This is a genomic window from Pseudomonas sp. NY8896 (assembly GCF_039634505.1).
This window is the reverse complement of sequence record NZ_CP132350.1, coordinates 518,296-574,535: the sequence shown is the minus strand read 5'-3', so window position 1 is coordinate 574,535 and position 56,240 is coordinate 518,296. Positions and strand designations below refer to the sequence as shown.

The following is a 56,240-nucleotide window of genomic DNA, read 5'->3' as shown; positions in this document are numbered from 1 at the left end:
ACAGGGACGGTTGCAAGGTTTTTGTCAGTATCCCTAAATCAAAAACTTATTCTTGCGTAAAAAATAATGATTATGCGGAAAGATTAGTCAGTGACCTAAGACAAAAGGGTTTTGATGGCGTATATCTTGAATCGTATGGAGCATGTCAGTAAACAAGAGAACTTGAAAGAATTAACAAATAAAAAGCCCTGATAGGGCTATTTTTTTAACTGTGGCTTTAAGTCAAACGTTACTGCTCTTTTGTTTGCCATATGTGCTTTAAATGCTTGTTCAAGCTGTTTTGCTGCTGCTGGGTCTCTTTCCTTAATTTCATCAAACACTTCATAAAAGTCCTGCCTCAAATCATATTGGCGTTTCACCTCGCCCTTTCTTTCATAGATTAGATTTTGTCTGTCCACGTATCTATGTCCGGCAATATCACTTTTGCTGGTTCCAGTGAAGAGTTTCTTATCAAGTTTTTTCTGTATGCCTTCAAACGCTTCAACAAGTTCATCATCAGAGTATGTTGAATAGTCGCCATCAATCTTGCGACTTTCAGGCTCTGCAAGCGGCTCTGGGGCAATCGGTGTGTAAAGGTCACTCGCAATAGGCTCATCTGGTTTAGGTGTCTCTATGACTTTCGTAGGAGCCTCTGCGACAGGTATAGGGTTGGATAGCTCAAACTCTTTCATCAAGTCATCAATCAAATCATCATTAGTAGGTGCAACCTGTTCTTGTTCAACCTGACTTGTTGGTTCTGTGGCCTTCTCTAGTGCGTTCTCAACGGGTGTAGGCACGACAGGCTCAACTGGTTTAGGTGGCTCTACGGCTTTCTTGGTCTTCCATTTTTGAGCTTGTAATTCATAGTCAGCTTTTCTTTGTTCAAGCTCTTTCAAGTCTTGTTGAGTGGGTTTATATCCTGACAATGTGAAACCTTTATCTTCAAGGTTCATCATCTTGAACTCCATCCACATTTTCTTTTTTGCGTATTCTGGGCCATTCACATAGAGCGGCCCCGGCTTCTTCATGTCAGTTGTTAGGCGTTGAAGTCCAGCTTTTATACTGTCTCTTGATAAGTCTTGAAATGTAACTTTTGAAGGGTCTTTGTGGTATTCAAAAGCCTTCTGGCTGGTAGAGTTTTTAAAGAAGTGCTCCACATTGTTGCCGGATTCTTGATGTGTAAATTTCTTTTCAAGGACGGTTTTGTATTTATTCTTTTTAAGAAAGTCAACATCTTCATTTGTAGAAAGGTTTAATTCATCATTGTATCTACGAGCTTTTTTTGAATAGTGCTCCATCAATTGACTGAATTGGTGCTGCTCTTGAAGCTTGTTTTTTAGTTTCGAGTGTTGAATACCTAACTCACTGGCCTTGAATGTTTGGCCTTCTTTTTCTAATGAATAGGAGTTCTGTCCATTCGGGATAATGTCAAACCCTTGCTTGTGAAGGTTAGCAAGGAAAGCCGTTGTTGTGGTTGCACCAATGAAAGCTTTTTCAATTTGAGACTTGAATTGTTTTTTATGTGATTTGATACCTCTTACTTCAAGAGCTTTTTCGTGGTTGCTCTCTGGTGGTTTTGTTTCTAAGTCAGGGTTTAAAGATTTCCTATTTTCGACTTTAAATAGATTGTGCTTATGTTCAAGCTCAGTCAATTTAGCTTCAATAATTCTGTAATCATCAACTTGATTATATATTTTATTGTTGAAGTCTCTGGGTGCCCATACAAAGTGGACATGGATTTGTTTAGTGTCTGTATGGACAGCAAAAGCGTGCTCACGGTTTAATCCGTGAGTATCTGAATAAAGTTCTTTTGCTATGGCAAGAGCTTGTTCGGGTGTGATTTTGTCGGATGGGTCAAAAGATACCATTTCGTGAAAACTGGTATTTTGCTGCTTGCCTTTGCAAGCCTTATCGAATTTCTTGGCTAGAAACTCTATAAATTCTTGCGTTGTTCCTGTTTGAAGTCTGTTGCTCTCTATAAGGGCTGATTTCTTCAAAGCATATCCAAGGGTGTTTTGTGTTTCTCCTTTTGACTTCTGCGTGCTCAATTTCTCTCTTATCATACTATCCTGCGGCTGTTTATTTTAAAGTGATTTTTTCTTCGTGCTCAACAAGCTTTGAATAAAGTTGGTCAAAGGTTTTTTTGGCATTATTGAACAACTCAATATTTTTCTCTACCAAATCCACTTTCCCCAAATTAATTGCCCTTGCCATTTGATTTAAATTATTTCCCATTTTATTCAAGTCAGCCTCTGCCTTCCCAACATACTCGATAAATCTTTCATTTCTTATCTCGATAACATTGCACCCATTAACTGCTAGATGTTCAATGTACTTCGCCTGACTAATGCCCAGCAAAGCTGCATTAGCAACAATTTTGTCTTTTGCTTCTTTTGAAACTCTGACATTAAATTGCTCACCATTTCTTTTTTTCTTACTCATAGTTGTCCTCGTAATATGTTTATTTTCTGGAATGTCCGAAGACATTTCAGCTACCTGCTTTTGATTTTATTTTCAAACGAAGTGCAGAAAATCGAGCAGGGAAGTAAGTGAAAAATGTCGAAGACTTTTGAACGGTAGGATAAAAACGAAGTTTTTTCCTATACATTCCCATTGCTCGCCTTCTTTTCTCTTGACTTCATATTATTATGCTAACTCAAGTTTAAAAGATTTCAATAGTGTATAGGAACAATAGTTATTGATGGCGTGTCTAGGAAGCTACCTAGGAGACTGCCTAGGACTGGTATAGGAAAGGTATAGGAATAAAAAAGCCACCTAAGAAGGTGGCCGTATTCTGGAAATAAAAGCAGATAGTAAATTAGTTCTTGTGATTCAAAATCTCGTTGATTTCATCATCACGTTGCTTGGTGTTTTCTGTCCTGAACACATTTTGAATAATGCCATTGTTAATGAATCGCTTGGCACCATTTTTGAACATCACACCATAATCATCAAGTTCAAAATCAATGACGATATGTTTGATTATCTCATGCAATATAAGATTGATTTTTGAACGTGCCTCATAGGTGCCATTAACTTTCAATTCATCAATTGCATTATCAATGTTTGAGTTGTAAACATTTAACTGTGAAATTTCAAGCTGAATAGACTTGATTTCAATATCAAGAGATTTAATGTCTATTTCTGCTTGTTTAGCTTGTGCAATCATAAACGAAGGTAAATCACCATCGTTCTCAATAAAGTTGCGTTCAAAGTTTTCAAGCAGTTTTTTCTTTTTCTCAATATCTGCTTGTAAGTTCCTTTGTTGCTTGATTAGGTTTTCAAGTGGATTATTTTCATGTAGAACATCTGCAAGATTGATTTCTTGGATAGCTTTAAGCATTACATTCTCAAAGTCTTCATAACGAAGTCTTTTTGTGATGCACTCTTTAGTGAACTTACCTTTTTTACAAATTAAGTAGTTTACTGGTTTTGGGTTTTTTGCACGTTTATCAATGCCGGGATTGAGCAAATGAATAGGACCATCACAATCGGCACACTTCAATAAACCTGTGAAAAGGTTTGTGAATAGTTTACCTCTGCGTCCTTTTCTGGTTGTGTTTGTAGCAGTGATTTGTTGGCACTGGTCAAATATTTCTTTGCTTATTACTGCTGGGAAATAGTTTTCAATTGGTTCGCCAATAGCTACCAAATCACGTTTTCCTGTATTTTGTTTCTTGGGCTGATACATTCCATATGTTGCTGGATTTCTAATTATTTTTGAGATTGTAGAAGGTTCCCAATACTCAATTCCTTTGAATGTTGGGATGTTCTGTTCATTGAGAATGTTTTTGATTTTCAGGGAACCATTGCCATTTTGGAATAGCTCAAAAATCAATCTTACGGTTTTGGCTTTGTCTTCATTCAAAACATATCGACGACGCTTTACTTGCTTGTTCTTTGTTTCGTCCATTATGTAATATGTTTCTGTATCAATCCAAGCTGGTGCTTGGGCTGTCATAGCAATTTTATGAGTAGCAGCAAGCTCACGTTTAAAAGCCCAATTCTGTAAACCTTTATCGGATTTGACCTGACTTTCTTTATTTGCACGGGATGCGTCAATCGACAATGTAATGATTGAGAAAACGTCAATTTCTTCAAGGATACGTTGTTCTTTATCACTGATAATCGCTAATTTCAAACCTTTTGAAATTATTTGATTAACCTTCATTAAAGCGTCAATTGGGCCACGCCGTGTTAAACGGTCAATGTTTTCTAAAGCAAAAACATCACCCGGTTGGAATTTGTCTTTTTCAAGGTCTTCAAAGAATTTTGTAAGTTCTTTTTGCTCTGTATCGTCCGAAAACGATGAACGTCCAATGTCTTCAAGAATATGACTATCTTCAAGCGATAGCCCATTTTTTCGGGCAAAATCTGCAATCAGGTTCCGCTGGCGTTCCAGCGAGAACCCCTTTAACTGCTCGCTTGTGGACATACGAACGTATGAGATTAGACGCGGCATTGCTTGATACCTGTGAGCCTTGGCGTTACAGGTATTATACGACAGACTTGATCAAGTCTGCCTATCCTTGGCAGGACGCCCTCTCGGGGCCCAACAGCCTGGCGCAGATGCAGCTGAACAACCCCGACGCCAGCGGCAAGCTGCGCCCGGATGAGCGCCTGTGCGCCGGCCAGACCCTGCTGTGCCGGGCCCTGGGCCTGAAAGTACCGCACTGGGACGCCCAGCGTTTCGACGCCGAACGCCTGTACGTCGAGGATTGTGGCAACGCCGTGCCCCGGGTGATCCAGGCCGCCCGCCTGGGCATCCCACACGGGCGCGACGAGCACCTCCCGTACCGCTTCGTCGACGCCGAGTACGCGCGTTTCTGCACGCGGAACCCGTTACGTCGCGGCCAAGTCGAAGGCCGTGACTTCTTCATTCTCGAACAAGGAAGCTGAACATGGGCCAATGGCTCGACAGCCTGACCGGCTGGCTAAGCGCCAACCCCCAGTGGCTTGGTCTGGCGATTTTCCTGATCGCCTGCATTGAATGCCTGGCCATCGCCGGCATCATCGTGCCAGGCACCGTGCTGCTGTTCGCCGTCGCAGTACTGGCCGGCAGCGGCGCATTCACCCTGGGCGAAACCTTGCTGCTGGGCTTTCTAGGTGGCCTGCTGGGCGACGCCTTGTCATACACGGTGGGCAAGTACTTCCACCAGAACATCCGCCGCCTGCCCCTGCTGCGTCACCACCCGGAATGGATCGGCAGCGCCGAAAGCTACTTCCAGCGCTACGGCATTGCCAGCCTGCTGGTAGGCCGCTTCATCGGTCCGCTGCGGCCCATGCTGCCCATGGTCGCCGGCATGTTCGACATGCCACTGCCGCGCTTCATCGCCGTCAGCCTGGTGGCGGGCGCCGGCTGGTCGGTCGCGTATTTACTGCCCGGCTGGGCCACCGGTGCTGCCATGCGCCTGCCTCTGCCAGAAGGCTTCTGGCTGGATGCCGGGATCATCGCCGGTACCCTGGCGGTGCTGATCGGCCTGAGCCTGAACAGTAGCCTGCGTGACCAGCGCCACGGTACTCGGCTGGTGGCCGCCCTCAGTTTCATCGCCCTGGCCGGCGTGTTCCTCGGCTGGCCCTACCTGCATGAGTTCGACCAAGGGGTGATGACACTGGTGCAGGAACATCGCAGCCAGGCCATCGATGGCATTGTGGTCCTGGTGACGCGGCTGGGCGACTTCCGCACCCAACTGTTCCTCGGCGGCCTGCTGACCGGCCTGCTGCTGCTTGCCCGTCAGTGGCGGCATGCGTTTTTCGCCGCCGGCGCACTGATGGGCACGGCGATCGCCAACGGCACCCTGAAATGGCTGTTTGCCCGGGCCCGGCCGGAAGTGTTGACCGACCCGCTGACCAGCTACAGCATGCCCAGCGGGCACAGTTCGGCGTCGTTCGCGTTCTTTCTGGTGATGGCAGTGCTGGCCGGGCGCGGACAGCCGCCACGGATGCGCCTGACCTGGGTGATGCTGGGTTGTATTCCGGCGCTGGCGATTGCCCTGTCACGGGTTTACCTGGGGGCGCACTGGCCGACCGACATCCTGGCTGGGGCCTTGCTGGCATGTTGCGTGTGCGCGCTTAGCCTGACCCTGGTACAGCGCCAGCAGACGCTACCGGCCCTGCCGCTGCGGGTGTGGTGGCTGGTGTTGCCGGCGTGCCTGGCCTTGCTGGCGTTCTTTGCCATGCATGCACTGCCACAGGCTTTGCTCAGGTACCAATATTGAGGTCGCCAGTGCCTGCCCCTTCGGGGAGTACCCGCGAAGGGGCAGGCACAAGCAAAACAGAACCATCAGGCGAATAGCTCACCCTGAATCCGCTCCAGCAGCTTTTGGATCTCCCCCAACCGTAGCTGCGGCGAATCGATTGCCAGCAGATCCAGCTTGTCCTCTTCCATGAACGGCAGCAGGTACGCCAGCTGATTGGCCAACGCCTGGCGCCCATCCACCGGGCGCGGCATGTCCAGCGCCTCGACCATGGGGTGCTCGCCCAACGCCACCAACAGCGCCATCAGGTCGTCATCGGCCTCGAGCAACGGGCTGTCCACTTGCTCCGGCAGCCATTGCACCTGCCCCACCAGCAACTGGTCCTTCTGCACTTCGGTGCTTCCCAGATTGAAGCGTCGCACGCCCTCGACACGGATACCCAGCAAGCCGTTGTCCTGCTGCACGAAGTCGCGAATGACGGCCTCGCAGCCGATCGAGGCCACCACTGGCGGAGCCTTGCCGACCTGCTCCCCTTCAAGGATGCACACCACACCAAAACCTTCGCCCTGCTTCATGCAGCGCCCGATCATGTCCAGGTAGCGCGCCTCGAAAATCTGCAAATCGAGAAAGCAGCCGGGAAACAACACGGTATTGAGCGGAAACAGCGGTAGCGTCATCACAACTCCTCAAGCCACCAGGCTGACTGCCAGCGGCAGGAACACCGCCGTGGCCACGCCCATCAGGCTCATCGCCAGCGCGGCAAAGGCGCCGCATTCGTCACTTTCCTGCAGGGCCACCGAAGTGCCCACCGCGTGTGCAGTCACCCCCAGCGACATGCCGCGCGCCTCGGGGCTGTGCACGCCAAAGCGGCTTAGCAGGGCCGGGCCGAAGATGGCCCCGATTACCCCGGTAATCAGCACGAACACCGCTGCCAGGGCCGCCACACCGCCAATTTGCTCGGCGACCAGCATGGCGATCGGCGAGGTGACCGACTTTGGCGCCATGGTCATCAGGATCATGTGCTCGGCACCGAACCACCAGCCCAGCACCAGGCAACAGAGCGTGGCGAACAGGCCTCCGACTACCAGCGTAGTAAATGTCGGCCAGAACAGCTGGCGGATACGCCGTAGGTTGAGATAGAGCGGTACAGCCAAGGCCACGGTGGCGGGCCCCAGCAGGATGTTCATGATTTCGGTGCTCTTGCGGTATTCCCTGTAATCGATGCCACACAACAGCAGCACACCGATCACCAGCAACATCGATACCAGTACAGGTTGCAGGAAGATCCAGCGGGTTTTCTCGTAGGCTGCCAGCACCACCTGGTAGGCCCCAAGGGTGATGCCGATGCCGAACAACGGGTGATGCACGACCGCATCGAGTGCACCTTGCCAGTCGAGCATCATGGCTGCTCCTCACGCTTGCCCTGGCGATGGATGAGCTTTTGCATCAGCACACCGACGAACACCAGGGTCATCAGACAAGAAATCAGCAAGGCCCCGGCAATCGCCCAGAAGTCGGCGGCAATGTCCTTGGCATACACCATCACCCCCACTGCCGGCGGCACCAGCAACAGCGGCAAGTAGCGCAACAGGCTACTGGCGGCCTCGTTCAGCGGCTTGCCCACCTCGCCGCGAGCCATGAGGAAGAACAGCAGCAACAAAAGGCCGATGATCGGCCCAGGCAAGAACGGCACAAACAGGTGATTGATCGCCGTCCCCAAAAGCTGGAACAGCACCAGCCAGGTCAAACCACGCAACAGCATAAGCATCTCCCTCGGGCATGGCCGCCATTATAAGCACGCGCGGCTATAGACCGATATTCGCCGAAAAGCAGGCAACTTGACTGAAACGGTTCGCCGTGCTGATCTTGCACTTTCGTACCAACTGACAACCCGGAGAGTCCGCGATGCCCTATGTACCGGTTACAGAGCTTTCGCAGTACGTTGGTAAGGAACTGGGCCGCTCTGCCTGGCTGAAGATCGACCAGCAGCGCATCAACCTGTTCGCCGAGGCGACTGGCGACTTCCAGTTCATCCATGTCGACCCTGAAAAAGCGGCGAAAACCCCGTTTGGCGGCACGATCGCCCACGGGTTCCTGACCTTGTCACTGATTCCCAAACTGATCGAGGACATCCTGGTCCTGCCACAAGGGCTGAAGATGGTGGTGAACTACGGGCTGGACAGCGTGCGCTTCATCCAGCCGGTCAAGGTAGACAGCCAGGTTCGGCTGAAGGTGGACCTGGCCGAGGTGGTGGAGAAGAAGCCGGGGCAGTGGCTGCTCAAGGCGATTGCCACGCTGGAGATCGACGGCGAAGAAAAGCCTGCTTATATAGCGGAGTCGCTCTCGCTCTGCTTCGTCTAGGCCGCACGGTACTTGTGGGGGCGGGCTCACCCGCGAAGCATCCGCTGCGTGGCATGGCACCGGCGTTGCCGGTGTTCGCGGCTAAAGCCGCTCCCACAGGGTGTGCGCCCGGCCTCCTCTACAAACCCTGCGCACTCGCGTAAACTGCCAGCCTTCGCGCAGCCAAGGGCTGCCCCTGTCGATTTACCAAAGGTGCCCGCCATGCCCTGGCTGCAAGTACGCCTGGCCATCAGCCCGGAACAAGCCGAAACCTACGAAGACGCCCTGCTTGAAGTAGGCGCCGTCTCGGTCACGTTCATGGATGCCGAAGATCAACCGATCTTCGAACCCGACCTCAACACCACACCGCTGTGGTCGCACACCCACCTGCTGGCCCTGTTCGAGGCCGATGCCGACCCAGAGCAGGTGTTCGCCCACCTGCGCTTGCTGACTGGCGCCGAGCTGCCCGAACACCAAGCCGAGGTGATCGAGGACCAGGACTGGGAACGCAGCTGGATGGACAACTTCCAGCCGATGCGCTTCGGCCGCCGTCTGTGGATCGTGCCTAGCTGGCACGAAGCCCCGGAAAAAGATGCCGTCAACCTGTTGCTCGACCCAGGCCTGGCCTTCGGTACCGGCACCCACCCCACCACGGCTCTGTGCCTGGAATGGCTCGACGGCCAGCAACTCGACGGCACCCAGGTGCTGGACTTTGGCTGCGGCTCGGGCATCCTCGCCATCGCCGCACTGCTGCTGGGCGCCCGTGAAGCGGTAGGCACCGACATCGACGTGCAGGCCATCGAGGCTTCGCGCGACAATGCCCAGCGCAACGGCGTTGCCGATGAGAAGCTGGCACTGTACCTGCCCGAGCACATGCCAGCGATGCAGGCCGACGTACTGGTCGCCAACATCCTCGCCGGCCCACTGGTGTCGCTGGCACCGCAGTTGTCCGGCCTGGTTCGCCCAGGTGGCCTGCTGGCGCTGTCGGGTATCCTTGCCGAGCAGGGCGAGGAAGTAGCCGCCGCCTACGCCGCCGACTTTGATCTGGACCCTATCGTCGTGCGCGACGGCTGGGTGCGCATCAGTGGTCGGCGCCGCTAAGCGGGCCTAGAATACTTTTCTGCACAGCTCCCGGATTGCCGCATGACCGACAGTTTCGTCACCCAGTGCCCGCATTGCCAGACCAGCTTTCGCGTCACCCACCACCAGCTGAGCGTGGCCCGTGGCGTGGTGCGCTGCGGTCACTGCCTGCAGGTGTTCAACGCCGCCAAGCAGTTGCTGGAGCAGAACCGTGCCGGTACCGCCAGCGCGGCCGCGGCTGCGGCACCTGCGCCGGCACCTGCCGCGCCTGCCGAGCCGCTGATCGAGCCTGCCAGTACCCCTGAGCCTGCCGTCGAAGTACGCAGCAGTACCCTTGACCAGGACTGGGCGCTTACCGCCCAGGCGCTGGACGAGCTTGACCTCGACAAGGAACTGGAACGCCTGGAGCGTCGCGGCCAAACCGCCCCGACACGCCCGGCCAGCCAGGATGACGGGCTGCAGGCACGGCGCGACGAACTGCACCTGGACGAGCACGCAGACGACCTGTTCGGCACGGCCACCGATGAGCCCTTCGAGCAGCAGCACCCGGCAGAGCCCGCCCCAGTATTGCTGCAGCCGGAACCCCTTGAGCTGGACCTGGGCCCTGCACCCGGCGAGCGCACCGAGCCGACCCTGGGCAGCAACCTTGACCTGGACATCGAAGACGAGCCGCCCGCGCACCGCGCGGCCGAAACCGATGAACAGCCCGCATTCGGCGAACCGCTGCGCGCCAGCGATGACGAAACCCCGGAAAGAGGCCTGAGTGCCCGTGACGATGAGCCGCTGGCGCTGCACCTGTCGGCGCGCGACGACGAACCCGTCGAGGTACTGCCCGGGGAGCGCCTGGAACCGGGCCTTACCGGCAAAGCCGAACGCCCCTCGCGCAAGGAGCCACTGGTCGACGTGGTCGACGATCCGCTGCAATTGGGCTGGGAAAAGCCCGCGCCTAACTGGGGCAAGCGCCTGCTGTGGGGTTTTCTGACCCTGCTGGCCGCCGGCCTGCTGGCGTTTCAGTACGTGTGGTTCCACTTCGACGAAATGGCCCGCCAGGACCAGTATCGGCCGATCTTCCAGCAAATCTGCCCGATGGTCGGCTGCCAGGTACCCACCCGCGTCGACATTGCCCGTATCAAGAGCAGCAACCTGGTGGTGCGTAGCCACCCGGACTTCAAGGGCGCATTGATCGTCGACGCGATCATCTACAACCGCGCACCCTTCGCCCAGCCGTTCCCGCTGCTGGAGCTGCGCTTCGCCGACCTCAATGGCCAGCTGATCGCCAGCCGTCGCTTCAAGCCCAGCGAGTACCTGTCCGGCGAACTGGCAGGGCGTGGCGAAATGCCCAGCCAGACGCCAATCCACATCGCCCTGGACATCCTCGACCCGGGGCCGAAGGCCGTGAATTACAGCCTGAGCTTCCGTTCGCCGGAATGAAGGGCCGGCTTGCCGGGGGCTGCAACGCAGTAACAAGCCCCCGCGCTTACCAAATGTCATAAGCCGACAACTGTTCAGATTTTATCCAAATCCATCTTTATCCGGTCACCGAGAGCGGGTATCATGCCAACCCTTTTTCGAACTCCAAGATTCGGCCCCACAACAGGGATCACCTATGTCGGCGGTACGCATCGGCCAATACACACTACGTAACAACCTGATCCTCGCGCCCATGGCCGGGGTCACGGACCAGCCTTTCCGTACACTTTGCCAGCGCCTGGGCGCCGGCATGGTGGTGTCGGAAATGGTCAGCAGCGACATGAGCCTGTGGAACAGCCGCAAGTCGAGCCTGCGCCGCATCCATGAAGGCGATCCCGAGCCACGCTCGGTGCAGATCGCCGGCGGTGATGCGCAGATGATGGCGGCGGCGGCGAAGGCCAACGTCGAAGCGGGTGCCCAGATCATCGATATCAACATGGGCTGCCCGGCAAAAAAAGTCTGCAACAAAGCTGCAGGCTCTGCTTTATTGAGAGATGAAGCCTTGGTCAGTGAGATCCTCCATGCCGTGGTCGGCGCTGTGGACGTTCCGGTGACCCTGAAGATCCGCACCGGCTGGGACCGGGCGAACAAGAACGGCCTGAACGTGGCGAAGATCGCTGAACAGGCCGGCATCCAGGCGCTGGCGGTGCATGGCCGCACACGCGCCGACCTGTACACCGGCGATGCCGAATACGACACCATCGCTGCCATCAAGCAGGCGGTGTCAATCCCGGTTTTTGCCAACGGCGATATCACTTCGCCAGAAAAGGCCCGAGCGGTGCTGGACGCCACCGGGGTCGATGGCCTGCTGATTGGCCGGGCTGCCCAGGGGCGGCCATGGATCTTTCGCGAGATCGAGCATTACCTGCGCACTGGCGAACATTTGCCAGCGCCGCAGCTGGACGAAGTGGAACGCATCCTGCTGGAGCACCTGGCCGCGCTGCATGCCTTCTATGGCGATGTGATGGGCGTTCGTATCGCCCGCAAGCACGTTGGCTGGTACCTGGCAACACGACCCGGCGGCAAGGAGTTTCGCTCCCGGTTCAACGCTTTGGAAGACACACAAGCGCAGTGCGCCAACGTTCGCGCGTTTTTCAGCGAACGTCGACAGAGCCTTGAGACAGAGGACGGACAAGGGGTGGCCGCATGACGATGATGACCGAGACATTTGTGAGTGGAACAACGCCCGTGAGCGACAACGCCAACCTGAAACAGCACCTCAACACGCCGAGCGAAGAGGGCCAGACCCTTCGCGACAGCGTCGAGAAGGCGCTGCACAACTACTTCGCCCACCTGGAAGGCGCGACCGTGACGGACGTGTACAACCTGGTGCTCTCCGAAGTCGAGGCGCCCCTGCTCGAAAGCGTGATGAACTACGTGAAGGGCAACCAGACCAAGGCCAGCGAGATGCTCGGGCTGAACCGAGGCACCCTGCGCAAGAAGCTCAAGCAGTACGACTTGTTGTAAGCCAGAATCCCATCCAGAAAAGGCGGCTCCCTGAACAGAGGCGCCTTTTTTGCTGACTCCACCGCGTTATTGGAACCCGAAATGACCGACCAGACTACCCGCCTGCCAGTCCGCCGCGCCCTGATCAGCGTCTCCGACAAGACCGGTATCCTCGAATTCGCCCGTGAGCTGCAGCAGCTCGGTGTCGAGATCCTGTCCACCGGCGGCACCTACAAGCTGCTCAAGGACAACGGCGTGAACGCGGTGGAAGTGGCCGACTACACCGGCTTCGCCGAAATGATGGATGGCCGGGTCAAGACCCTGCACCCGAAAATCCACGGCGGCATCCTCGGCCGTCGCGGTACCGACGACGCCATCATGAACGAGCACGGCATCAAGCCGATCGACCTGGTTGCGGTCAACCTGTACCCGTTCGAAGCCACCATTTCCAAGCCTGGCTGTGACCTGCCGACCGCCATCGAGAACATCGACATCGGCGGCCCGACCATGGTCCGCTCGGCAGCCAAGAACCACAAAGACGTCGCCATCGTGGTCAACGCCAGCGACTACGCCGGCATCGTCGAAGGCCTCAAGGTCGGCGGCCTGACCTACGCCCAGCGCTTCGACCTGATGCTCAAGGCGTTCGAACACACCGCCGCCTACGACGGCATGATCGCCAACTACATGGGCACCATCGACCAGGCCAAGGACACCCTCTCGACTGCCGATCGCAGCGAATTCCCGCGCACCTTCAACAGCCAGTTCGTCAAAGCCCAGGAAATGCGCTACGGCGAAAACCCGCACCAGAGCGCGGCGTTCTACGTCGAAGCCAAAAAAGGCGAAGCCAGCATTTCCACCGCCATCCAGCTGCAAGGCAAGGAACTGTCGTTCAACAACGTGGCCGACACCGACGCCGCGCTGGAGTGCGTGAAGAGCTTCGTCAAGCCAGCCTGTGTCATCGTCAAGCACGCCAACCCATGCGGCGTGGCCGTTGTGCCTGAAGAGGAAGGCGGCATCCGTAAGGCCTACGACCTGGCCTACGCCACCGACACCGAGTCGGCATTCGGCGGCATCATTGCCTTCAACCGCGAACTGGACGGCGAAACCGCCAAGGCCATCGTCGACCGTCAGTTCGTCGAAGTGATCATCGCCCCGAAAATTTCTCAGGCTGCCCGCGACGTGGTAGCGGCCAAGCAGAACGTACGCCTGCTGGAGTGCGGCGAGTGGCCAGCCGAGCGCGCTGCCGGCTGGGACTTCAAGCGCGTCAACGGTGGCCTGCTGGTGCAAAGCCGCGATATCGGCATGATCACTGCCGATGACCTGAAGATCGTCACCAAGCGTGCCCCGACCGAGCAAGAAATCCACGACCTGGTATTCGCCTGGAAAGTGGCCAAGTTCGTCAAGTCCAACGCCATCGTCTACGCCAAGCAGCGCCAGACCATCGGCGTCGGCGCTGGCCAGATGAGCCGCGTCAACTCCGCTCGCATCGCTGCAATCAAGGCCGAGCATGCTGGCCTGCAGGTGCAGGGCGCGGTCATGGCATCGGATGCGTTCTTCCCGTTCCGTGATGGCATCGACAATGCGGCTAAAGTGGGTATCAGCGCCGTGATCCAGCCAGGTGGCTCGATGCGTGATGCTGAAGTCATTGCCGCTGCCGACGAAGCCGGCATCGCCATGGTGTTCACCGGTATGCGCCACTTCCGCCACTAAATAGTTGTCGGGCCAATCCCGACCCTTGTGTCGCGATAGGGCCGCAGAGCGGCCCCAGCAAGTTCTGCTGCGAAGCTGAAACCCAGGGGCCGCTACGCGCCCCTTTCGCGACACAAGGCCGCTCCTACAGAAAGCGGGATCGGCGCCAAACAGAATTCGAGGTTTTGACATGAAAGTTTTGATCATCGGTAGCGGCGGCCGTGAGCACGCCCTGGCCTGGAAAGTCGCCCAGGACCCACGCGTCGAAAAAGTCTTTGTTGCCCCTGGCAACGCCGGCACCGCCATTGAAGCCAAGTGCGAGAACGTCGCCATCGACGTCTGCGCCCTGGAGCAACTGGCCGACTTCGCCGAGAAAAACGTCGACCTGACCATCGTCGGCCCGGAAGCGCCACTGGTCATCGGTGTGGTCGACCTGTTCCGCAGCCGTGGCCTGGACTGCTTCGGCCCAACCAAGGGCGCGGCCCAGCTGGAAGGTTCCAAGGCCTTTACCAAGGACTTCCTGGCGCGTCACAAGATCCCGACCGCCGACTACCAGAACTTCACCGAAATCGAACCGGCCCTGGCCTACCTGCAGGAAAAAGGCGCGCCGATCGTGATCAAGGCCGACGGCCTGGCCGCGGGCAAGGGCGTGATCGTCGCCATGACCCTGGACGAAGCCGAAGCCGCCGTGCGTGACATGCTGGCTGGCAACGCCTTCGGTGAAGCCGGTTCGCGTGTGGTGATCGAAGAGTTCCTCGACGGCGAGGAAGCCAGCTTCATCGTCATGGTCGACGGCCACAACGTGCTGCCCATGGCCACCAGCCAGGACCACAAGCGCGTCGGCGACCAGGACACCGGCCCGAACACCGGCGGCATGGGTGCCTACTCCCCTGCCCCGGTGGTTACTGCCGACGTGCACCAGCGCGTGATGGACCAGGTGATCTGGCCAACCGTGCGCGGCATGGCCGAGGAAGGCAACGTCTACACTGGCTTCCTCTATGCCGGCCTGATGATCGACAAAGCGGGCAACCCCAAGGTCATCGAGTTCAACTGCCGCTTCGGCGACCCAGAGACCCAGCCAGTCATGCTGCGCCTGGAGTCGAGTCTGGTGTTGTTGATCGAAGCTGCCTTCGCCAAAGCGCTGGACAAGGTCGAAGCACAGTGGGACCCGCGCCCGAGCCTGGGCGTGGTCCTGGCCGCTGGCGGTTACCCAGGTGACTATGCCAAGGGCGACGTGATCAACGGTCTGGACGCTGCCGCAAAGATCGAAGGCAAGGTGTTCCATGCTGGTACCGCGCTCAAGGATGGCCAGGTGACCACCAACGGTGGGCGCGTGCTGTGTGCCACCGCCATGGGCAGTACTGTCGCCGACGCGCAGCAGCAGGCTTATCGCCTGGCCAAGGAAGTCAGCTGGAACGGCAGTTTCTACCGTACCGACATCGGCTATCGGGCCATCGCCCGCGAGCGCGGTGAGCACCAGCAGTAAGAAACACCGGAATGCCGCAGCACTTTCAGGCTGTGGCATCCGGCTCGTCGACAGGGCCCGGCATGGGCCTTGCCTTCGACTTGGCGCGCCGCGCATAGTTAGTACCCGGCACATCGGCTAAGAAGGGATTTCGTAGTGCGTCGGCTTCGGATTGCCTCAGCTCTGATCGTCAGCTTGCTGACCCTGCTCTTCATGTTTCCGGCTGCGGCCGAACATGACGGAGGCTGGACCGTACTGCTTGACGAACAGGCCAACCTGCAACTGAGCGATGTGCGCTCCGAGCGCTACCGCAACCAGTTCAGCCCCCTGGTCCTCGCCGAGCTGGATGCTGCCCCAGCAGAACAGGCCCTGTGGCTGCACTATCGCCTGCAACCAGGCGACCAGGAACAACTGCTGCGGGTATTCGCCCCAGACCTGTCTGGCCTGGACCTCTACGCCCTGGAAGGCGACCAACTTCTGCGTCAGCTGCACCACGGGCGGCAGGCAGGCAATGCCAGCCCTACCCTGCGCGGCAGCGACCATGTACTGCCCCTGCCCAACAGCAAGCAGCCGCTGGACATCTACCTGCGCCTGGTTTCCGAGCACCAGCTGCGCCCGGCCATCAGCCTGGAGCCGGCGGCCGAGGCCGCGTCGGACCAACGCCAGCCGCTGCTGTTCGGCATGCTGTTCGGCGGCCTGGTGATGCTGATCATGCACAACCTGATCCGCTTCCTTTACAGCCGCTCCAGCACCACCCTGATCCTGGCGCTGTACCACGGCCTTATGCTGCTCAGCGGCCTGATCCTGCTGAACCTCAGCGGCCCCTGGTGGCATGTGTGGCACAGTGCACAAACGCCTGCTGCCTACCTGACGCTGGTCCTGGCTGGCCTGTCCGGGCTGTATTTCACCCAGCATTTCTTCTCGCCATGCAACTCGCCACGGCTTAACCGCTTGCTGCAGGGTGAAATGTTGATTGTCGGGGTCAGCGGCCTGGTGTTGCTGTTCGTCGATACGCTGCCCCTCAACCTGATGACCTACGCCCTGATGGCGCTGGGCAGTGTAAGCATGCTGCTGGTCAGCAGCTATCACTGGTACAAAGGCTATGCACCCGGTCGCCTGTTCAGCCTGGCCATGGTGGTGTTCAACCTCGGTGGCCTGGTGCTGCTGCCAGCCCTGCTGGGCCTGACCCGCACCTCGACGCCCTGGCTGTTGTGTATCCTGCTGGGCCTGACCGTGGTCAGCGGCCTGCTGCTCAACCTGGCCGTCAGTGAACGCCTGCGGCGCATGAGCGAGGAGCGTTTCAGCGCCAGCCGCGCGCTGGCCGCCAGCGACGCCGAAATCAATGCCAAGGCCGAGTTCCTGGCTAAGATCAGCCACGAAATCCGCACCCCCATGAACGGTGTGCTGGGCATGACCGAGCTGTTGCTGGGCACACCGCTGTCGGTCAAGCAGCGCGACTACGTGCAGACCATCCACAGCGCCGGCAACGAGTTGCTCACGCTGATCAACGAAATTCTCGATATTTCCAAACTGGAATCCCGGCAGATCGAGCTGGATGACGTGCAGTTCGATCTCAACGCGCTGATCGAGGATTGCCTGAACATCTTCCGCGCCAAGGCCGAGCAACAAAACATCGAACTGATCAGCTTCACCCAGCCGCAAGTACCACGGGTCATCAGCGGTGACCCGACGCGGCTGCGCCAGGCCTTGTCGAGCCTGCTGGAAAACGCCCTGAAAAACACCGACCAGGGTGAAATTCTGCTGGTGGTGGCACTGGATCAACGCGGCGAGCTGCCACGCCTGCGCATTGCCGTGCAGGACAGCGGCGAGCCGCTGCCCGCCGCCGACCGCGACGCTTTGCTGCAAGCCGAACTGCACAGCCACCACTTCCTGTCCAGCAACAAGCTGGGCGGGCATCTGGGCCTGGTCATCGCCAAGCAACTGATCGGCCTGATGCAGGGCGAGTTCGGCATCAAGAGCAGCACTGGCATGGGCAACACCCTGTGGCTGACCTTGCCGCTGGACCCTTCGCGCCTGGAACAGCCGCCCGCCGACCTCGACAGCCCGCTGCGCGATGCCCGCGTGCTGGTGGTGGACGACAACGACACCTGCCGCAAGGTACTGGTCCAGCAGTGCAGCGCCTGGGGCATGAACGTCAGCGCGGTGCCGTCTGGCAAGGAAGCCCTGGCCCTGCTGCGCACCAAGGCGCACCTGCGCGACTACTTCGACGCCGTACTGCTGGACCAGAACATGCCCGGCATGACCGGCATGCAACTGGCCGCCAAGATCAAGGAAGACCCAAGCCTGAACCACGACATCCTGGTGGTGATGCTCACCGGCATCAGCAATGCGCCGAGCAAGGTCATCGCGCGCAACGCTGGGGTCAAGCGGATCCTTGCCAAACCAGTGGCCGGCTACACGCTGAAGACCACCCTGGCCGAAGAACTGGCCCAGCGCGGCCGCGAGCAGGCAGTGCCTGCCAGCCTGCCTGGCATCCCGCAGGCGCTGGACCTGCCTGGCGACTTCCGCGTGCTGGTCGCCGAAGACAACAGCATTTCCACCAAGGTTATCCGCGGTATGCTCGGCAAACTCAACCTTGAACCCGACACTGCCTGCAATGGCGAAGAAGCCTTGCAGGCGATGAAAGCGCAGCACTATGACCTGGTGTTGATGGACTGCGAAATGCCGGTGCTGGACGGCTTCTCGGCCACCCAGCAGCTGCGGGCCTGGGAAACGGCCAACCAGCGCCAACGCACACCGGTGGTGGCGCTGACCGCGCACATTCTTGCCGAGCACAAGGAACGCGCGCGGCTGGCGGGCATGGACGGCCACATGGCCAAACCGGTGGAATTGTCGCAGTTACGCGAGCTGATCCAGTACTGGGCCAACCAGCGCGAAGCCAAGGCAGACCCGGCGCATACTTCCTAGGCTACGCTGTCGCACAGAGAACAGTATTCGAAAGCCCGATACGGCCCCTGCGGGAGCGCAAGCTTCAGATTGCCCAAGGAATAGTGCTCATGCTCCATGAGTTGTTCAGCGTCTACCTGAAAATGCTCGTGCTCTACAGCCCGTTCTTCGTGCTGTCGTGCTTCATCAGCCTGACCCGCGGCCACTCCAGCAAGGAGCGCAAGCAACTGGCCTGGAAGGTCGCCTTCGCAGCCTTGGTCGCCAGCGTGCTGCTGTACCTGTTCGGGCGGGTGATCTTCGGCATTTTCGGCATCACCGCCGACGCCTTCCGCATCGGGGCCGGTAGCGTGCTGTTCATTTCTGCCTTGGGTATGGCCCAGGGCAAGCCGGCGGTGCAGGCCGACAACGTGCAGCAGGATGTGACCATCGTGCCGCTGACCATTCCACTGACCGTCGGCCCTGGCACCATCGGCGCCTTGCTGGTCATGGGCGTGGGCCAGCCGCATTGGGATGACAAATTGCTGGCCATCGTCAGCATCGCGCTGGCCAGCTTTACCGTCGGCCTGGTGCTGTACTTGTCACACGGCATCGAACGCATCCTTGGCGACCAAGGGCTGCAGATCGTCAGCCGGCTGATGGGGTTGTTCGTCTGCGCCTTGGCTGCGCAAATCATCTTTACCGGCATCAAGGGCTACCTGGTGCCCTAAAGGGCGTAATCCAGAATGCGTTGCAAAGAGACCTGAACGACACGTTCCTGCACTTTTGGCAAAAAGCTGTGCTCGAACGCCAGCATGTTGAAACGTATCAACTCCGCACGCACATTCCGATGGCTGCGCCTATGGCTGATGAAGCCTGCACGGAAGGCCGAACGCACATCCGCTTCATGGTAAAGCACCATGTCCACCCGGTTGGCACCGGCCGGAGCGCAAGGCAGCAGCTGGAAATGCTGGCGTTCGTAGGCGCACCGCTCAAGCGACTGCAGCACCGACGGGTTGGCCAACAGCTTGCGCATGGAAATGCCGATCGCCGAGGCAAAGTGCTCGCCAGCCGTTGCCGCAATGGTTTCCAGCACCTGGTCGGCCTGACGGGCGCGCTGTCCATCCGGCCAATGAACCTGCTCGGCAGACACTGCATCCCAGCCCATATATTTGAGCTGGTTGCGGTAGTAGGCAAACCAGTCCTCGATCAACCCTTCTCGAAACGCCGTCTCGGTAGCACGTTCGGCCATTGCCAGGGCCAGTTTCACCTTGTTTTGCAAAGCGGCCGGAATACCTGGCAAGAACGAAACGATGCCTGCGCCGATCACGGCAGACGTGGCGTCACTCATGATGTGCTCCCGTTATCGGCGCATAAGGGTCAAACCGGTAAGCGCCTTGTGCATCCTTGGTTTTCATCAACGCCTGCAGTTCCTCGCGCTGGCGTTGAAACCGACTGTTATCCAATGCCAGGGAAACGCCGTTGAACTCTGCCTCTCCTTGAAGCACCTGTTCACTCAGCCAAGTGCCCAGCGGGATATTCGAAATCGACTTGCCGACCTGCATCGAGATGCTGCACAGATCCAGCACCGGCCCTGCCTTGAGCACGCCCAGCTCGATCACAAGCTTCGCCCCCTGCGTCTGCTCCTGCGTGCTGTACTTCAGCAAGTGGCCAAAACCTTCCAGTGATCGGCTCAAACCCGTTTTCACCGCTGCCAGCACGGCCTCGTGACGGATAGAGCGCATTCTCAGCCATGCCTCAAGTGGCTGCACCGGCGCGGTGCGCAAGGGTTGCCCCAAGTGCTTGAGGTCGTGGGTACTGGCCAGTTTGATCCAGCCAAGTTGGCGGTACGCATCCCTGTAGGCGGCGTACCAGCGCTCGTAGTCATCAAAGCGTGGTCCGGCACTCTTGTTGGCCAGCAACTGTGCGTAAAGAATCGAGTCGAACGCGGCCTGGCGTTGCTCCTCGGTAGCGCCTGTGGAATACAGCAATGCCGTTCCACCAATCAACATCAGCTGCTCAACTGAACTATTCATGGTCTTGTCTCATTGCAAACAAGCGAACAAGGCGGCGTTGGTGCAACGCCGCCGCGCTATCAGATGTCGTATTGGAGTACGTTCTCGACGCTGCGCACGCCGAGTTTGTTTTCCACGGTTTCGCGCACTTTGTCGTACACGAAGTTGTTGAGCGTGAGCACCGCGGTGCCGGCGTAGTAGTGGGTCTTGTCCAGCTTCCACTGGATGCCCAGCACGTCATCGTCCAGTGTCGGGGCAGATGCCTGGATGCAGCTCACGACCATGACCACATCGTTGTTCTCTGTTTCGATGCAGGCAGCCAGGCCAACCATGCCCCTGGATTTGTTCTTGCGTTTGTGGTCGAGCACCTTGGCGTCGTTTTCGACGGTGGTCATTTTATCGAAGGCCATCTTGGCCAGAGCACCTAGCTTGGTGCCCCCCAGCAGTGCGTTGCCAGCAACACCGATCGCCCGGACGGCAACGGCGCCTACGGTGACAGACAGCTCCGCCGACGTTTCCAGCTCGAAGGTGCGTCGAGGGATGGTAAAGCCAAGATCACGCATCACATCGATGAATTTGTCGTACCACTCCCGACTCTGCTTTTCGGCATCGAACGCTTTGTCGGCCACTAATGTGGCGAAGTGGAAGGCGTTCTTGACGTCGTGACGGCTTTTCGCAGACATACCTGCGCCGCAGGCCAGCAGGTTGCCTTCGACCAGGATGGCGGTGTTGTTGGTGGTGACTTGTGTTTCATCGGACATGTAGAAACTCCTTGATGGTTGCCCCTTGAGTCAGGGGCAATCACCTTATCCAGCCCGCTGGCGATTCAGCGCGCTGAAGAGTTTCCGACGCAACTAGTTGGTGGTGGGGTACCAACGCGGGGTGTAGGCCCATACCCCGCCCGACAGACGAGGGAATACGCAGGTTGTAGAGGAGCCGACCAACACCATGGTGCGCATATCGACCATTTCTGGCTGCAGCTCGGCCAAGGTGACTACCTTCAGCGTCTGCCCCGGCCTACCGATGTCACGACCAAGGACTACAGGCGTGCTCCCGTCGCGGTGCCGACGCACCACCTCCAGCGCCACCCCTAGCTGGTGCGGCCTGGCTTTGGAGATCGGGTTGTAGAACGCCAGCACCAGGTCGGCCTGAGCCGCCAGGTCCAGGCGCTTTTCGATGATCGACCAGGGCTTGAGGTTGTCCGACAGCGACATCACGCAGAAGTCATGCCCCAGCGGTGCTCCCGCCTGGGCGGCGGTTGCCAGCGAGGCCGACACCCCTGGCAGAATCTCAAGGTCCACGCGGTGCCAGGCGGGGTCGCTGGACTCATGCAACGCTTCAAGCACCGCAGCGGCCATGGCGAACACGCCCGGGTCACCCGACGAAACCACCACCACCGAACGGCCCTGGGCCGCCAGCTCGAAGGCATGCCGGGCGCGCTGCATCTCTTCACGGTTGTCGGTGCAGTGCAAGATCTGGTCATCACGGAACGGCCCGGCCATGCGCACGTAGGTTTCGTAGCCGAGCACATCCTCAGCCTGTGCCAGTTCGGCCTTGACCGCCGGCACCATCAATTGCGCCGCACCTGGACCAAGGCCGATAACCGCCAGACGACCGCGACGGCGGCCGATTTGTGCTACATCGACCGGCGCAGGCGCCACCGCGATGACTACATCCCCATGCGTTATCAACTCGGCATTGGGCAATGCCGCAGCAACCATGCTGGCCACGTCGCCTGGGTTGCTGGCAAAGCGCAAGGCGACACCCAAGGTCTGCGCAGCCTCGTGCAAGGCACTGTCGGCCATGGCGCGCTCGTCCGCCAGCACGCAGGCTACCGATGGCTCGGCGATGCCGGCCTGCTGCAATGCCGCACGCATGCTGTGCAGGTTGCCACCGGCAACACCCACGACCACCGAGCGCGGGTGGATCAGCAGTTCGTCGCGGTTGGCCGGGCGCACCTGATGCCCCACATGGATGGTGCGCTGCGCCGCTTCGCTGGCGGGCAACTGCACCTGCTGCAACCACGGGGCGTCACCCTCGATGCGCACCGACTCACCTGCCAGCAAATCGGAAACGAAACGCTTGCCTTGCTCGATGTCCGCCAGTGCGTAACCTTGCGGCGGGTTCAACAGGCAAGTGCCGAAGCGCAGCTCACCACTGGTGGTAATGGCGGCGGCAACGCCCAGCGCTTCTGCGATTTCGCGCGCCATCAGGTTGACCCCACCGAGGCCACCGAGCAACGGCACTACCGCGCTGCCATCCTCGGCCACGGCCAGTACCGGCGGCTCGCTGCCCTTCTCGCTAAGCACGCTGGCCAGGCTGCGAATGACGATACCGGCAGCACACAGGGCAATGATCGGCATGTCCTGCTGGTACAGCCCGCGCAGGGTATCGCCGAACGCGGTGTACGACTGGTCTGCCCCCTCGACACGCCCCTGCAGGCCATGGATTGTGGCCTGTGGGTAGCACTGCTGGATTCGCTGCGCGGTGGCCAGGCTACCCGGGCCAAGGATGACGATTGCCGGTGCCTTGTGCATGTTCAACCCTGCCATTTTTCCCCCGGCACGATGATCAGCGAGAAGTACGGCGACGACTGCGGGTCGACCTGGTCCAGCGGCACGATCTTCTGGTTGGCCATGGTCGCCCGCTCCACATACAGCGCACGCCCGTCCAGGCCCAGTTCGGCCAGCACTTCGCGCACCTTGGGGAAATTGCGCCCAAGCTTCATGATCACCGCTGCATCGGCATCGGCCAGGCGGCGCTTGAGCTCTTCGGCGGGCAACACACCAGACAATACCGACAGGCTCTGGTTGCGGTACACCAGCGGCGCGCCCAGTACCGAAGCACCACCAAGCATCGAGCAGACACCGGGGATCACTTCGGCCTCATAGCGCTGCGCCAGGCGGTCATGCAGGTACATGTAGGAGCCGTAGAAGAACGGGTCACCTTCGCAGATCACCGCCACGTCGCGGCCAGCATCCAGGTGCTCGGCCACTTGCACGCTGGCTTCGTCGTAGAAGTCGCTGATCACCTGCTCATAGGACAGCGGCGCCGGCAGGGCTTCGGTGGTTACCGGGTAGACCAGCGGCAGCAGGGTCTGCTCGGGCTGCAGGTGTGCTTCGATGATCCCAAAAGCGTTACCACGCTTGCCCTTGGCCACGAAGTAACCGACCACCGGCGCCTCGCGCAGCAGGCGCAAGGCCTTGAGGGTAATCAGTTCCGGGTCGCCAGGGCCCACGCCCAGGCCCAGCAGTCGTCCACGCGGCAGCATCATTCCACCTCCGTGGCCAGGGCGTTGACCGCGGCGGCAGCCATCGCGCTACCGCCCAGGCGGCCTTGCATGATCACGAACGGCACGCCGCGGCTGTCGGCGGCGAGCATGGCCTTGGACTCGGCAGCGCCGACGAAACCGACCGGAAAGCCGAGGATCAGCGCAGGCTTGGGTGCGCCAGCATCGAGCATTTCCAATAGGTAGAACAGGGCGGTGGGGGCGTTGCCGATCACCACCACGCTGCCTTCCAGGTACGGCCGCCACAGCTCCAGGGCCACGGCGGAACGGGTGTTGCCGGCGTCTTTGGCCAAGCCCGGCACGCTGGGGTCGCGCAGGGTGCAAATGACTTTGTTGTCTGCTGGCAGCCGGGCCCGGGTAATGCCTTCGGCCACCATGTGCGCATCGCACAGGATCGGCGCGCCGTTGAGCAGCGCCTCTCGCCCGGCCCGTCCGGCACCTTCGGAAAACTGCAGGCCATCGATGGCGTCGACCATGCCGCAGGCGTGGATCACGCGCACGGCGAGCTTTTCCAGGTCGGCGGGGATCCGCTCGAGCTTGGCTTCCTCTCGGATGATCCGAAAGGAATTGCGATAGATCTCCTGACCATCGCGGATGTAGTCAATCATCAAGGTGCTCCGTCGGCAGGTCGAGCATGGCGCCTGCTTCATTCAAGGTAAGGTCGGTGGCGCGCAGGGCACCGAAGCCCGGCTGGCGCGCATCACGCAGGTACAGGTCGTAACGGCCCGGCGAACGGGCCAGCAGCGTGGCCGGGGCAACATGGGCCACGGCGCAGGAACGAGGGCAACCGGACAGGTGCACGCTGGCGGGCACGCCAGGGCCCAGCAGCGCGGCCAAGGCAACGGCGTCGGCCTTGGTCTCGCCAAGGGCCTTGGCGCAGCCGCTGGCACCGGTGCAGGCGCTGATGCGCGCCAGGGGTTCGTGGTCATGGCACAGCAAACCCAGCGCAGACAGTTCGGCTTGGGCTTGGTCGATGTGTTGTGCTTGCAGGTTGGTCAGCACCAGGCTTTGCCAGGGGCTCAGACGCAGGCTGCCATCGCCCAGTTCGCGGGCAATGCGCGCGGCACCACGCAGCATGGCGGGGGTCAGGCGGCCTTGCGGCGGGGCCACGCCAAGGGCAACACCGTGCGTCTGGGGCAGCGTGCCCAACCACGAGGCGCGGTGCTCTTCACGGCGCCATCCGAGCACGGCGGCATCACGGCGGATATCCAGGCCCAGCCCGTCGACGAAATCAGTTGCCGAGTGCACTTCAAGCAACTGGCGCATGCGCGACTGCGTCGGGGTTGCCAGGTCGAGGAAGCGTTCCAGCACTGCGCGCACCAGCGCCAGGCCCTGCGCCAGCGGCACCGCGCCGAGCACTTTGCCGTCCGCCGGGCAGCCCGCCAAACCAAACGCCAGCCAGGTCTGCTGCAGCAGGCGTAGGGGCGATAGCCACAAGTCATGGGGGTGCTCAAGCATGGCCAGGCGTTCGCCAGCATCCAGTTGCACGGCGAACTTGGCCGACAACTGGTGAAAGCGCGGGGTGCCTTCCAGCAGGTCGAGGATCTGCCCGGCCAGCGGCCGCGCGTCCAGCAGCATGGCCGGGTCATGCCCGGCCAGCGGGCTGAGCATCAGGTTGCGCACATCGTCACCGGCCGCCTCGCGCGGGCCCAGGCCGGCTGCGAGCAGGGTCTCGACCAAAGCACGATGCTCGCTGCCAATGCCGCGGATCTGCAGGTTGCCACGGTTGGTGGCCTCGATCACACCACCGGCAAAACGCTCAGCTGCCGCCGCTACCGCTTCGGCCTGCTCGGCCAGCAGCAGGCCGCCAGGCAGCTTGATGCGGCAGATGCCGCCATCACGGGCACTGACGATGCGCCACAACCCCGGGCAGGCCGAGGGGCGAGACGAAACGTTGGGGGCATGGGCCTGCGTCAAAGGGGTATCCGGCAATCTGTGAAAATGCGCTTGAGTGTAGAAGGCGCGGTATTATGCCTGCTTTGTCCGGCGGCATGAAAAGCCGGTGGTCGAGCACCGTTCGAGTTTTAGCTGAAATGTTGGGGCTGCCATGCAGCTCCAACATATTGAAGAGGTACACATGGCACCCTGGCTGACAGTAGTAGGCATCGGCGAAGACGGCTTCAGTGGCCTGGGCAAACAGGCCCGGCGTGCGCTGTTGGGCGCTGCGCGGATCTTCGGCAGCCCACGCCAGCTGGCCCTGCTACCGCGCTGCGTGCCCGGCGAGCGGCTGGGCTGGCCAAGCCCGTTTTCGCTGGCCCCGGTGCTGGCCCTGCGTGGCGAGCCCGTGTGCGTACTGGCCAGCGGCGACCCGATGTTCTACGGCGTCGGTGCCAGCCTTGCACGCCAGGTACCCGCCGATGAAATGCGCGTACTGTCGATGCCCACCTCTTGCGCACTGGCCGCCGCCCGCCTGGGCTGGCCGCTGCAGGATGTGCAGGTGGTGTCTCTGGTAGCCCGCCCCCTGGCGGCGCTCAATGCTCACCTGCACAGCGGCATACGTTTGCTGGTGCTGAGCAACGACGGCGACAGCCCGGCGGCCATTGCCACGCTGCTGCGCGAGCGTGGCTACGGGCCAAGCCGCCTGCGTGTGTTCGAACACCTGGGAGGCCCGCACGAACGTGTGTTGGCCGGCACCGCCCAAGACTGGCCACACGCCGATATCGCAGCGCTCAACCTGGTGGCCATCGAATGCCTGGCCACGCCCGAAGCGCCGCGTCTGCACCGGCTGGCCGGGCTGCCGGACAGCGCCTTCCGGCATGACGGCCAACTGACCAAACGCGATGTTCGCGCCATCACCCTGGCGCGCCTGGCGCCGCAGCCCGGTGAACTGCTGTGGGACGTGGGCGCGGGCTGCGGCTCGATCGGCATCGAATGGATGCGCGCCCACCCGGCCTGCCGCGCGCTGGCCATCGAGGCCGACGAAGGCCGCCAAGGCTTCATCGAACATAACCGCGATGCATTGGGTGTACCCGGCCTGCAGCTGGTGCGCGGCAAGGCCCCAGCGGCACTGCAAGGCCTGGAACGCCCGGATGCGATCTTCATCGGCGGCGGCGTCACCCGCGAGGGTGTGCTCGACCTGTGCTGGGCCAGCCTGCGCCCCGGTGGCCGGCTGGTAGCCAACGCGGTAACCCTGCAAAGCGAACTGGCCCTGGCGTCTTTTCGCGAGCAGCACGGTGGTGAGCTGACCCGCATCCATGTCGCCCACGCCCAGCCCTTGGGTGCGTTCGACACCTGGCGCCAGGCGCTGCCGATCACCCTGCTGGATGTGGTGAAGCCCGCCGATGCGTGAAGAGACCCGCGAACAGCCCGCGCCCCTGCGCAGCGGCCTGACCACCGGCAGCTGCGCCACCGCCACCAGCCTGGCGGCCGCTCGCTTGCTGCTGAGCGGCGAAACCAGCGATGCCGTCAGCATTACCTTGCCCAAGGGCAAGGTGGTGCAGATGCGCCTGGAGTTCTGCCGATTAGCCGGCGAAAGCGCCGAAGCCGGCACACTCAAGGACGCTGGCGACGACCCGGACGTGACCCACGGCGCCCTGCTCTACAGCCAGGTGCGCTTGCTGGACGAGCCAAGCATCCGCTTTGTCGCCGGCAGCGGTGTCGGCACCGTGACCCGGCCGGGGCTGGTGCTTGCGGTGGGTGAGCCGGCCATCAACCCGGTGCCGCGCCGCATGATCAGCGAGCACCTGCAACGCCTGGCCGACGAATGCGGCTACTTCGGCGGCTTCGAGGTCACGGTCAACGTGCAGGGCGGCGAACAGCTGGCACTCAAGACCATGAACCCGCGCCTGGGCATCCTCGGCGGGCTGTCGATCCTCGGCACCAGCGGCATCGTGCGGCCGTTCTCCTGTGCGGCCTATATCGCCTCGATCCACCAAGGTATCGACGTGGCCCACACCAACGGCTACACGCATATCGCCGCCTGCACTGGCAACGCCAGCGAAGACACCATGCGCCGGGTCTACGGCCTGCCGGAAATCGCCCTGATCGAAATGGGCGACTTTGTCGGCGCGGTGCTCAAGCACCTGCGCAAGGTGCCGGTGCCGCGCCTGACCCTGTGTGGTGGTTTTGGCAAGATCAGCAAACTGGCCGCCGGGCACATGGACCTGCACAGCCGCCATTCCAGCATCGATCTGCCGCAACTGGCGGGCTGGGCCGCAGACATTGGTGCTGACGCAGCGCTGCAGGCCGCCATCATCGGCGCCAACACTAGCCAGCAAGCGCTCGCGCTGGCGCATGCGGCCGGCATTGCCCTCGGGGACGCGGTATGCGCCCACGCCCTGGCGTTCGCCCGCAGCGTGGTGCCGGCGCAGGTGCAAGTGGAAGTGTTCGCCATCGACCGCCAAGGCGGTATCGTTGGCCGGGCAGGTGTGCAATGACTGCGCGCATCCTGCTGCTGGGCGGTGTCACTGAAGCCCTGGCCATCGCTCGTCGCCTCGGCCCGCAGCATGTCTACAGCCTGGCCGGTATCGGCCGCGTACCGCAGGACCTGCAATGCCAGGTACGGGTCGGCGGCTTTGGCGGCGCCGAGGGGTTGGCCAACTACCTGCGCGAGGCGTGTATCACCCTACTGGTCGATGCCACCCACCCCTACGCTGCACAGATCAGCCGCAATGCTGCCAGCGCTGCGCGTAGCGCCGGCGTCACGTGCTGGGCCTTGCGCCGCCCGGCCTGGCAAGCGCAAGCGGGGGACGACTGGCGTGAGGTCGAGGACTGGGCGGGGCTGAGAGAGGCACTCAAGCCGTTCCGCAGGCCTCTGTTCACGCTAGGCCGCGAGCCGTTGCAACACCTGGGCGAGATTCCGCCGGAGCAGTTCTGGACTTTGCGGGCGCTGGAAGCCTGCCCAGGCAATGAGCGCTGCGAAGTGATCGGTGCACGCGGGCCGTTCCATATCGAGGATGAACGGGCATTGTTCCTGCGTCGCAGCATCGATGTGCTGATCAGCAAGAACAGCGGCAGCGTGGCGACCGAGCCAAAGCTGGAGGTAGCACGGGAGTTGGGCGTACCGGTGTTGGTACTGAAGCGGCCAGCTTTGCCGGATGTGGACCGAGCATTCGAATCACCCTCAGACCTGGCTGCAGCGCTCGACCTGTAATCTCAAACTACGTACGGCGGCGGTCCTACAACCATTTCGGATCTTTCTGGCAACTTGTCAAATGGCGCTGGATCACTGTCCTCCCTTAAACTCAACACCCCTCCCCCGCAAGGTTTCACCCATATGGAAATGCAATGGTGGATCTGGCTGGTCTTCGGCATCGCGCTGATCCTGCTCGAACTGGTCCTGCCGACGTTCTTCATCCTCTGGTTCGGCATCGGTGCCGTGTTGGTCTCGCTGATCTCGCTCGCTGCTCCCAGCCTGCAACTGGACATGCAGGTGCTGCTGTGGGTACTGCTGTCATCAGTCACCACGGCGCTCTGGTTCAAGCTGTTCCGACGCAAGCAGCCAGATGTGCGCTGGACCGCCGACAGCGTGATCGGCGAAGTGGGCCTGCTGACCGCTGGGGTGTCGGAGTTCCACAAAGGCCGTGTGCGTTTCCAGAAGCCGATTCTCGGCAACGAAGAATGGACCTGCATCGCTGACAGCGAAATCCCGGCCGGCGAACGGGTGCGCCTGACCGCCATCGAGGGGAACACCGCCCGCGTCGTCCGGGCCTGAATCCGCACAAAAAGGAATTAAAGCACCATGACCAGCCTCATCGTCGTCGGCGCCATCGCCCTGTTCGTCCTGATCACCGTGTTCAAAGGGGTGCGCATCGTGCCCCAAGGCGAGGAATGGATCGTCGAGCGCCTGGGCCGCTATCACAGCACGCTCAAACCGGGCCTGAACATTCTCATCCCGTACATGGACGTGGTCGCCTACCGCCTGCCGACCAAGGACATCATCCTCGATGTGCAACAGCAGGAAATCATCACCAGGGACAACGCCGTAATCGTCGCCAACGCCCTGTGCTTCGCCAAGGTGGTCGACCCGCAGAAAGCCTCGTATGGCGTGCAGAATTTCTCGTTCGCCGTCACCAGCCTGACGATGACCTCGCTGCGCGCCATCGTCGGCGCCATGGACCTGGACGAAGCGTTGTCCAGCCGCGAGCAGATCAAGGCCCGCCTGCGCGAGGCAATGTCCGAGCAGACCGAAGACTGGGGCGTTACCGTGCGTTCGGTGGAAATCCAGGACATCAAGCCTTCGGAAAACATGCAACTGGCCATGGAACGCCAGGCCGCCGCCGAGCGTGAGCGCAAGGCCGATGTAACCCGCGCCGAAGGTGCCAAGCAGGCAGCGATCCTTGAAGCCGAAGCACGCCTGCAGGCAGCCAGGCTGGATGCAGAGGCGCAGATCAGCCTGGCCGAGGCCTCGGCGCGGGCGATTTCGCTGGTCAAGGAAGCGGTGGGCAACGAGACCGTGCCGGCCATGTACCTGCTGGGCGAGCGCTATATCGGGGCCATGGAGAACCTGGCGGGCAGCAACAATGCCAAGGTGGTGGTGTTGCCGGCGGACCTGCAAGAGACCGTGCGCGGGTTGATGGGCCGTAACAAGGCTTGAGATTGTCGGGGGCGCTTTGCGCCCCATCGCGACACAAGGCCGCTCCTACAGGGACCGCTGCCCAACGGTACGCGGTCCTTGTGGGAGCGGCCTTGTGTCGCGATGGGCTGCGCAGCAGCCCCGTTACCCGACCACCTGCGTCACTTCACCGCACCCCGTCATTTTTACCTATACTCCGCCTTACAATACCCACCACGATTCCTGACCGGATCTCTCCATGCCCCCACGTCGGCACATTGCCTGGATAGCCTGCCTTGCAGTGCTGTTCAACCTGCTGGCCATGCCGCTGTCCTCTGCTGCGCCCAAGGGCCCGGCCGAGCAGCTGCTGTGGGGGGCTTTCTGTTCCAGCATGGCCAACAAGGCCAACGTCGATGTCCAGGCCCTGGCCAAGATCGACCTCGGCCCGCAAAGCGACGACAGCGCCAGCATGATGAATTGCTGGTGCTGCTCTGGCGCCGCGCCGCTGCTGGCCCTGCCCGGCTACCCGCCACAGTTGCACAACCCGCCGACACTGCTCGCCGGCCTGTTGCCGCCGCCTGCCAAGTACCAACCCACGCCGCGCCAACTCTGGCCTGCGCTAAACCCCCGTGCCTCTCCGCTGGCCTGAGTTCATCACGCTGTCTGCCTGAACCTGAACAGAAACGGAGATTCACCATGCTCAAGCACGCCCTCGTCATGGCCGCCCTGCTGCTGCCTGGCGCCTTTGCCAATGCCCACGAATACAGCGTGGGTGACCTGCACATTGCCCACCCCTGGTCGCTGCAGCTGCCACCCAACGCGCCCAACGTCGCCGCGTATTTCGTGGTGCACAACAATGGCCAGGCCGACGACCGCCTGCTCAGTGTCGACAGCCCCATCAGCGATGACGCGCAACTGCACGAACATGCCATGAGCGCCAGCGGCGCCATGAAGATGCAACAGGTGCCCAGCGTGGTGGTGCCTGCCGGCAAGGACCTGACCTTCGCCCCCAGCGCCTACCATGTGATGCTGATGCAGCCCAAGGACCGCAGCCTGCTCACGGATGGCAAACGCTTCCCGTTGACCCTGCATTTCGAAAAGGCCGGCGACATCACCGTCGAAGTGGCTGTGCAGAAGCAGGCGCCAGCGGACCAGCCGCAAGCCCACGAACACGCGCACTGACACCTGCTGACAGGCACTCGCCATGAGCCTGCCGCGCAACAGCATCAGCCGTACCACCCGCCCTGACCGCAGGCGCGCCGGTGGCGGATGGCTGAGCCTGTTCGCCATGTGGATGATCTTCATCGGCCCGCTGATTTCCCAGTCGATGCCGATGGACCACCACGCCGGCATGAGCATGCCAATGGACATGCCGATGGCGGCTGCCCATCAGCATGGCGGCGACAGCCATCACGGCCATGGCGGCGATGGCCAACTGCACGTGATGTGGGAAAAGTGCGGTTACTGCAGCCTGTTGTTCAATTGCCCGGCCCTGCCCCAGGCCCTCAGCCCGCTCAGTGCCGGCAGCGTAATCCCCACCAGCCATCTGCTTGCGCCAACGCACCAGGGCCATGCCCGGCAGGCTGTATTCCCCGGTGCGCGCAGCCGCGCCCCGCCTTCCTCGATCAGCGTCTGAACCCACATTTTGCGCACGGAGCCAGGAGGCTTCGCGCTAACTCATGACTGATCGACTGGAATCATTATGTCCGGCTGCACCCCTGTTTTTGCCTTGTCCCTGCGTGGGACTCTCGCCGCCGTGTGCGGCTCGCTGCTCGCGCCCGTGGCCCTGGCCGCCGACCCTGGCCATGAAGGCCATGCGCACGACGCACCCGAGCTGAGCCCGACGGTCATCACTGCCGTGGCGCCCAGTTCGCCACTGACCGTGGTCACCAACCCGAAAGACCCGCGCCAACCGGTGCCGGCCAGCGACGGCGCCGACTACCTGAAGACCATCCCAGGCTTCTCGGCGATCCGTGCCGGCGGCACCAACGGCGACCCGGTGTTGCGGGGCATGTTCGGCTCACGCCTGAACATCCTCACCAACGGCGGCCTGATGCTGGGCGCTTGCCCTAACCGCATGGACGCGCCCACCTCTTACATTTCGCCGGAAACCTACGACCGCCTGACTGTGATCAAAGGCCCGCAAAGCGTGATCTGGGGCCCCGGTGGTTCGGCAGGCACCATCCTCTTCGAGCGCGAGCCCGAGAAGTTCGGCGCCCTCGGCAGCCGCGTGAACGCCAGCCTGCTGGCCGGCTCCAACGGCCGCTTCGACAAAGTGCTGGATGCCGCCGCCGGCAACAGCCAGGCCTACGCCCGCTTCGTCGGCAACCAGTCACGCTCGGATGACTACCACGACGGCAACGACGACACCGTGCCATCGCGCTGGGAAAAGTGGAACGGCGATGTCGCCCTCGGCTGGACGCCAGACCAGGACACCCTGCTGGAGCTGACCGCCGGCAAGGGCGATGGCGAGGCCCGCTACGCCGGGCGCGGCATGGACGGCTCGCAGTTCAAGCGCGAAAGTCTGGGCCTGCGCTTTGAAAAGTCCAACCTCGGCGAGGTGCTCGACAAGGTCGAGGCACAGGTCTACTACAACTACGCCGACCATGTGATGGACAACTACAGCCTGCGCACACCGTCGGGCAGCGGCATGATGGGCATGCCGATGGTCAGCAACGTCGACCGCCGCACCCTGGGCGCACGCATCAAAGCCACCTGGCGATGGGCCGATGTGCAGCTGATCAGCGGCATCGACGCGCAAACCAACGAACATCGCCAGCGTGGCGGCATGGGTGTGGACGCACACAAGGGCCAATCCTGGACCAAGGACGCCGACTTCCACAACTACGGCGCTTTCAGCGAACTGACCTGGTATGTCAGCGGTGAAGACCGGCTGATTACCGGCGCCCGCCTGGACCGCGCCTCAGCCCGTGACTTCCGTAAAGGCAGCGCCACCGAAGGCGATACCCGCGCCGACACCCTGCCCAGCGGTTTTATCCGCTACGAGCACGACCTGGCAGCCCTCCCGGCCACCACTTACATTGGCCTCGGCCATGCCCAGCGCTTCCCTGACTACTGGGAGCTGTTCTCGCCCAAGCTGGCACCGCCTGGGGCGGCCAACGCCTTCGACGGCATCAAGCCAGAGAAGACCACCCAACTCGACTTCGGCATCCAGTACCGCACCGAACGCCTGGAGGCCTGGGCGTCGGGCTATGTCGGGCAGATCCGCGACTACATCCTGTTCGACTACCGCACCGGCATGATGGGCATGAGCACTTCCCGGGCACAGAACATCGACGCCCGCATCATGGGCGGCGAACTGGGCGCGGCCTACCTGCTGACCGAAAACTGGAAGGCCGACGCCACGCTGGCCTACGCTTGGGGCAAGAACAGCAGTGATGGCAAAGCGCTACCCCAAATGCCACCACTGGAAAGCCGTCTGGGCTTGACCTACAGCCGCGATGTGTGGAGCGTCGGCGCACTGTGGCGGCTGGTGGCGGCGCAAAACCGCATTGCCGAGAACCAAGGCAACGTGGTCGGCAAGGACTACGACAAGAGCGCCGGCTTCGGCGTGTTCTCGCTCAACGGCGCCTACAAGGTGAACAACAACCTCAAGCTCAGCGCAGGGGTCGACAACCTGTTCGACAAAACCTACGCCGAGCACTTGAACCTGGCCGGGAACGCCGGGTTCGGCTACCCGGCTACCGATCCTCAGCCGGTCAACGAGCCAGGCAGGACCTTCTGGACCAAGGTCGATTTCAGCTTCTGACAACAACAACGGGCGCAGCTTCGGTTGCGCCCATCAGCTGGTCAAACAGGAGGTTCCCATGAGAGGAACACGCAGCAATTTCTATAACCTGGCCTGGCGTTGGCACTTCTATGCGGGGCTGTTCGTGGCCCCGTTCATGATCCTGTTGGCGATCACCGGGATCATCTACCTGTTCAAGCCGCAGCTCGACCCGCTGCTGTACCGCGACTTGATGGTGGTCGAAGCCGGCCACCACCGGCAGGGCGCGGACATGATGCTGGCCGAAGTACGCCAGGCTTACCCCAAGGGCCATGTCGGCCAGTACCTGCCGCCACTGAGCGCCGAGCGCAGTGCACAGTTCGTGGTGCATGACGGCGGGCGCGAACTGAACGTTTTCGTCGACCCCTACAACGGCAAGGTCCTCGGTGAGCAGGACGGCAAGCAGAACCTGCAGGCCATCGCCCGTGCGCTGCATGGTGAACTGATGGTCGGCACGCTCGGCGACCGCCTGGTGGAACTGGCCGCCGGCTGGGGCATCGTGCTGGTGGTGTCGGGCCTGTACCTGTGGTGGCCACGCGGACGCAATGGCGCTGGCGTGCTGTGGCCCCGGTTCAGTGCGCGCGGCCGCTTGTTCTGGCGCGACCTGCATGCGGTAACTGGCTTCTGGGGTTCGGCCCTGTTGTTGCTGATGCTGGTCAGCGGCATGACCTGGACCGGCCTGTGGGGCAAGCAGTATGCCGATTTGTGGAACCGCTTCCCGGCCGCCATGTGGAACGACGTGCCCAAGTCGGACCAACAGGCGGGTGAGCTGAACAACGCACACCGCCAAACCGTGCCCTGGGCGATGGAAAACACGCCAATGCCGCAGTCTGGCGCACACGCCGAACACGCCGGCCACTCCATGATGTCAGACATGCCCGCAGCGCCTCAGGTGAGCGTGCAGCAGGTCGAGGACATCGCCACTTCGCGCCAGGTCGAGCCGGGCTACAGCATCACCCTGCCCACCACTGCCGACGGGGTGTTCACCATTGCCGTGTTCGCCGACGACCCGCGCAACGATGCTACCTTGCATGTCGATCAATACACCGGCAAGGTTCTGGCCGATGTGCGCTGGCAGGACTACAGCCCGGTCGCCCGCGCCACCGAGATGGGCGTGATGCTGCATGAAGGCAAGATGTTCGGGGCGTTCAACCAGATCGTCATACTGCTGGTGTGCCTGATGATACTGCTGGGCTCGGTGAGCGGCCTGGTGATGTGGTGGAAGCGCCGGCCAGCCGGTGGGCTGGGCGTGCCGCCGCTGCGTCATGACCTGCCGCGCTGGAAGACGGCGGTGGGGGTAATGCTGGTGCTGGGGGTGATGTTCCCGCTGGTGGGGGTATCGATGGTGGTGATGTGGGTTGTCGATAGCCTGGTGGTAAGGCGCCGTCGGATGCTGGTTCAGGCTTGAGATTGCCGGGGGCGCTTTGCGCCCCTTTCGCGACACAAGGCCGCTCCTACAGGAATGCGCGATCATTGTAGGAGCGGCCTTGTGTCGCGAAAGGGCTGCACAGCAGCCCACAGCTGCCACCCAAAAGTAGAGTCGATCTGTCGCGCCCTGAACTGGAACGCGCGTGTTAGCCTAGCCGGCTACCTCAGACAAGAAGACCGACCTTACAAGGGAATGCAGCCTATGACGCAAACCTCACCCTCAACGCCAGATGAACAGCATCTGCAGCGCAACCTGACCAACCGCCACATCCAGCTGATCGCCATCGGCGGCGCGATCGGTACCGGCCTGTTCATGGGCTCGGGCAAAACCATCAGCCTGGCCGGGCCGTCGATCATCTTCGTCTACATGATCATCGGCTTCATGCTGTTCTTCGTCATGCGCGCCATGGGCGAACTGCTGCTGTCGAACCTGAACTACAAGTCGTTCATCGACTTCTCCGCCGACCTGCTCGGCCCCTGGGCCGGCTATTTCACCGGCTGGACCTACTGGTTCTGCTGGGTGGTCACCGGCATCGCCGACGTGGTCGCCATCGCCGCCTACACACAGTTCTGGTTTCCCGACTTGCCACAGTGGATACCGGCGCTGACCTGCGTCGGGCTGCTGCTGTCGCTGAACCTGGTGACGGTGAAAATGTTCGGCGAGCTGGAATTCTGGTTCGCCCTGGTCAAGATCGTCGCCATCCTTGGCCTGGTCGCGACTGGCCTGTACATGGTGATCACCGGCTTCACCTCGCCCAGCGGGCGCACCGCACAGCTGGCCAACCTGTGGAATGACAGCGGCATGTTCCCCCATGGCCTGATGGGCTTCTTCGCCGGTTTCCAGATCGCGGTGTTCGCCTTCGTCGGCATCGAGCTGGTGGGTACCACCGCCGCCGAAGCGAAGAACCCGGAGCGCACCCTGCCGCGGGCGATCAACTCGATCCCGATCCGCATCATCGTGTTCTATGTGCTGGCGCTGATCGCGATCATGGCCGTGACCCCATGGCGCGACGTGGTGCCAGGCAAGAGCCCGTTCGTCGAACTGTTCGTGCTGGCGGGCCTGCCGGCAGCGGCGAGCATCATCAACTTCGTGGTACTGACCTCGGCGGCCTCGTCGGCCAACAGCGGCGTGTTCTCCACCAGCCGCATGCTCTACGGCCTGAGCCAGGAGGGTGATGCGCCCAAGGCCTTCGAGAAGCTGTCGAGCCGCTCGGTACCGGCCAACGGCCTGTACTTCTCCTGCACCTGCCTGCTGCTGGGCGCGGTACTGATCTACCTGGTACCGGACGTGGTCGAGGCGTTCACCCTGGTGACCACGGTGTCGGCGGTGCTGTTCATGTTCGTCTGGACGCTGATCCTGCTGTCGTACCTGAAGTACCGCAAAAACCGCGCAGCGCTGCACCAGGCGTCGAAGTACAAGATGCCCGGCGGGCGCTTCATGTGCTACGTGTGCCTGGTGTTCTTCGCCGGCATCCTGGTGCTGCTGAGCCTGGAGGCCGACACCCGCTCGGCGCTGGTAGTGACGCCGATCTGGTTCATGATTCTGGCGGTGACGTATCAGTTCGTGCGCAGCAGACGCCATCCACGCGGCGCTACGCCACAGGTGGAGCAGAGCCAGCGCTAAGCCGCCGAGGCAGTGGCTCACGATACGCGTGGGCCATTCGGTTCGACTCAGAGCTTAAGCGCGATGCTGACCCTCATCGGGCTCGCGCTACCCTCAAAGGATTTGCTGACCACTTGTAACGGCAAGATCCCGTTGTACCAACCTGCCGGCAACCCTGGATTCTGCGAGGCGTCGGCCTGCAACGACAACTCGAGTCTGGGCAGCCGCCCCTCGCAGTCGCTACCAATGGCATGCATCCCGGTCCAGGTGCAGGCAGGTCCCATCCTGCGTGAGGCGGTCATCTTGACTGTAAAAACCTTGCCATCACCGTCGTGCACCAGGCGCACCTGTAGCGGTGTACCTGCCGGTGCCTGGTCCACAACTTGAGTCGGGCCGACCTCTTCCGAGAGCGCGACAAAAGCACCTTCCCTGGAATGGATACCCTCGACAATCAGAGGCTCGTGCCCCAAAGGGCTGTAATAGAAGCCGCGCAGTCCTTCGAAGGCTGGACTGTAGTTACTGAGCCGATTGGCACTTTCACGCCACACCCTGGCCATGTCCGCTGTCGAGGGGTCGCCAAGGGCCTGGCCGTCATACATGACCTGGGGGTTCGAGTAATACGGGACATTGTTCCCACACATGAAGGTGTGCGCGCCATTGGCCGTCTGGTAACCATGGAAATAGTACTCAAGCTCACCCGTATAGCAGTGTTGGCCGCCGGCGTTATGGCCTACCTCGTGGCGAAATGCCAACGGCGCCTCGACGCCATTGATACTCGACCACTGGCGTACATGGGCGAGCCCGCCTTGGAACAGCGTTCCGGAAAAGGCGACATTGATGTCATGGAAGTAGTCTTCGCGCAGCGGCGTCATCAAGTCACGGATCGCATTCAGCCCCGCGGCATCCACCACATGGTCGGTGTCGGTGACAGTGATACCGACCAACCGCAGCTGTATACCTGGCAACTCGGAGTTGCGAAGGCCCAGGTTGGCTGTCTCCAGCTCGGCCAAGGCATACGCCACGGGGTCTCCTTCCAGCTTGGAAAGTGCCTTGGCGGTAAACAGGACCAGCGCATCGACGGTGGCCACTTGTTGTTGCCCACTGCCGATGGCCTCCGCACGCTCGGGCTTGGCATCGGGGTCGGGGGACCTGTTCATGTCGGCAGGCGACTGCTTCAGTATGCGTTTGCCTTTAGCATCGACATACAGGACACCTACCTCGTCGGGCCGGTCGATGATCGCGGTGAACGCACCTGCCGGATCCAGGACCATTACCAGCGAGCCTTTGACCAGCTGCTTGTTCCGATCGATGAGATTGCCACCCTCGACGGTGTATCCCTGGGTAGTGCGCTGCGAATGAACCAGCGCATAGTCGTATATGCCCACCGCTTCCTTGCCCGCCCTAGCCACCATCGATGTCGTTGCCTGAAGTGCATCGAAGGATGCACATCCACCCAGGGGTAGCGCTGATACGAGCACGGATAAGGAAAGGGACGGCGCTTTGACCAAGCCTGAGAAGTTCATGCTGAATGCCCGCTGGTTTGAACATGTCCCAGACACTACGCGGCACAAGCGCGCCCTGATACTGGCAAAAATATCAGGGGAACAGCCTTTGGCCGTAAAGCCAATCAAGATGAAGTGCCGAACAGCGGCTCCAATGCTGTGCACACAAACCCCTCAAGCACCAACCTGGACCTCGCCAACGCCCCATCACCTCGCACAACCCTTCTATTACGCCAGTTTCGCCACTAGGCACACCCCTTGCAACGCCCCTCCCCGCTGCCCAACACCCTAAAAGAACTCAGCGGAGAGAGCACATGAAGCGTCGCAGTCTGATCAAGGCTTTTACCCTCAGCGCATCGATTGCGGCGATGGGCCTGAGCTGGAGCATCCAGGCCGCCGAGACCATCAAGGTCGGCATCCTGCATTCGCTTTCCGGGACCATGGCCATTTCCGAGACCTCGCTCAAGGACATGGCGCTGATGACCATCGACGAAATCAACGCCAAGGGCGGTGTGAACGGCAAGATGCTCGAGCCGGTAGTGGTCGACCCAGCCTCCAACTGGCCGCTGTTCGCTGAAAAGAGCCGTCAGTTGCTGACCCAGGACAAGGTCGCCGTGGTGTTCGGCTGCTGGACCTCGGTGTCGCGCAAGTCAGTGCTGCCGGTGTTCGAAGAGCTCAACGGCCTGCTGTTCTATCCGGTGCAGTACGAAGGTGAAGAGATGTCGCCGAACGTGTTCTACACCGGCGCCGCGCCCAACCAGCAGGCGATTCCGGCCGTGGAATATTTGATGAGCGAGGACGGCGGTAGCGCCAAACGCTTCTTCCTGCTGGGCACCGACTACGTCTACCCGCGCACCACCAACAAGATTCTGCGCGCCTTCCTGCATAGCAAGGGTGTGGCCGACAAGGATATCGAAGAGGTGTACACGCCGTTCGGCCACGCCGATTACCAGACCATCGTCGCCAACATCAAGAAGTTCTCCGCCGGTGGCAAGACGGCGGTCATTTCCACGGTCAACGGCGACTCCAACGTGCCGTTCTACAAGGAGCTGGCCAACCAGGGCCTGAAGGCTACCGACGTGCCAGTGGTAGCCTTCTCGGTGGGCGAAGAGGAGCTGCGCGGCATCGACACCAAGCCACTGGTGGGCCACCTGGCGGCGTGGAACTACTTCGAATCGGTGGATAACCCGGTGAACCAGAAGTTCGTCGCCGACTGGAAGGCCTATGCCAAAGCCAAGGGCCTGCCGGGTGCCGACAAGGCCGTAACCAACGACCCGATGGAAGCCACCTATGTGGGCATCCACATGTGGGCGCAAGCAGTGGAAAAAGCCAAGTCCACCGACGTCGACAAGGTGCGTGAGGCGCTGGCCGGGCAGAGCTTCAAGGCGCCCTCGGGCTTCACCCTGACCATGGACAAGACCAACCACCACCTGCACAAGCCGGTGATGATCGGCGAGATCCAGGATGACGGGCAGTTCAGCGTGGTGTGGGAAACCGAGCAGCCGCTGCGGGCGCAGCCATGGAGCCCGTTCATCCCGGGCAACGACAAGCGCCCGGACTATGCAGTGAAAGGTAACTGAGCACTGGGGCCGCCATGCGGCCCCATCGCGAGCCAGCTCGCTCCTACAAATGAGGTGCTTCCCCTGTAGGAGCGAGCTGGCTCGCGATGTATCCACCGCCGATCTCCAGGATTACCCGCATGCTCAGACTCCTGCTCACCCTGCTCCTGCTACTGCCGCTGGCAACCCAGGCCAGCGAGGGCGAATTCCTCCTTACCGCCAAGCCCGCCGAGCAAGCCCGTCTGCTCGAAGGCTGGGCGGCGCAACCCGATGCCGCGCGCCTGCCACTGCTGAATGAACTGCGCCAAGGCCGCATCGCCGCCGATGACACCCGCAAGTTACGCCTGAACAACCGCCTGCGCGGCCTGATCGACAACGCCCTGGCCAGCCACCAGTTGCTCAGCGACAACAGCGACACCCGCCTGGCCGCCGCCCAACACCTGCAAAAAAGCGCACAACCGGCGCAGATGGCCTTCCTCGACCGGCGCTTCGCCGCCGAGCCGGACGCCGCCGTCCACGCCGCCCTGGGCCTGGCCCTGGCCAACCTGCAACTGGGCGCCAGCGAACCCGCCGTTCGCCTGGCCGCCGTGCGCCTGCTGGGTGAAACCGGCGACCCGCTGGCCCGCACCCGCCTCGAAGCGCTGCTGCAACCGGATGCGGAAGCCGATGCCGGCGTACGCACCGCCGCCGAAACCAGCCTGGCCCAGGTCAAGCGCAAGCTGCTGGTCGGCGAACTGCTCGGCCAGGCGTTCAGTGGCCTTTCGCTGGGTTCGATCCTGCTGCTGGCGGCGCTCGGCCTGGCGATCACCTTTGGCCTGCTCGGGGTGATCAACATGGCCCACGGCGAGATGCTGATGCTCGGCGCGTACAGCACCTACATGGTCCAGGTGCTGCTGCAGCGCTACGCCCCAGGCGCCATTGAGTTCTACCCGCTGATCGCCCTGCCGGTGGCCTTCGCGGTCAGTGCCGGTGTGGGCATGGCGCTGGAGCGCACGGTCATCCGCCACCTGTACGGCCGCCCACTGGAAACCCTGCTGGCTACCTGGGGCATCAGCCTGATCCTGATCCAGGCCATTCGCCTGCTGTTCGGCGCGCAGAACGTCGAGGTGAGCAACCCGGCCTGGCTGTCCGGCGGTATCCAACTGCTGCCCAACCTGGTGCTGCCGTACAACCGCCTGGTGATCATCGGTTTCGCCCTGGCCGTGGTCCTGCTCACCTGGCTGCTGCTCAACCGCACGCGGCTGGGCCTGAACGTGCGCGCAGTCACCCAGAACCGCAACATGGCGGCTTGCTGCGGGGTGTCCACCGGGCGCGTCGACATGCTCGCCTTTGGCCTGGGTTCTGGCATCGCCGGGCTCGGCGGCGTAGCCCTGAGCCAGGTCGGCAACGTCGGCCCCGATCTGGGCCAAAGCTACATCATCGACTCGTTCCTGGTGGTGGTGCTGGGTGGCGTAGGGCAACTGGCCGGCAGCCTGTGGGCCGCCTTCGGCCTTGGCATCGCCAACAAGCTGCTGGAGCCGCAGATCGGTGCCGTGCTCGGCAAGATCCTCATCCTTGCGTTGATCATTCTGTTCATCCAGAAGCGTCCGCAAGGCCTGTTCGCCCTCAAGGGACGGGTAATCGACTGATGAACCAGCCACTGCTTGTCACCGCTACGCAAAAGGCCGGGCCACGCCTGACCCTGGCCATCGGCGCCGTCGTCGTGCTGCTGCTCGTCGCCCTGCCGCTGCTCTCGCTGCTGCCGGCGGACCATGCCCTGCAGGTGTCGGCCTACACCCTGACCCTGGTCGGCAAGATCCTCTGTTACGCCATCGTCGCCCTGGCCCTGGACCTGGTCTGGGGCTATGCCGGGCTGCTGTCGCTGGGCCATGGCCTGTTCTTCGCCCTGGGCGGCTATGCCATGGGCATGTACCTGATGCGCCAGGCGGCCGGCGACGGCCTGCCGGGGTTCATGACCTTTCTTTCGTGGACCGAGCTGCCGTGGTACTGGGCCGGCACCCAGCATTTTGCCTGGGCCCTGTGCCTGGTGGTGCTGGCACCGGGGCTGCTGGCGCTGGTGTTCGGCTGGTTCGCCTTCCGCTCGCGGATCAAGGGCGTGTACTTCTCGATCATGACCCAAGCCCTGACCTTCGCCGGCATGCTGCTGTTCTTCCGCAACGAAACCGGTTTTGGCGGCAACAACGGGTTTACCAACTTCCGCACCATCCTCGGCTTCGACATTACCGCGCAAGGCACTCGCGCGGTGCTGTTCCTGCTCACGGTCGGCCTTTTGCTGGCCAGCTTGTACCTGTGCTGGCGCCTGACCCGCAGCAAGTTCGGCCGCCTGCTCACGGCGGTGCGCGATGCCGAAAACCGCATGATGTTCTGCGGCTACGACCCACGCGGCTTCAAGCTGCTGGTGTGGGTCCTGAGCGCCGTGCTGTGCGGCCTGGCCGGGGCGTTGTATGTGCCACAGGTGGGCATCATCAACCCCAGCGAAATGTCGCCGACCAACTCCATCGAAGCCGCCGTGTGGGTGGCCTTGGGCGGGCGCGGCACGCTAATCGGCCCGTTGCTCGGCGCCGGCCTGGTCAATGGCATGAAAAGCTGGTTCACCGTGGCCTTCCCGGAGTTCTGGCTGTTCTTCCTGGGCGCACTGTTCATTCTTGTCACCCTGTACCTGCCCAAGGGCGTGGTCGGCCTGTTGAAGAAAAGGAGCCAGCCATGAGAGGCGTGCCCCCGGTTCATCCGGAATTCATGTTGGAGCCGGTGTTCGACCACCTCGGCGCCGGTCGCGACGCCATCGGCCTGGGCCAAAGCCGCAAGGCTGGCCTCGACACCCGCCACGGCACGGTGCTGAGCCTTGAAGACATCAGCGTCAGCTTCGATGGTTTCAAGGCGCTCAACGCGCTGAACCTGTACATCGGTGTGGGCGAGCTGCGCTGCATCATCGGTCCCAACGGCGCCGGCAAGACTACGATGATGGACGTGATCACCGGCAAGACTCGCCCTGACACCGGCAGCGCTTTCTTTGGCGACACCCTCGACCTGACCCGCATGAGCGAATACCAGATCGCCCAGGCCGGCATTGGCCGCAAGTTCCAGAAGCCCACGGTATTCGAGGCGCTGACAGTGTTCGAAAACCTGGAGCTGGCGCTGAAGGCCGACAAGTCGGTATGGGCCAGCCTGGCAGCGCGGCTGAGCGGCGAGCAACGCCAGCGCATCGAAGAGGTGCTGAGCACCTTGCGCCTGCTGCCCCTGGCCCAGCGCCAGGCTGGCTTGCTGTCGCACGGACAGAAGCAGTTTCTGGAGATCGGCATGCTGCTGGTGCAGGAGCCGAAGTTGCTGTTGCTGGATGAACCGGTGGCGGGCATGACCGATGCCGAGACCGAGTTCACCGCCGAGTTGTTCAAGGGCCTGGCTGGCACGCATTCGTTGATGGTGGTGGAGCATGACATGGGCTTTGTCGGCAGCATCGCCGACCATGTCACGGTGCTGCACCAGGGCAGTGTGCTGGCAGAAGGGTCGCTGGAGCAGGTGCAGGCGGATGAGCGGGTGGTCGAGGTGTATCTGGGCCGATGATCAATCGAGGACATGACATGCTTAAAATCGACACCCTGCACCAGTACTACGGCGGCAGCCACATCCTGCGTGGCCTGTCTTTCGAAGCCAAGGTCGGCGAGGTTACCTGCCTGCTGGGCCGCAACGGCGTGGGCAAGACCACCCTGCTGCGCTGCCTGATGGGCCTGGTACCCGCCCGTGACGGGCGTATCGAATGGGAAGGCAAGCCCATCACCAGCCTCAAGCCCCAGCAACGGGTCCACGCTGGTATCGCCTACGTGCCCCAGGGCCGCGAGATATTCCCGCGCCTTACCGTCGAGGAAAACCTGCTGATGGGCCTGTCGCGCTTCCCCGCCCGTGAAGCCCGCGAAGTGCCGACCTTCATCTACGAGCTGTTCCCGGTGCTGGAGCAGATGAAGCAACGCCGTGGCGGCGATTTGTCTGGCGGCCAGCAGCAACAGCTGGCCATCGGCCGCGCCCTGGCCAGCCGCCCGCGCCTGCTGATTCTCGACGAGCCCACCGAAGGCATCCAACCTTCGGTGATCAAGGAAATCGGCGCCGTAATCCGCCGCCTGGCGCAGCGCGGCGACATGGCGATTCTGCTGGTGGAGCAGTTCTACGACTTTGCCGAAGAACTGGCCGACCAATACCTGGTCATGTCCCGCGGCGAAATCGTCCAGCGCGGCCGCGGTGAAAACATGCAAGCCGAAGGTGTGCGCGGGCTGGTAACCATTTAATCTGCATTCAACGACCCTGCGAGACGCTGTCATGAGTTACGAAATCCGCGATGCCCTGCCCACCGACGTGCCCGGCATCCTCGACATCTACAACGACGCCGTGCGCAACACCACGGCGATCTGGAACGAAACGCCGGTAGACCTGGCCAACCGCCAGGCCTGGTTCGAAGCGCGGGCGCAGCAGGGTTATCCGATCCTGGTCGCGGTAGATGAGACAGGCGTGCTGGGCTATGCCTCGTTTGGCGACTGGCGGCCGTTCGAGGGCTTTCGCCTGACCGTGGAGCACTCGGTGTATATCCGGGGTGACCAGCGCGGAAAAGGGCTGGGACCGGTGTTGATGGCAGCGCTGGTCGAGCGTGCGCGTGGTTGCGGCAAACATGTGATGGTGGCGGCCATCGAGAGTGGCAATGCGGCCTCGGTGCGCCTGCATGAGCGACTGGGCTTCGTGGTGACCGGGCAGATGCCGCAAGTGGGGGTGAAGTTTGGCCGCTGGCTGGATTTGACCTTCATGCAACTGGTGTTGAACCCAGGGGCCGAACCAACCTGAAATACGGCCCATTGTGGGAACGGCCTTGCGCGACGCAAGGCCGCTCCCACAGGCGCCAGCATGATCGCCTACATCTGGGTAAACCTGCCCAGCCGCTGGCGCAGCATGCTGTTCTCGCTGCGCAACTGCTGCACTTCCTGCAACAGCTCCAGCGCCAGCGCCACCCCTTCCCACTCCAGTTCCAGCTCCTGGTGCAGCTTGGCCGCACGCCTGGTCAGCAGCGGCGCCTGATCGTCGAACAACCAGTCCTCCGGCGTTCGCCCGGAAGGTTCGACAATGCCGTGCTCGACGATTTCGATCACGCAGTCCGCCGTGACATCGGCTTCCTGACACAGGGTACGCATGTCCAATTGAACGATCAGGGTGCTGCTCATGATCACTTACTCCATTGTGCCCTCGGGTTGAACGCGGCCTTTTCGGAAAGCTTGGCCCACAGTTCACGGGTAGACTCGTCAGACGTGGTCGGCATCACCACTTTGAGCTGCGCGTAAAGGTTGCCGCGCTCGCCCTGCTTGTTCGCCAGGCCCTTGCCGGGTACGCGCAGGCGCTGCCCGCTCTGGCTGTCCGGGCGGATGGTCAGGTTGATCTTGCCCTCCAGGGTCGGTACCGCCACCTTGGCGCCCAGGGCAGCCTCCCACGGTGCCAAGGGCACGGTGATGATCAGGTCATGGCCTTCGACATCGAACAGTGGGTGCGGCGCCATGCGAAGGGTCAGGAACAAGTCGCCATTGGCCCCGCCACCGCTGCCCGGTGCGCCCTGGCCCTTGAGGCGAATGCGCTCGCCGTCGGTCACCCCGGCCGGAATCTTCACGTTCAGGGTCTTGGTGGTAAAGCCGGTGCGCTGGCCCATGGCATTGGTTTGCGGCACCTGGAAGCTGATCTGCTTGGACTCCTTGCTCAGGGTTTCTTCAAGGAACACTGCCAGTTCAAGCTCCACGTCCTGCCCCCGCCTGCCTGCACTGCGTTGCTGCTGCCGAGCGCCACCGAAGGGGTTGCCGCCCCCGCGCCCACCGAAGATCGAGCTGAAGAAGTCGGAGAAATCGCCGCCTTCGAAGCCACCGCCACCGCCACGGTTTTCCCAGCCCGGTGGCGCCTGGAACGGCCGGCCATGCTGGCCGCCGTACTTGCGAATTTCATCGAACTCGGCACGTTTCTGCGCGTCGCCCAGCACTTCGTAGGCCTCGTTGGCCTCTTTGAACTTGTCCTCGGCGTCGCGCTCCTTGCTGACATCGGGGTGATACTTGCGCGCCAGCTTACGGTACGCGGCCTTGATCGCCTTGTCGTCCGCCGTGGGCTCTACGCCGAGTATCTTGTAATAGTCTTTGAAGTCCATCTGTGGATCACCAATGTGAATGTGCGTGTTGCAACAGAAGATAGGGGTCAAGCATAGCCTTTCAAGACCGCCTTGGGTTTGCCCCATGGCAGACGACTGGTCTTGATTCTGTAGCCAAGTGGCATAAACTGCGCGGCCGTTTTCGCTCCGGAAGCTGATTTCCCATGTCTGACGTATCCCCGGCCCGCGCCCTGGGCATCGATTTTGGCACCTCCAACTCCACGGTCGGCTGGCACCGCCCTGGCGTGGAGTCGCTGATTGCCCTGGAAGACGGCAAGATCACCTTGCCCTCGGTGGTGTTCTTCAATATCGAAGAGCGGCGCCCGGTGTATGGCCGCCTGGCGCTGCACGAGTACCTGGAAGGCTACGAAGGCCGCCTGATGCGCTCGCTGAAAAGCCTGCTGGGCTCGAAGCTGATCAAGCACGACACCAGCGTGCTGGGCAGCGCCCTGCCGTTCAAGGACCTGCTGGGCATGTTCATCGGCGAGCTGAAAAAACGTGCCGAAGCCGCTGCGGGCCGTGAATTCGACCAGGTGGTGCTGGGCCGCCCGGTGTTCTTCGTCGACGAAGACCCGGCCGCCGACCAGGAAGCAGAAGATACCCTTGCCGAAGTAGCGCGCAAGATCGGCTTCAAGGACGTCTCGTTCCAGTACGAGCCGATTGCCGCAGCCTTCGACTACGAGTCGAGCATCAGCCGCGAAGAGCTGGTGCTGATCGTCGACATCGGCGGTGGTACTTCGGACTTCACCCTGATCCGTCTGTCGCCCGAGCGCCACTTGGTCGCCGAACGCCAGAGCGACATCCTCGCCACCGGCGGCGTGCACATCGGCGGTACCGACTTCGACAAACAGCTGAGCCTGCAGGGCGTGATGCCGCTGTTCGGCTACGGCAGCCGCATGAAGAGCGGCGCGCTGATGCCCACCAGCTACCACCTCAACCTGGCCACATGGCACACCATCAACGCCCTGTACTCGCAGAAGTCGCAGTTGGCGCTGGGCAGCATGCGCTACGACATCGAGGACAGCTTCGGTATCGACCGCCTGTTCAAACTGATCGAGCAACGCGCCGGGCACTGGCTGGCGATGGAAGTGGAAGCCAGCAAGATCGAACTGACCGAGCACGACAGCCGCCGCATCGACCTGCGCCGCGTCGAGCCCGAGCTGACGGCAGAACTGACACGTGCGCTGTTCGAAGAGGCCATCGACGGCCTGTTGGAGCGGGTGCGCGGTAGCGTGACCGAGCTGTTGGCCAAGGCTGGCGTGAGCGAAGGGCAGGTCGACACGGTGTTCTTCACCGGGGGTTCCAGCGGAATTCCGGCGCTGCGCAACAGCGTGTCGGCGATGCTGCCGAATGCGCGGCATGTGGAAGGCAACATCTTTGGCAGCATTGGTAGCGGCCTGGCCATCGAGGCCCGCAAGCGTTACGGCGCAGCCTGAGCCATCTTGGGGCTGCTTTGCAGCCCCAGCACGCTGTCAGACCAGCTCCGCCCGCTTCAGCTCACTCTTCAGGTAGGCATAGTAGATCGGCCCTGCCACCACCCCAGGCAGCCCGAACGCCGCCTCGAACACCAGCATCGCCAACAGCAGTTCCCACGCCTTGGCACTGATCTGCCCGCCCACGATCCGCGCGTTGAGGAAATACTCGACCTTGTGGATGACGATCAGGTAACCCAGCGCTGCCGCCGCCACCCAGATCGACAGCGACAAGCCGACAATGGTGATCAGGGTGTTGGACATCAGGTTGCCGATCACCGGTAGCAGGCCCAACAGGAAGGTCAGCACGATCAGCGTCTTGGTCAACGGCAGGTGCACACCGAACAACGGCATCACCACCGCCAGGAAGATGCCGGTGAAGGCCGTGTTGAGCAGCGAAATCTTGATCTGCGCGAAGACGATGTTGCGAAACGCCTTCACCAGCAGATTGAGGCGCTCGAACAGCGCCGCCGCCAGGGGCTTGCGCCGGGAAACATCGGGAATGCGCTGCAAGGCGATGATGGCGCCGAGGATCATGCCGATCAGCAGCGTGACGAACATGTGCGCCATGCCCTTGCCCACCAGTTGCAAATCGCTCAGGTGGCTCTTGATCCAGTCGCCGATGGCGACCTTGAACTCTGCGGCACTGGCGGGCAGGTAGCCTTCGATGAAGGGTGGCAGCTGGCCGCGGGCACGCTCGACCAAGGCCATGAACTTGTCCAGCGAGGCGCCGGGGTTCTCCGCCTCGTGCAGCAAAAAGCTGAAGGCACCGGCAATCAGCAGCGTCAGGGTGCTGACCACCAGCGTGCCGAGCAGTGCCACCGCCAGCCAGCGCGCGCGTTGCCCAGCCAACAGCGGCTGCAGGCGCGGGGTCAGCATGTTGACCAGTTCGAACACCAGCAGGCCGGCCAGCAGGCTGGGCAGCAACTTCAGGGGCAAAGCCAGCAGCAGCCCGGCCATGACGATGATCAGGCTGGCCAGGGTGATCTGACGGGGGGTAAAGGTCATACAGCCTCGACGGCAGACAGCGGGAATGCCCGCAGTCTGCCAGCCTTGGCGGCGCAGGCATAGGCGCAGGTCATTTCTTCTTCAGGCAGTCGCTCATGTAGGCTTTACGCTCGTCACCCTTCAGGGCTTTGGTGGTGGCGTCGGCGTTGCAGGTTTTCATCTTCTCTTGTTGGGTTTGCGGCACATCCTTCTTCAGGCAGGTGCTCATGAAGGCTTTGCGCTCATCGCCCTTCAGGGCCTTGGTGGTGGCGTCGGCATTGCAGGTTTTCATTTTTTCCTGCTGCGCGGTATTGGCCGCGAAGCCTTGGGCGCTGAACAACACAGCCAACGCCAGCAATGGAATGTGCAGCACTTTCATGGAGTGGTCTCCTTGGCTCCGCGCCCGATGCACGGGGGTCGAGCTGAGTGTAGCCAAGAATTCTCAGCGCCCCGCCCGCGCCTGCCGGCGGTATTGCTCGGGCGTGCATTGGGCCTGGCGCTGGAACATGGCGATGAACGCCGAAGCGCTGCTGTAGCCCAGGTCGAAGGCGATGGCCTGAATCGGCAGGCCAGCTTCCAGCGCTTCGATGGCGCGCAAAAAACGCAGGCGCAAGCGCCATTCGCCAAAACTGATGCCCAATTCGCGCAGAAACTGGCGGGCCAGGGTGCGTTCGCTGACATGCACTCGGGCAGCCCAGTCGGCCAACGGGCGGTTGTCGCCAGGCTCGGCGCTGAGCGCTTCGAGCACCTGGCGCAAGCCATCGCTGTGGGCAAACGGCAGGTAGCAGGCCTGGGTGGGTGCCAGCAGCAATTGATCGAGCAGAACCTGCACCAGGCGTTGGTCGCGCGGGTCTTCGGCCACCTTGAGGTCGCGGCGGGCGAAGTCGGCGAGGATGGCCTTGAGAATGTCACTGATCATCAAGCTGCACGGTTGCCGTGGCAGCGCGGCGCACAGGCTGCGGTCGAGGTAGATGGAGCGGTAGACGATGGCCTGCGGGTTGTAGCAACCATGCGCGGTGTCGGGCGGCACCCACACGGCGTAGCTTGGCGGTGACAGGAAGCGCTGGCCGGCAACGTCCAGATGCATCACGCCGTGAGCGGTGTAGTTCAGTTGACCCCAGGCGTGGCAGTGCACGGCGCTGTGGGTGTCGGCAACGAACTCATCGTGGCGGAAGTACACCGGGGCCGGGAGCTGGGTGAACTGAGGGATGTCCAGGTATTTGCGCGGCATGCTGTCTGCTTGGCAGGGTGGGTTGTCTGGATGGAAGTATAGGCTTTTAGACAGACAGTTGATAATGGCTGCCATCGGGGCCTGCTGCGCAGGCCTTGTGTCGCAAAAGGGGCGCACAGCGCTCCAAAAAATCATCGCGATACTTCAGAGAATCTCTGCAACATGAATTACCTGTTCCCCCTCACCGCCATCCTCATCTGGGCCGGTAACACCGTGGTCACCAAGATGTCCGCCGGCGCCATCCACCCCGCCGAGATCGGCTTTTATCGCTGGCTGCTGGCTGCCTTGCTGTTCACCCCGTTCCTGCTGCCCGCCGTGTGGCGCAACCGAGCGGCCATCCGCCCGCACCTGGGCAAGGTGTTCGTGCTCGGCGTACTGGGCATGGCGATGTACCAAAGCCTGGCCTACTTCGCCGCCGGCATCACCAGCGCCACCAACATGGGCATCATTCTCTCGCTGATGCCGCTGATGTCACTGGCACTGTCCATCGCCTGGCTGGGCCAGCGCCTGAGCTACGGCGCCCTGTTGGGTGCGCTGGTATCGTTCTTCGGGGTACTGGAGGTGGTCAGCGCCGGCCACCCCGCCAGCCTGCTGCAACAAGGGCTGAACAGCGGCGACCTGCTGATGCTGGTGGCTACCCTGGCCTATGCGCTGTACAGCTTCCTGCTGAAGAAATGGCAGCTGCGCCTGCCGCCGATGCAGTTGCTGTACCTGCAGGTGCTGGTGGCCATCGTCGTGTTGCTGCCGCTGTTCCTGCTGTCGGACAAGACCGGCCTGAACAGCCACAACATCGGCTTGGTGCTGTATGCCTGCGTGCTGGCTTCGATGATCGCACCACGGGTGTGGATGCAGGCCGTGCACCGCCTGGGGCCTAGCCGCACCACGCTGTTCTTCAACCTGCTGCCATTGGTCACTGCGCTGATCGCCGCCGGGGTGCTTGATGAGCAACTGGCCAGCTACCACTTGGTCGGCGGCTTGCTGACCCTGGCCGGCGTAGTGCTGGCCGAGCGCTGGACCACACCGATCCGCCGCTAAAGCCCCGCAGCCTTGAGCCGGGCTGCATGTTCGGTGAACAGCCGCACCGGCTCGGCGCCCTTGCCCACGGCGCCGAGCGACTGGTTGACGATATCCAGGTGATCGAGCGGGTAATCGTCGCCGATCACCTGCCCCAGGTGCGAACTGAAACGCCCGACCATACCGTCGCACTGGCCCTTTTCCTTGATGAAACTGCGCGCGAACAGGCGGCAGAAACGGTTGCTGCCGTCAAAACGGTTACGCCCCTGGTCGGTCAGGCCAGGCTGCAAGGTGCCCGACCAAGAGTAATAGCGCACGCCGTTGACCTCATGGGCCCCTTCCCCACCCCAGGTCTGCGGCAGGCCCTGTGGATAAGCCTGGTTGAACAGTGCCACCCCGGCACTGGTCAGCGACTGGTGCGAGGCATGCACATCCACCGGCAGCGGCTCGCGGCGCCAGCCCGTTTCCAGCCATACCAGCAAAACGGCAAAACCATGCAGCACGGCCTTGAGGATGCGCCCCTGGGGTGAATCGCCCGGTGCCGTACGCGCCAGGTGGTCGGCCAGTTCCGAGCCATGGTTGGGCCCGGCCACCGAGGTGACCGAAGCCACCCGCTCAGGCCGCTTGGCCGCGGCGTAGCGTGCACTCAGGGCGCCCTGGCTGTGGCCGATGAGGTTGACCTTGTCGGCGCCGGTGCGTTGGCAGATGTCTTCGATGATCGCCAGCAACTGCTCACCGCGCACCTCGCTGCAATGCAGCGGCGAAACCTGCACCGGAAATACCTGCGCCCCACCCTTGCGCAGGGCCGGCACGATGCCGAACCAGTAGGGGTAGAGCACCATCCGGACAAACCCGAGCATGCCCGGCACCAGCACCAACGGGTATCGCGTGGCCAATTCCTGTGGCATCACCCAGCCCCTTTGCGTGAACGACCGGCCAACACTACAGCGGCCATCATGGCCATCGCAATCGAACTCCCGGCGTGCGCTGTGGTTCCAAACCACACAGACCCTTTGCAAGGAGCGGGACCATGTACAAGCAGACCCTGGCAATCCTTCTGGCAAGCGCCACCCTGGCCGCCTGCGGCAGCCGCCCGGAAAACCCGGTGGACTACGTCACCTACCGCGACGAGCCGCTGGTCAAGCAGGTAGAGAACGGTATGACCATGCAGAAGGTCATCGCCATTGGCGGCAGCCCGTCGAACGTGATCGACCTGCCGCACGGGGGCACCTGCAACGACTACATCCTTAACCGCGATGGCAAACAGCAGCCTTACTACGTGCGCTTCGACGCCACCGGCCATGTCGATGCCAAAGGCTTCAAGACCTGCAAGCAACGCCAGGAAGACAGCGACGCCTTGCATGGCGCATAAGCCAATGCCCCAACCTGACCCCTGCTGGAGATAACCATGAGCAACGTTGAACTCACCGATGTGAAAACCCTGCGCGAACGTGCCCGCCAGCATGTAGAGCAAGGCGCCGTGACCGAGGGCTATCACGCCGATCGCAAAGAGATCCTGCGCCTGCTGAACGAGTCGCTGGCCACCGAGCTGGTCTGCGTACTGCGCTACAAGCGCCACTACTTCATGGCCAGCGGCATCAAGGCCAGCGTGGCAGCCGAGGAGTTTCTGGAGCATGCCACCCAGGAAGCCGAACACGCCGACAAGCTGGCCGAGCGCATCGTGCAGTTGGGCGGCGAGCCAGACTTCAACCCCGATAACCTGACCAAGAATTCGCATGCCCAATACGTGGCAGGCAATTCGTTGAAAGAGATGGTGCTGGAAGACCTGGTGGCGGAGCGGATTGCCATTGATAGCTACCGCGAGATCATTCAGTACATTGGCGATAAAGACCCGACTACGCGGCGCATCTTCGAAGACATTCTGGCGCAGGAAGAAGAGCACGCGGACGACATGTCCGACCTGTTGCAAGGGTTGTAATCGTTAGGGGCTGCTGTGCAGCCCATCGCGACACAAGGCCGCTCCTACAAGGGATCGCGTACCCCTGTAGGAGCGGCCTTGTGTCGCGATGGGCCGCAAAGCGGCCCCCTGCTATTTCCGCCCTTTCACCGCCGCCGGTGCCTTGCCCGCTTTCATCTGCTGCAACAACGGCGTGCACTGGTTTGGATCATCCCCGCTGCTGGGCGCAATCAGTGCCAGCAACCCTGCCGCCGGCCCGGCCACCACACCCAGCGCCACCATTCCCGCGCCGCGCAACGCCAGCGGCAGCGCCTGCACACCGGCACTCGGTTTGGCAAACGGTCCACGCACGTACAACGGCGAGCGCAGCGAGAACAACCGCAGCCCTTTCGACTCCGGGGTGATCTTCAAGTCCAACTGCTCGGAGGCAAAATTGGCGGTGCCGTTGATGTAGATGATCGCGTTCTCGGTATCGAAGATGAACAGCCGCGTAGTCGCCAGGCCATCCTTGATACCCACATCGGCTGCCGCGCAGTTGATCTTCACGTCCTCATCACCGAACAGCTTGCCGACCACATAGTTGCCCACGTTCAAACCGGCAATCTCCATCAGGCTGCGGCTGATGGCGCCATCGTTGATCAGCATGCGCAGGTCGCCATTGGCCGTACCCAGCAAGGCTGCCACCGAGTTGCCACGGCCCGTGATGTCGGCATCGCCGTTCAATTCGCCAAAGCTGGTCTGCATCGGCGCAAACGTGGGGAACAGTTGCTTGAGCTTGAAACCCCGTGCCGTCAACTGTGCCCGGCCCTGCAAGGGCACGCTGCGCCCGTCAAGGCGGATATTGGAGGCCAGGCTGCCACCGGCCACGCCAAAACGCAGGGGCTCCAGGCGCAGCAGGCCGTCATCGAGTATCACGTGGGCCGACAGGTCATTGAACGGCAGTTGCGTGCTGTGCACGATGCGCTTGCCAGCAAAAGTGACGTCAGCATCCATCGCGCGCCAGCGCTCGGTGCGGAACTCTTCAACCGGTAGCACCTTGCCCGTCGGCTGCTTGCTGGCACCACCCCGGGCCTTCTGCTCGGCGTTGGAATCGGCGCCGATCAGCGGCGCCAGGTCTTTGAACAGTAACTGGTTCGATACCAGTTTGCCGGACAGTTTGGGCCGTGGCTGGCTGGCGACGAAGGCCAGGTCACCGTGAATATCGCTGTCGCCGATCTTGCCGTTGAAGCCCTGGTAATTGAACGACGCCCCTTGCGCCGCGTGCAGGTTGGCGCTGAGGCGGCCATCGGTGGAGTAGGCCGGCGTGTCCGGCAGGGTTACCCCGGTCAACGGGTAGAGGTTGCCCAAGCTGGCACCCGACAGGCGCAAGCGCAGGTCGAGGGCGCCGAGGTTGCGCGGGTCGGTCAGGGTGCCGGCTAGCACCACGTGGGTGTCGGCGATGCGCACATCGGCCTGCAGCGGGAACGGCTGGCTGGCGTCCTGCAGCGCCAGCAGGCCGCCGATCTTGCCAGTGCCGGACACTGGCTGGCCTTTGTAGCGGCCCTGGGCCTTGAGGCCGAAGGCATAGTCCTGCGCAGCGCCAGCCTTCTCGGCGCTGGCCTTGCCGACAATGTCGCTGAACGGGATTGGCTTGCCCAGCGGGTCGATCTGCACCTTCATGCTGGTTTTCAGTGTCTGGTCGTCGAAGCTGACGTTGCCCTGGTCGAAGCCGATGGCGCCAATATCCAACTGCCACTTTGAAGGTTCTGCGTTTTCATCCTTGGGGCCGAAGTCGAACACCCAGTTAGCGCGGCCATCGGCCAGGCGGGTGAGGTTGGCGGTAGGCTTGGTAAGGTTGATGCGGGGGATGCTGATCTGCTGGAACACCAGCGGTAGCGGCGCCAGGCGGAACTCCACGCGCGCCAGGCCGACCATATCAGGCTCCTTGAGCCACTCCGGGTTGCCCAAGGTCAGGTCCTCGGCAATGAAGTGCGGCCACGGCACCCAGGCACGCCAGCCGCCCTCTTCGGGCTCGGTACGCCAATGCACAGCGAGGTTGCCATTGATTGCGAAAGGCCGGTGCAAGGCCTCGGAGACCTTCTCGTTGAGCAGCGGCTTGACGCGGTTCCAGTCGAAGGTGGCGATCACCACCACCAGGATTGCCAGCAGGGTGAACAGGCTGGTGAGGGTCCAGACGAGAATTCTGGCGGGACGCGTCATTGCGTGAATCTCCTTGCGGTATGACACAGAACAGGCACTTCAGTGGCACTCAATATCTCGGACTCATGAAAACCCATGGGGTTTTATCGATGGCGCCATGATAGCGAAGTTTTTCCTGGCCCTTTGCTCAGCAATTTATCGCGCCAGGCTGTACATGTTACCCAACGGAGGCACGGCCAGCGGTTTGCCTGCGCGCCTGAAAGGCGCTGATTAGAGGCGTTGCGAACCTCTATCAATACGGTCGATTGTTACCATTACCCGTATGAACTTCTCTCTGGCGTTACGCGGCGTAGCATTGGCTTCGTACCCACTTTCCAGCCCCCGAGAGGAGCACCGAAATCATGAAACGCCACCTGCTGACCCTGACCCTGTCCCTTTTGGCCGCCAACGCTTTTGCCCTGCCGGCTTCCGAGCAACACCTGACCGCCGAATCGCGCTCCAGCGCTGCCGAAATCGCCCAGCCACTGAAAACCGTAGCTGAAGGTGGTTCCGATCGGTTGATCGAACGCAGTGGCCGCGTTGCCGAAGGTGGTTCCGATCGCCTGATCGAACGCAGTGGCCGCGTTGCCGAAGGTGGTTCCGATCGCCTGATCGAACGCAGTGGCCGCGTTGCCGAAGGTGGTTCCGATCGCCTGATCGAACGCAGTGGCCGCGTTGCCGAAGGTGGCTCGGATCGCCTGATCGAACGCAGTGGCCGCGTTGCCGAAGGTGGTTCCGATCGCCTGATCGAACGCAATGGCCGCGTCGCCGAAGGTGGCTCGGATCGCCTGATCGAACGCAATGGCCGCGTTGCCGAAGGTGGCTCGGATCGTCTGGTTGAACTCAGCCGTGTGAGCTGATCACCATGGCCGAAAAGAACAACCTCTGTCACAACGCTTGCTCCCCTCCAGGCCCGGTCCATTGACCGGGCTTTGTTTTTTTATCTAGAGTGCCCAGCCTTACCGTCACAGAAGCCCGCATCATGCTACCGCGCGCCGAACAGAAGCTTCAGACCCGCCAGGCCCTGCTCGACGCAGCCTGCCTGCTCATGGAGAGTG

55 protein-coding genes and 1 pseudogene (2 of these 56 only partly in view) are annotated in these 56,240 nt (G+C 61.6%); 35 read left to right on the top strand and 21 right to left on the bottom strand.

Annotation, left to right across the window (positions count from 1 at the left end; translation table 11 throughout):
- Window positions 1-152, top strand: partial view of a hypothetical protein gene (locus tag Q9451_RS02535; RefSeq protein ID WP_131727726.1) — the 3' portion only. Its footprint begins 346 nt before the window's first position; 152 of the gene's 498 nt are visible here — the last part of the coding sequence; its start codon lies beyond the left edge, outside the window; its stop codon occupies window positions 150-152.
- Between the two features lie 45 nt (window positions 153-197).
- On the opposite strand, the gene Q9451_RS02530 is transcribed toward Q9451_RS02535, so the two are convergent.
- The 3 genes from Q9451_RS02530 to Q9451_RS02520 form a co-directional block, all read right to left on the bottom strand.
- Window positions 198-2,027: a relaxase/mobilization nuclease domain-containing protein gene (locus tag Q9451_RS02530; protein ID WP_345960890.1), complete on the bottom strand. Its 1,830-nt coding sequence runs from the start codon at window positions 2,025-2,027 to the stop codon at window positions 198-200.
- A 31-nt stretch (window positions 2,028-2,058) separates the two neighbouring features.
- The gene (mobC, locus tag Q9451_RS02525; protein ID WP_160290982.1) at window positions 2,059-2,421 is read right to left on the bottom strand and encodes a plasmid mobilization relaxosome protein MobC; all 363 of its coding nucleotides are present in this window, start codon (window positions 2,419-2,421) and stop codon (window positions 2,059-2,061) included.
- A gap of 376 nt (window positions 2,422-2,797) precedes the next feature.
- Entirely contained in the window at window positions 2,798-4,441 is a 1,644-nt protein-coding gene (locus Q9451_RS02520; RefSeq protein WP_345960889.1) for a recombinase family protein, read from the bottom strand.
- 47 nt (window positions 4,442-4,488) lie between these two features.
- Between Q9451_RS02520 and Q9451_RS02515 the strand changes: the two are divergent.
- Window positions 4,489-4,878, top strand: a pseudogene (locus tag Q9451_RS02515) (DNA-3-methyladenine glycosylase); the annotation flags it as partial.
- Between the two features lie 2 nt (window positions 4,879-4,880).
- Entirely contained in the window at window positions 4,881-6,197 is a 1,317-nt protein-coding gene (locus tag Q9451_RS02510; protein WP_012274382.1) for a bifunctional DedA family/phosphatase PAP2 family protein, read from the top strand.
- 65 nt (window positions 6,198-6,262) lie between these two features.
- On the opposite strand, the gene Q9451_RS02505 is transcribed toward Q9451_RS02510, so the two are convergent.
- From Q9451_RS02505 to Q9451_RS02495, 3 genes are read right to left on the bottom strand one after another with little or no spacing between them, the layout of a single operon-like run.
- A complete protein-coding gene (locus tag Q9451_RS02505) occupies window positions 6,263-6,853 on the bottom strand; it encodes an LON peptidase substrate-binding domain-containing protein (RefSeq protein WP_012274383.1) in 591 nt (196 codons plus the stop codon).
- A 9-nt stretch (window positions 6,854-6,862) separates the two neighbouring features.
- Window positions 6,863-7,579, bottom strand: a complete 717-nt coding sequence (locus Q9451_RS02500) for an LrgB family protein (RefSeq protein ID WP_012274384.1) — start codon at window positions 7,577-7,579, stop codon at window positions 6,863-6,865.
- Window positions 7,576-7,938 (bottom strand): CidA/LrgA family protein, encoded by a 363-nt coding sequence (locus Q9451_RS02495; protein WP_012274385.1) that lies wholly within the window; start codon window positions 7,936-7,938, stop codon window positions 7,576-7,578. The genes Q9451_RS02500 and Q9451_RS02495 overlap by 4 nt, the downstream gene beginning before the upstream one ends.
- A 143-nt stretch (window positions 7,939-8,081) precedes the next feature.
- Between Q9451_RS02495 and Q9451_RS02490 the strand changes: the two genes are divergently transcribed.
- From Q9451_RS02490 to Q9451_RS02450, 9 genes are all read left to right on the top strand, one after another.
- Entirely contained in the window at window positions 8,082-8,537 is a 456-nt protein-coding gene (locus Q9451_RS02490) for a MaoC family dehydratase (RefSeq protein WP_012274386.1), read from the top strand.
- 201 nt (window positions 8,538-8,738) lie between these two features.
- Entirely contained in the window at window positions 8,739-9,617 is an 879-nt protein-coding gene (gene prmA / locus Q9451_RS02485) for a 50S ribosomal protein L11 methyltransferase (RefSeq protein ID WP_012274387.1), read from the top strand.
- 42 nt (window positions 9,618-9,659) lie between these two features.
- The gene (locus Q9451_RS02480) at window positions 9,660-11,027 is read left to right on the top strand and encodes a DUF3426 domain-containing protein (RefSeq protein WP_012274388.1); all 1,368 of its coding nucleotides are present in this window, start codon (window positions 9,660-9,662) and stop codon (window positions 11,025-11,027) included.
- 175 nt (window positions 11,028-11,202) lie between these two features.
- A complete protein-coding gene (gene dusB, locus Q9451_RS02475) occupies window positions 11,203-12,216 on the top strand; it encodes a tRNA dihydrouridine synthase DusB (RefSeq protein WP_012274389.1) in 1,014 nt (337 codons plus the stop codon).
- The gene (gene fis / locus Q9451_RS02470; RefSeq protein WP_012274390.1) at window positions 12,213-12,533 is read left to right on the top strand and encodes a DNA-binding transcriptional regulator Fis; all 321 of its coding nucleotides are present in this window, start codon (window positions 12,213-12,215) and stop codon (window positions 12,531-12,533) included. Before dusB ends, fis begins: the two co-directional genes overlap by 4 nt.
- 81 nt (window positions 12,534-12,614) lie before the next feature.
- Window positions 12,615-14,222: a bifunctional phosphoribosylaminoimidazolecarboxamide formyltransferase/IMP cyclohydrolase gene (gene purH / locus Q9451_RS02465; RefSeq protein ID WP_012274391.1), complete on the top strand. Its 1,608-nt coding sequence runs from the start codon at window positions 12,615-12,617 to the stop codon at window positions 14,220-14,222.
- Between the two features lie 169 nt (window positions 14,223-14,391).
- Window positions 14,392-15,687, top strand: coding sequence for a phosphoribosylamine--glycine ligase (gene purD / locus Q9451_RS02460; protein ID WP_012274392.1), 1,296 nt, complete (start codon window positions 14,392-14,394; stop codon window positions 15,685-15,687).
- 135 nt (window positions 15,688-15,822) lie between these two features.
- Entirely contained in the window at window positions 15,823-18,594 is a 2,772-nt protein-coding gene (locus Q9451_RS02455; RefSeq protein WP_012274393.1) for a hybrid sensor histidine kinase/response regulator, read from the top strand.
- 89 nt (window positions 18,595-18,683) lie between these two features.
- Window positions 18,684-19,280 (top strand): MarC family protein, encoded by a 597-nt coding sequence (locus tag Q9451_RS02450; protein ID WP_012274394.1) that lies wholly within the window; start codon window positions 18,684-18,686, stop codon window positions 19,278-19,280.
- On the opposite strand, the gene Q9451_RS02445 is transcribed toward Q9451_RS02450, so the two are convergent.
- The 7 genes from Q9451_RS02445 to cobG form a co-directional block, all read right to left on the bottom strand.
- A complete protein-coding gene (locus Q9451_RS02445; protein WP_012274395.1) occupies window positions 19,277-19,900 on the bottom strand; it encodes a hypothetical protein in 624 nt (207 codons plus the stop codon). The two genes, Q9451_RS02450 and Q9451_RS02445, sit on opposite strands and share 4 nt — an antisense overlap.
- Window positions 19,893-20,585, bottom strand: a complete 693-nt coding sequence (locus Q9451_RS02440; RefSeq protein WP_012274396.1) for a hypothetical protein — start codon at window positions 20,583-20,585, stop codon at window positions 19,893-19,895. Before Q9451_RS02440 ends, Q9451_RS02445 begins: the two co-directional genes overlap by 8 nt.
- 59 nt (window positions 20,586-20,644) lie before the next feature.
- The gene (locus Q9451_RS02435; RefSeq protein ID WP_012274397.1) at window positions 20,645-21,325 is read right to left on the bottom strand and encodes a hypothetical protein; all 681 of its coding nucleotides are present in this window, start codon (window positions 21,323-21,325) and stop codon (window positions 20,645-20,647) included.
- A gap of 93 nt (window positions 21,326-21,418) precedes the next feature.
- Window positions 21,419-23,116, bottom strand: coding sequence for a precorrin-3B C(17)-methyltransferase (cobJ, locus tag Q9451_RS02430; RefSeq protein ID WP_041166603.1), 1,698 nt, complete (start codon window positions 23,114-23,116; stop codon window positions 21,419-21,421).
- Window positions 23,104-23,838, bottom strand: a complete 735-nt coding sequence (locus tag Q9451_RS02425) for a precorrin-2 C(20)-methyltransferase (protein ID WP_171577229.1) — start codon at window positions 23,836-23,838, stop codon at window positions 23,104-23,106. Before Q9451_RS02425 ends, cobJ begins: the two co-directional genes overlap by 13 nt.
- Complete coding sequence (locus Q9451_RS02420; RefSeq protein ID WP_012274400.1) at window positions 23,835-24,461, bottom strand: precorrin-8X methylmutase; 627 nt, start codon at window positions 24,459-24,461, stop codon at window positions 23,835-23,837. The genes Q9451_RS02425 and Q9451_RS02420 overlap by 4 nt, the downstream gene beginning before the upstream one ends.
- On the bottom strand, window positions 24,454-25,785 hold the full coding sequence (cobG, locus tag Q9451_RS02415) for a precorrin-3B synthase (protein ID WP_012274401.1): 1,332 nt from the start codon (window positions 25,783-25,785) through the stop codon (window positions 24,454-24,456). The genes Q9451_RS02420 and cobG overlap by 8 nt, the downstream gene beginning before the upstream one ends.
- A gap of 145 nt (window positions 25,786-25,930) precedes the next feature.
- Between cobG and Q9451_RS02410 the strand changes: the two genes are divergently transcribed.
- From Q9451_RS02410 to cycA, 11 genes are all read left to right on the top strand, one after another.
- Window positions 25,931-27,142, top strand: a complete 1,212-nt coding sequence (locus Q9451_RS02410) for a bifunctional cobalt-precorrin-7 (C(5))-methyltransferase/cobalt-precorrin-6B (C(15))-methyltransferase (RefSeq protein ID WP_012274402.1) — start codon at window positions 25,931-25,933, stop codon at window positions 27,140-27,142.
- Window positions 27,135-28,229 carry a cobalt-precorrin-5B (C(1))-methyltransferase gene (locus Q9451_RS02405; protein ID WP_012274403.1) on the top strand — a complete coding sequence of 365 codons (1,095 nt, stop codon included), beginning with the start codon at window positions 27,135-27,137 and terminating at the stop codon, window positions 28,227-28,229. Before Q9451_RS02410 ends, Q9451_RS02405 begins: the two co-directional genes overlap by 8 nt.
- Complete coding sequence (locus Q9451_RS02400) at window positions 28,226-28,945, top strand: cobalt-precorrin-6A reductase (protein WP_012274404.1); 720 nt, start codon at window positions 28,226-28,228, stop codon at window positions 28,943-28,945. The genes Q9451_RS02405 and Q9451_RS02400 overlap by 4 nt, the downstream gene beginning before the upstream one ends.
- 123 nt (window positions 28,946-29,068) lie before the next feature.
- Window positions 29,069-29,506: an NfeD family protein gene (locus Q9451_RS02395; RefSeq protein WP_012274405.1), complete on the top strand. Its 438-nt coding sequence runs from the start codon at window positions 29,069-29,071 to the stop codon at window positions 29,504-29,506.
- Between the two features lie 27 nt (window positions 29,507-29,533).
- Entirely contained in the window at window positions 29,534-30,388 is an 855-nt protein-coding gene (locus Q9451_RS02390; protein WP_012274406.1) for an SPFH domain-containing protein, read from the top strand.
- A gap of 217 nt (window positions 30,389-30,605) precedes the next feature.
- The gene (locus tag Q9451_RS02385; protein ID WP_012274407.1) at window positions 30,606-30,995 is read left to right on the top strand and encodes a DUF2946 domain-containing protein; all 390 of its coding nucleotides are present in this window, start codon (window positions 30,606-30,608) and stop codon (window positions 30,993-30,995) included.
- Between the two features lie 47 nt (window positions 30,996-31,042).
- Window positions 31,043-31,528, top strand: a complete 486-nt coding sequence (locus Q9451_RS02380; RefSeq protein WP_012274408.1) for a copper chaperone PCu(A)C — start codon at window positions 31,043-31,045, stop codon at window positions 31,526-31,528.
- Window positions 31,529-31,550: 22 nt separating this feature from the next.
- On the top strand, window positions 31,551-31,982 hold the full coding sequence (locus Q9451_RS02375; protein WP_012274409.1) for a DUF2946 domain-containing protein: 432 nt from the start codon (window positions 31,551-31,553) through the stop codon (window positions 31,980-31,982).
- 66 nt (window positions 31,983-32,048) lie between these two features.
- The gene (locus Q9451_RS02370; protein WP_012274410.1) at window positions 32,049-34,115 is read left to right on the top strand and encodes a TonB-dependent copper receptor; all 2,067 of its coding nucleotides are present in this window, start codon (window positions 32,049-32,051) and stop codon (window positions 34,113-34,115) included.
- Between the two features lie 58 nt (window positions 34,116-34,173).
- On the top strand, window positions 34,174-35,541 hold the full coding sequence (locus Q9451_RS02365) for a PepSY domain-containing protein (protein ID WP_012274411.1): 1,368 nt from the start codon (window positions 34,174-34,176) through the stop codon (window positions 35,539-35,541).
- Window positions 35,542-35,763: 222 nt separating this feature from the next.
- Window positions 35,764-37,185 carry a D-serine/D-alanine/glycine transporter gene (gene cycA / locus Q9451_RS02360; protein ID WP_012274412.1) on the top strand — a complete coding sequence of 474 codons (1,422 nt, stop codon included), beginning with the start codon at window positions 35,764-35,766 and terminating at the stop codon, window positions 37,183-37,185.
- Between the two features lie 47 nt (window positions 37,186-37,232).
- Here cycA and Q9451_RS02355 read toward each other — a convergent pair whose 3' ends face one another.
- Window positions 37,233-38,687: a M12 family metallo-peptidase gene (locus Q9451_RS02355; RefSeq protein ID WP_123108988.1), complete on the bottom strand. Its 1,455-nt coding sequence runs from the start codon at window positions 38,685-38,687 to the stop codon at window positions 37,233-37,235.
- Between the two features lie 293 nt (window positions 38,688-38,980).
- Here Q9451_RS02355 and urtA point away from each other — a divergent pair, with 293 nt between their 5' ends.
- The 6 genes from urtA (at window position 38,981) to Q9451_RS02325 (ending at window position 45,049) form a co-directional block, all read left to right on the top strand.
- On the top strand, window positions 38,981-40,246 hold the full coding sequence (gene urtA, locus Q9451_RS02350; protein WP_012274414.1) for an urea ABC transporter substrate-binding protein: 1,266 nt from the start codon (window positions 38,981-38,983) through the stop codon (window positions 40,244-40,246).
- Between the two features lie 119 nt (window positions 40,247-40,365).
- Window positions 40,366-41,853, top strand: coding sequence for an urea ABC transporter permease subunit UrtB (gene urtB / locus Q9451_RS02345; protein ID WP_012274415.1), 1,488 nt, complete (start codon window positions 40,366-40,368; stop codon window positions 41,851-41,853).
- Entirely contained in the window at window positions 41,853-42,932 is a 1,080-nt protein-coding gene (gene urtC / locus Q9451_RS02340; protein WP_012274416.1) for an urea ABC transporter permease subunit UrtC, read from the top strand. Before urtB ends, urtC begins: the two co-directional genes overlap by 1 nt.
- A complete protein-coding gene (gene urtD, locus Q9451_RS02335) occupies window positions 42,929-43,786 on the top strand; it encodes an urea ABC transporter ATP-binding protein UrtD (RefSeq protein WP_012274417.1) in 858 nt (285 codons plus the stop codon). Before urtC ends, urtD begins: the two co-directional genes overlap by 4 nt.
- Before the next feature lie 17 nt (window positions 43,787-43,803).
- The gene (urtE, locus tag Q9451_RS02330; protein ID WP_012274418.1) at window positions 43,804-44,502 is read left to right on the top strand and encodes an urea ABC transporter ATP-binding subunit UrtE; all 699 of its coding nucleotides are present in this window, start codon (window positions 43,804-43,806) and stop codon (window positions 44,500-44,502) included.
- A 31-nt stretch (window positions 44,503-44,533) separates the two neighbouring features.
- The gene (locus Q9451_RS02325; protein WP_012274419.1) at window positions 44,534-45,049 is read left to right on the top strand and encodes a GNAT family N-acetyltransferase; all 516 of its coding nucleotides are present in this window, start codon (window positions 44,534-44,536) and stop codon (window positions 45,047-45,049) included.
- 68 nt (window positions 45,050-45,117) lie between these two features.
- Here Q9451_RS02325 and Q9451_RS02320 read toward each other — a convergent pair whose 3' ends face one another.
- Complete coding sequence (locus Q9451_RS02320; RefSeq protein WP_012274420.1) at window positions 45,118-45,423, bottom strand: chaperone modulator CbpM; 306 nt, start codon at window positions 45,421-45,423, stop codon at window positions 45,118-45,120.
- A gap of 2 nt (window positions 45,424-45,425) precedes the next feature.
- Window positions 45,426-46,382, bottom strand: coding sequence for a curved DNA-binding protein (cbpA, locus tag Q9451_RS02315; protein ID WP_012274421.1), 957 nt, complete (start codon window positions 46,380-46,382; stop codon window positions 45,426-45,428).
- Between the two features lie 164 nt (window positions 46,383-46,546).
- Between cbpA and Q9451_RS02310 the strand changes: the two genes are divergently transcribed.
- Window positions 46,547-47,818 (top strand): Hsp70 family protein, encoded by a 1,272-nt coding sequence (locus Q9451_RS02310; RefSeq protein ID WP_012274422.1) that lies wholly within the window; start codon window positions 46,547-46,549, stop codon window positions 47,816-47,818.
- Window positions 47,819-47,854: 36 nt separating this feature from the next.
- Here Q9451_RS02310 and Q9451_RS02305 read toward each other — a convergent pair whose 3' ends face one another.
- The 3 genes from Q9451_RS02305 to Q9451_RS02295 form a co-directional block, all read right to left on the bottom strand.
- Window positions 47,855-48,862: a membrane protein gene (locus Q9451_RS02305; protein WP_012274423.1), complete on the bottom strand. Its 1,008-nt coding sequence runs from the start codon at window positions 48,860-48,862 to the stop codon at window positions 47,855-47,857.
- A 70-nt stretch (window positions 48,863-48,932) separates the two neighbouring features.
- Window positions 48,933-49,220 carry a PsiF family protein gene (locus Q9451_RS02300; RefSeq protein WP_012274424.1) on the bottom strand — a complete coding sequence of 96 codons (288 nt, stop codon included), beginning with the start codon at window positions 49,218-49,220 and terminating at the stop codon, window positions 48,933-48,935.
- 63 nt (window positions 49,221-49,283) lie between these two features.
- The gene (locus Q9451_RS02295) at window positions 49,284-50,072 is read right to left on the bottom strand and encodes a helix-turn-helix transcriptional regulator (RefSeq protein ID WP_012274425.1); all 789 of its coding nucleotides are present in this window, start codon (window positions 50,070-50,072) and stop codon (window positions 49,284-49,286) included.
- A gap of 162 nt (window positions 50,073-50,234) precedes the next feature.
- On the opposite strand from Q9451_RS02295, the gene Q9451_RS02290 reads away from it, so the two are divergent.
- Entirely contained in the window at window positions 50,235-51,107 is an 873-nt protein-coding gene (locus Q9451_RS02290) for a DMT family transporter (protein ID WP_012274426.1), read from the top strand.
- On the opposite strand, the gene Q9451_RS02285 is transcribed toward Q9451_RS02290, so the two are convergent.
- A complete protein-coding gene (locus Q9451_RS02285; protein ID WP_012274427.1) occupies window positions 51,104-51,994 on the bottom strand; it encodes a triacylglycerol lipase in 891 nt (296 codons plus the stop codon). The two genes, Q9451_RS02290 and Q9451_RS02285, sit on opposite strands and share 4 nt — an antisense overlap.
- A gap of 122 nt (window positions 51,995-52,116) precedes the next feature.
- On the opposite strand from Q9451_RS02285, the gene osmE reads away from it, so the two are divergent.
- The gene (osmE, locus tag Q9451_RS02280) at window positions 52,117-52,458 is read left to right on the top strand and encodes an osmotically-inducible lipoprotein OsmE (RefSeq protein WP_004576961.1); all 342 of its coding nucleotides are present in this window, start codon (window positions 52,117-52,119) and stop codon (window positions 52,456-52,458) included.
- A 36-nt stretch (window positions 52,459-52,494) separates the two neighbouring features.
- Window positions 52,495-53,025 carry a ferritin-like domain-containing protein gene (locus Q9451_RS02275; RefSeq protein ID WP_012274428.1) on the top strand — a complete coding sequence of 177 codons (531 nt, stop codon included), beginning with the start codon at window positions 52,495-52,497 and terminating at the stop codon, window positions 53,023-53,025.
- Window positions 53,026-53,136: 111 nt separating this feature from the next.
- Here the strand turns inward: Q9451_RS02275 and Q9451_RS02270 are convergent, their stop codons facing one another.
- Window positions 53,137-55,203: an AsmA family protein gene (locus Q9451_RS02270; protein WP_012274429.1), complete on the bottom strand. Its 2,067-nt coding sequence runs from the start codon at window positions 55,201-55,203 to the stop codon at window positions 53,137-53,139.
- Window positions 55,204-55,544: 341 nt separating this feature from the next.
- Between Q9451_RS02270 and Q9451_RS02265 the strand changes: the two genes are divergently transcribed.
- Together Q9451_RS02265 and Q9451_RS02260 are read left to right on the top strand one after the other, a co-directional pair.
- Window positions 55,545-56,042, top strand: coding sequence for a hypothetical protein (locus Q9451_RS02265; protein ID WP_012274430.1), 498 nt, complete (start codon window positions 55,545-55,547; stop codon window positions 56,040-56,042).
- A 122-nt stretch (window positions 56,043-56,164) separates the two neighbouring features.
- Window positions 56,165-56,240 carry the 5' end (the start) of a TetR family transcriptional regulator gene (locus Q9451_RS02260; RefSeq protein ID WP_012274431.1) on the top strand. Its footprint extends 560 nt past the window's final position, so 76 of the gene's 636 nt are visible here — the first part of the coding sequence; its start codon is at window positions 56,165-56,167; the stop codon falls past the right edge of the window.

Bases quoted from the DNA above. Each gene is read 5' to 3' on its own strand.
- Q9451_RS02495 (WP_012274385.1), bottom strand. From the start codon at position 7,938: ATGCTGTTGCGTGGTTTGACCTGGCTGGTGCTGTTCCAGCTTTTGGGG.
- Q9451_RS02435 (WP_012274397.1), bottom strand. From the start codon at position 21,325: ATGTCCGATGAAACACAAGTCACCACCAACAACACCGCCATCCTGGTC.
- urtD (WP_012274417.1), top strand. From the start codon at position 42,929: ATGAGAGGCGTGCCCCCGGTTCATCCGGAATTCATGTTGGAGCCGGTG.
- Q9451_RS02410 (WP_012274402.1), top strand. From the start codon at position 25,931: ATGGCACCCTGGCTGACAGTAGTAGGCATCGGCGAAGACGGCTTCAGT.
- Q9451_RS02390 (WP_012274406.1), top strand. From the start codon at position 29,534: ATGACCAGCCTCATCGTCGTCGGCGCCATCGCCCTGTTCGTCCTGATC.
- urtB (WP_012274415.1), top strand. From the start codon at position 40,366: ATGCTCAGACTCCTGCTCACCCTGCTCCTGCTACTGCCGCTGGCAACC.
- Q9451_RS02305 (WP_012274423.1), bottom strand. From the start codon at position 48,862: ATGACCTTTACCCCCCGTCAGATCACCCTGGCCAGCCTGATCATCGTC.
- cobJ (WP_041166603.1), bottom strand. From the start codon at position 23,116: ATGGCAGGGTTGAACATGCACAAGGCACCGGCAATCGTCATCCTTGGC.
- urtC (WP_012274416.1), top strand. From the start codon at position 41,853: ATGAACCAGCCACTGCTTGTCACCGCTACGCAAAAGGCCGGGCCACGC.
- purH (WP_012274391.1), top strand. From the start codon at position 12,615: ATGACCGACCAGACTACCCGCCTGCCAGTCCGCCGCGCCCTGATCAGC.
- Q9451_RS02295 (WP_012274425.1), bottom strand. From the start codon at position 50,072: ATGCCGCGCAAATACCTGGACATCCCTCAGTTCACCCAGCTCCCGGCC.
- Q9451_RS02395 (WP_012274405.1), top strand. From the start codon at position 29,069: ATGGAAATGCAATGGTGGATCTGGCTGGTCTTCGGCATCGCGCTGATC.
- Q9451_RS02265 (WP_012274430.1), top strand. From the start codon at position 55,545: ATGAAACGCCACCTGCTGACCCTGACCCTGTCCCTTTTGGCCGCCAAC.
- urtE (WP_012274418.1), top strand. From the start codon at position 43,804: ATGCTTAAAATCGACACCCTGCACCAGTACTACGGCGGCAGCCACATC.
- Q9451_RS02290 (WP_012274426.1), top strand. From the start codon at position 50,235: ATGAATTACCTGTTCCCCCTCACCGCCATCCTCATCTGGGCCGGTAAC.
- Q9451_RS02400 (WP_012274404.1), top strand. From the start codon at position 28,226: ATGACTGCGCGCATCCTGCTGCTGGGCGGTGTCACTGAAGCCCTGGCC.
- mobC (WP_160290982.1), bottom strand. From the start codon at position 2,421: ATGAGTAAGAAAAAAAGAAATGGTGAGCAATTTAATGTCAGAGTTTCA.
- urtA (WP_012274414.1), top strand. From the start codon at position 38,981: ATGAAGCGTCGCAGTCTGATCAAGGCTTTTACCCTCAGCGCATCGATT.
- Q9451_RS02450 (WP_012274394.1), top strand. From the start codon at position 18,684: ATGCTCCATGAGTTGTTCAGCGTCTACCTGAAAATGCTCGTGCTCTAC.
- Q9451_RS02425 (WP_171577229.1), bottom strand. From the start codon at position 23,838: ATGATGCTGCCGCGTGGACGACTGCTGGGCCTGGGCGTGGGCCCTGGC.
- Q9451_RS02500 (WP_012274384.1), bottom strand. From the start codon at position 7,579: ATGATGCTCGACTGGCAAGGTGCACTCGATGCGGTCGTGCATCACCCG.
- Q9451_RS02445 (WP_012274395.1), bottom strand. From the start codon at position 19,900: ATGAGTGACGCCACGTCTGCCGTGATCGGCGCAGGCATCGTTTCGTTC.
- dusB (WP_012274389.1), top strand. From the start codon at position 11,203: ATGTCGGCGGTACGCATCGGCCAATACACACTACGTAACAACCTGATC.
- osmE (WP_004576961.1), top strand. From the start codon at position 52,117: ATGTACAAGCAGACCCTGGCAATCCTTCTGGCAAGCGCCACCCTGGCC.
- Q9451_RS02380 (WP_012274408.1), top strand. From the start codon at position 31,043: ATGCTCAAGCACGCCCTCGTCATGGCCGCCCTGCTGCTGCCTGGCGCC.
- Q9451_RS02355 (WP_123108988.1), bottom strand. From the start codon at position 38,687: ATGAACTTCTCAGGCTTGGTCAAAGCGCCGTCCCTTTCCTTATCCGTG.
- Q9451_RS02385 (WP_012274407.1), top strand. From the start codon at position 30,606: ATGCCCCCACGTCGGCACATTGCCTGGATAGCCTGCCTTGCAGTGCTG.
- Q9451_RS02520 (WP_345960889.1), bottom strand. From the start codon at position 4,441: ATGCCGCGTCTAATCTCATACGTTCGTATGTCCACAAGCGAGCAGTTA.
- Q9451_RS02420 (WP_012274400.1), bottom strand. From the start codon at position 24,461: ATGATTGACTACATCCGCGATGGTCAGGAGATCTATCGCAATTCCTTT.
- cycA (WP_012274412.1), top strand. From the start codon at position 35,764: ATGACGCAAACCTCACCCTCAACGCCAGATGAACAGCATCTGCAGCGC.
- Q9451_RS02480 (WP_012274388.1), top strand. From the start codon at position 9,660: ATGACCGACAGTTTCGTCACCCAGTGCCCGCATTGCCAGACCAGCTTT.
- Q9451_RS02300 (WP_012274424.1), bottom strand. From the start codon at position 49,220: ATGAAAGTGCTGCACATTCCATTGCTGGCGTTGGCTGTGTTGTTCAGC.
- Q9451_RS02325 (WP_012274419.1), top strand. From the start codon at position 44,534: ATGAGTTACGAAATCCGCGATGCCCTGCCCACCGACGTGCCCGGCATC.
- Q9451_RS02405 (WP_012274403.1), top strand. From the start codon at position 27,135: ATGCGTGAAGAGACCCGCGAACAGCCCGCGCCCCTGCGCAGCGGCCTG.
- Q9451_RS02510 (WP_012274382.1), top strand. From the start codon at position 4,881: ATGGGCCAATGGCTCGACAGCCTGACCGGCTGGCTAAGCGCCAACCCC.
- Q9451_RS02310 (WP_012274422.1), top strand. From the start codon at position 46,547: ATGTCTGACGTATCCCCGGCCCGCGCCCTGGGCATCGATTTTGGCACC.
- Q9451_RS02505 (WP_012274383.1), bottom strand. From the start codon at position 6,853: ATGACGCTACCGCTGTTTCCGCTCAATACCGTGTTGTTTCCCGGCTGC.
- fis (WP_012274390.1), top strand. From the start codon at position 12,213: ATGACGATGATGACCGAGACATTTGTGAGTGGAACAACGCCCGTGAGC.
- Q9451_RS02440 (WP_012274396.1), bottom strand. From the start codon at position 20,585: ATGAATAGTTCAGTTGAGCAGCTGATGTTGATTGGTGGAACGGCATTG.
- Q9451_RS02320 (WP_012274420.1), bottom strand. From the start codon at position 45,423: ATGAGCAGCACCCTGATCGTTCAATTGGACATGCGTACCCTGTGTCAG.
- cbpA (WP_012274421.1), bottom strand. From the start codon at position 46,382: ATGGACTTCAAAGACTATTACAAGATACTCGGCGTAGAGCCCACGGCG.
- Q9451_RS02375 (WP_012274409.1), top strand. From the start codon at position 31,551: ATGAGCCTGCCGCGCAACAGCATCAGCCGTACCACCCGCCCTGACCGC.
- prmA (WP_012274387.1), top strand. From the start codon at position 8,739: ATGCCCTGGCTGCAAGTACGCCTGGCCATCAGCCCGGAACAAGCCGAA.
- Q9451_RS02370 (WP_012274410.1), top strand. From the start codon at position 32,049: ATGTCCGGCTGCACCCCTGTTTTTGCCTTGTCCCTGCGTGGGACTCTC.
- Q9451_RS02490 (WP_012274386.1), top strand. From the start codon at position 8,082: ATGCCCTATGTACCGGTTACAGAGCTTTCGCAGTACGTTGGTAAGGAA.
- purD (WP_012274392.1), top strand. From the start codon at position 14,392: ATGAAAGTTTTGATCATCGGTAGCGGCGGCCGTGAGCACGCCCTGGCC.
- Q9451_RS02275 (WP_012274428.1), top strand. From the start codon at position 52,495: ATGAGCAACGTTGAACTCACCGATGTGAAAACCCTGCGCGAACGTGCC.
- Q9451_RS02285 (WP_012274427.1), bottom strand. From the start codon at position 51,994: ATGCCACAGGAATTGGCCACGCGATACCCGTTGGTGCTGGTGCCGGGC.
- Q9451_RS02365 (WP_012274411.1), top strand. From the start codon at position 34,174: ATGAGAGGAACACGCAGCAATTTCTATAACCTGGCCTGGCGTTGGCAC.
- Q9451_RS02270 (WP_012274429.1), bottom strand. From the start codon at position 55,203: ATGACGCGTCCCGCCAGAATTCTCGTCTGGACCCTCACCAGCCTGTTC.